Consider the following 55,559-nt stretch of genomic DNA (forward strand, 5'->3'; position numbering starts at 1 on the left):
GGATGGCCTCCAGGACGTTGGCCGTCGCGAGGAACACCACGTCGGACAGGTCGAGTTCGACCTCCAGGTAGTGGTCGCGGAAGGTGTGGTTCTGCGCCGGGTCGAGGACCTCCAGGAGGGCCGCCGCGGGGTCGCCGCGGAAGTCGGAGCCCACCTTGTCGATCTCGTCGAGCAGGACCACCGGGTTCATCGAACCGGCCTCCTTGATCGCCCGTACGATCCGTCCGGGCAGCGCTCCGACGTACGTCCGCCGGTGACCGCGGATCTCCGCCTCGTCCCGTACGCCACCGAGGGCGACGCGGACGAACTTGCGGCCCATGGCGTGGGCGACGCTTTCGCCGAGACTCGTCTTTCCGACGCCGGGAGGCCCTACGAGGGCGAGCACGGCACCGCCGCGCCGGCCCCCGACGACCCCGAGCCCCCGGTCGTTACGACGCTTGCGCACCGCCAGGTACTCGGTGATCCGCTCCTTCACGTCCTCCAGGCCCGCGTGCTCGGCGTCGAGGATCGCCTTGGCGCCCTGGATGTCGTAGGCGTCTTCGGTCCTTTCGTTCCACGGCAGTTCAAGGACCGTGTCCAGCCAGGTGCGGATCCAGGAGCCCTCCGGGGACTGGTCGCTGGACCGCTCCAGCTTGTCGACCTCCTTGAGGGCGGCTTCCCGCACCTTCTCGGGCAGGTCGGCGGCCTCCACGCGCGCGCGATAGTCGTCGGACTCCTCGCCGTCCTGCTCGCCGTTGAGCTCCCGCAGTTCCTTGCGTACGGCCTCCAGCTGGCGGCGCAGCAGGAACTCGCGCTGCTGCTTGTCGACGCCCTCCTGGACGTCCTTGGCGATGGTCTCGGCGACGTCCTGCTCGGCGAGGTGGTCGCGCAGCTGCTGGGTGGCGAGCTTGAGACGGGCCACCGGGTCGGCGGTCTCCAGGAGCTCGACCTTCTGCTCGGTGGTCAGGAAGGGCGAGTAACCCGAGTTGTCGGCAAGGGCGGACACGTCGTCGATGGCCTGCACCCGGTCCACGATCTGCCAGGCACCGCGCTTGCGCAGCCAGGCGGTGGCGAGGGCCTTGTACTCCTTGACCAGTTCGGCGACATGGCCGGGCAGCGGTTCGGGGACGGTCTGGTCGACCCTCGCCCCCTCCACCCACAGGGCGGCACCCGGTCCGGTGGTGCCCGCACCGATCTTCACCCGGCCCCGGCCACGGATGAGGGCGCCCGGGTCGCCGTCGGCCAGCCGACCGACCTGCTCGACGGTGCCGAGCACGCCTGTGCTCGCGTACGTCCCGTCGATGCGTGGCACCAGCAGCACCTTGGGCTTGCCCGGTTCGGACCGCGCGGCGGCTTGGGCGGCCTCCACCGCGGCGCGCACGTCGGCGTCGTTCAGGTCCAGCGGAACCACCATCCCGGGCAGCACGACCTCGTCGTCGAGCGGCAGCACAGGCAGGGTGAGCGGTGTGAACGCCTTGGACTCAGCAGCCATGATCTCCCCTTCGGCAGTCAAGTTGAGTTATGCCGACTCAATGCATGTGAGCCTTCGAATGTTCCCCGCCCGCTTCCGTGTTCGCTGTGGGCGATCACGGCTGCCGGAATCGGTGACGCGGGGCCTATCGTCTTCGTGTAATAGGCGAGTCTCACCATCAGCCATTACTGGGGGATGTCATGGACGGAGTCGTACGGGCGTGGGTGGACGGCTGGGTGGTGTCCCGTGGGGCCGCGCCACCGGAGCGTGAGCCATGGGGGTTCACCGTCGACGTGGGGCTGGTCGCGCAGGTGTCGCGGCACGTGTTCGACGCGCTGGGCGATCGCGTGGACGAGGGCGTCGTGCGCAAGGTGGCGGGCGGGGTGACCGGGGCCGGGGTGTGGCTCAAGGTGTTCCAGGACCCGGCTGTGGTCGGGGGCTGGCTGGGAGAGGGCTGGTGGGTGGATCCCGAGCCCGGGTATCTGATGACGGTCCCGCTGACCGGCGCCCGGGCCGACGTCCTGGACGGCTACCGGAAGCGCGTGTGGTCCGTCGGCGGCGTCACGCGCGTGCTCGTCGCCGCGCCCGACGGCTCCCTCGCGGCACGCGGCCAGGTCGCCCCGACCGGCGCGACCGCCGTCTTCGACCGGATCGAGACCGCGCCCGCGCACCGGCGCAGGGGGCTCGGCGGCACCGTGATGCGCACGCTCCAGACCGCGGCGGCCACCGCGGGGGCCAGGACCGGCGTCCTCGCGGGGACACCGGCCGGACGTGCGCTCTACGAGTCCCTCGGGTGGCATGTGGAAGCTCCGCTCACCAGTGCGAAGTTCGTGGGTCCAGGCGTCGCCTGACCGTCCGTGGGAAACCCTGAGGCGCCCCGGGACGGCCTCTGTCATGCTGCGCCGGTGATGGACCCGATACCTCCGGTGGTCCCCGCCGGCCGCATGGCGGACAACACCCAGCCGACCCTGGCTCTTCCCGACGGCCTGGAACTCCGCCCCTGGCGCCCCGCGGACGCCACCGCCCTGGTGACCGCGAGCCACGACCCGGCCATCAGCCAGTGGAACCTGCTGCCCGCGCTGACGCAGGAGGATGCGCGACTGCGGATCGGCCGGATGCGGGAGCGCTGGGAGACGGAGACGGGGGCGGTGTGGGCCGTCGCCGACCCTGACTCGGGCGAGGTGCTCGGCCTGGCGGCATGGATCAACGTCGACCTCCGGCGGGGCCGCGCCGAAGTCGCCTACTGGGTGCTCCCCGCCGTCCGCGGCACCGGCGTCGCCGTCGAGGCCGTCCACCGTCTGACCGGCTGGGCGCTGCACGACCTCGGCCTCCACCGCCTCACCCTCTGCCACGCGGTCGCCAACAAGGCTTCCTGCCGCGTCGCGGAGAAGACCGGCTTCCGCCTGGAGGGCACCATGCGCCACGCCCTGCTCCACGCGGACGGCTGGCACGACCAGCACCTCCACGCGCGCGTGCGGGTCCCCGACCAGGAGGAAGAACAGTCATGACCACGGCAGGCATACAGCCTCTCCTCTCCGCCTACGACGACCAGATGCGCGGCGCTCCCCCCACCCCGCCCGTGGGGGTGACGTACGAACGGGACGGACCGCTGCTGAGGATCGTCGGCCAGTTCCGCGGGTTCGTGAGCGGGCCGCGGGACCTCGGCGTCCACGGCGACGCGCTCGACGAACTGATAGCCCGCCAGCGCGACTTCTTCTCCGCGCGAGGCGAGGCCGTCGAGTGGAAGACCCGGTCCCACGACCTCCCGGCCGACCTCACCGAACGGCTCGGCGCGGCCGGATTCGTGCCCGAGGAGCGGGAGACCGTGCTGGTCGGCCGGGCCGCCGAGATGGCCGTGGCAGAGCCCGTGCTGCCGGACGGCGTCACCGTGCGCCGCGTCACGGCCGACGCGGACATGCGCCGGATCGCCGCGATGGAGTCGGCGGTCTGGGGCCAGGACTGGAGCTGGCTCGCCGCCGACCTGATCGGCCGGGTCGCCGCCGCGCCGGACGAGATCGCGGTGTACGTCGCCGAGGCGGACGGTGAAGTGGTGTGCGCCGCCTGGCTGGCGTTCCGCGCGGGCACGGAGTTCGCGAGCCTGTGGGGCGGCTCCACGCTCGCCGAGTGGCGGGGCAGGGGCATCTACCGCGCCCTGGTCGCCGTACGCGCCGCACTCGCCGTCTCCCGAGGGGTCACGTATCTGCACGTGGACGCGTCCGACGACAGCGCGCCCATTCTGCGCAGGCTCGGCTTCCACGCGGTGACCACGACGACGCCGTACGTCTGGACGCCACCGGGCCACTGAGACCGCCACGGCATCGCAAGGCCACCGCCACGATTCCGCAACGGCGTTCACAGGAAACGCCCGCACACTGCAAGCTCGTTCACAGCCTGTGCGGGCGTGGAAACGGGGATTTGCGGGGACTTGGGGGAGCTGATGGGCGAGGGACAGCCGAGGCGTGGGCCGGGTCGGCGGACGGTGATCGCGGGCGCGGCGGTGGTGGCCGCGGGGGCGGTGGTCCCGCTCGTCCTGAGGGCCGGGGAGGACTCCCCCGCGTCCCCGACGACGAGGAGCGCACCGCACCCGGCGGCCCCCGCCGCGAGCCGGGCCGTATCACCGGTGCCGGCCCCGACGCCGTACCGCCGCCCGCGCTCCGACCGCCGCCCCAACATCCTGTTCGTCCTCACCGACGACCAGCCCAAGGAGACGGACTGGGCGCTGCGCAGGACCGTCGACTGGCTCGGCGGGAGCGGGGTGGACTTCGCGCGGGCGCACGCCAACACCCCGCTGTGCGCCCCCTCGCGGGCGTCGATCATGTCGGGCCGGTACGCGCACCACCACGGCGTCCTCGACACCCGCCATCCCACCCGCCTGGACCAGCACGCCACGGTGCAGCGCCAGTTGCACGAGGCCGGCTACCGCACGGGCCTGTTCGGCAAGTACCTCAACTACTGGCCCACCGCGACCAACCCGCCGCACTTCGACGAGTGGCTGCTCCAGGAGCCGGTGGCGTACTACAACGGCCACTACAACGACAACGGCACGGTCCGGAACATCCCCGGCTACAACACCACCGTCATCAAGGACCGCGCCCTCGCCTTCATCGACAAGTCCCGCACGGACCAACGCCCTTGGTTCGCCTACGTCGCCACGCGCTCCGCGCACGAGGTGAACGTGCCGGAGAAGAAATACGCCCACGCGCGTGTGCCGGAGTGGGACGGCCGCCCGTCCGTCTTCGAGACGGGAAAGGCCGACAAGCCCCCCTTCCTGCGCGCTGCGAAGCACTCCTTCGCCCAGGGGAAGGCGCTGCGCACCCGGCAGCTCCGCACCCTTCTCTCCGTCGACGACGCGATGCGCGACCTCCACGACAAGCTGCGCACGCTGGGCCAGCTCGACAACACCCTGGTGCTGTTCACCAGCGACCACGGCCTGTGCTGGGGCGACCACGGCTGGCTGCGCAAGTCGGTGCCGTACCGCCCGAGCCTGGAGGTGCCGTTCCGGCTGTCCTGGCCGGCCGGAGGCCTGGGGAGCGCCGGGACCGACGAACGCCTCACCGGTCATGTCGACATCGCCCCCACCTTCCTCGACGCGGCCGGCATCACCCCGGACACCCCGCTCGACGGCCACTCCCTCCTCGACCGGGCCAACGACCGCGACCACCTGCTCGCCGAGTGGTGGTGGAACCGCCAGGACAAGCAACCGATCCACTCCTGGGCGTCGTACATCGGCAAGTCCGAGCAGTACACGGAGTACTACCGGGGCCGCCTCGACACCGAGGGCCGTCCGCAGGGCACCGGCGAGGTGCTCTTCCGCGAGTACTACGACCTTCGCGCCGACCCGTACCAGCTCAGGAACCGCCTGCACGGAGCGAGCACGGAGGAGGAACGGCGGCTGGGGATACCGGAGTTGGCGACGGGGCTGGCTGCGGCGCGGCGGGTCTAGGCGGCGGGGCCGGGTGACGATTCCGCGGGGAAGGACTGCCACGCGACAGGAACGGACCGCGGCCGACGACGAACGGCTACGGCCCGGCCGGGAAAGACGGCCCGCGACAGAGACCGACCGCGATCAACAACCAACGGCTACGGCACGGCCGGGACAAACTGCCGTGCGGTGGGCAAGGGCTGCGACGCCCGCTGCCACCGCCGCACCAGCGGCCAGGTCGTGACGCCGATCGTCAGCGCGATCAGGTGGCCCCAGTTGGTCATCGGGTCGGTGAAGGCGATCAGGTCGGTCACCAGCATCCAGCCGAACAGGACGAGCAACGGCCAGCGCAGCCATGGCCGGAGCAGCCCGGTCAGCGCGCCGAGGCTCGCGGCGACGCCGAAGCTGACGCCGTAGTCGAGGCGGTGGAGTGAGGTGGTGGGGAGGTGCCCGGCCAGGACCGCGAGGCCTATGGGGACCTCCGTCGCGAGGGTCGCGCCGACATGGCCGAGCAGGAAGACCCCGGCCGCGCGCACACCGCCGATCCGTCGCTCCAGCGCGGTGAGAACGAGCAGCAGGGCGATGGCGTACGGCGAGAGGATCCCGCCCGCGATCCACAGCGCACTGGCGAGCAGCACCAGCAGGGGCGTTCGCACCAGGTGGGCGACATCGGTACTGGAGCCCTGGTGCAGGGTGTGCACGAGGGCGGGGTCCAGGCGCGCGGCGACGAGCGAGACGACAGCCAGGACGGTGCCGTAGACGAAGGTGAACGGGGTCCCGGTGAGGGTGGGGAGCAGCCGCCACACGCGGGGGACGCGGAACCGGCGGGCCGGGGCGGCCGTGGCCACTTCCCGCGGCCGGTCGGTGACCACCGCCTCGCTCCGCTGCCGGGGCATGCCGTCGAGCAGCCCGGTGACGTCCGGAAAGCAGGCGTCCGAAGCGGGCGCGTCCGAAGCGGTCGGTGCGGTCGCGTCGGAAGGAGCTGTCGGGGCGGTCCGTTCCAAGGTGAGCTGCTCCTTCCGTTCCGCCCCAGCCTTCGCGCCCGAACCACCCGCTGTCTGTGACCGGCGCCACCCCTGCCCCGATTCACAGGGACTTCTCAAGATGCCCCGCCCCGGACGCCGTACCTGCCAGGATGGGCCGATGCCCACCTCGTACGACCTTCCCGAAGTCCTGGACCGTCGCGAGGGCCCCTACGGGGAGGTAGTCCTGCGGCGCCACGGCGAGTTGCTCCAGATCATCGCCAACGGCTGCTTCCTGATGGACACCTCCGACGGACGATCGGAGCGGATGCTGGTCGACGCGGCGCTCGGCGCGCTCGATGACCGACCCGATCCGCACGTCCTCATCGGCGGCCTCGGCGTCGGCTTCTCGCTCGCACACGCCGCCGCGAATCCGCGCTGGGGCCGGATCACGGTCGTCGAGCGGGAACCGGCGATCGTCGACTGGCACCGCACGGGCCCGCTGTCGGCGCTCTCGGCCGAGGCGCTCGGCGATCCACGGGCGAACATTCTGGAAACGGATCTAGTCGGATTCGTCAATGAGACATGCGCCACTTTTGACGCGCTGTGCCTCGACATCGACAACGGGCCCGACTGGACGGTCACGGAGGGCAACGGCGGACTCTACGCGCGTACCGGACTCACAAGCTGCGCAAGGGTGTTGAAGCCGGGCGGGGTACTGGCCGTGTGGTCCGCCAAACCCTCTGCGGAATTTGAGGGATCCCTAGCAAATGCCGGGTTCCAACAGGTACGTACCGAGGAGATCCCCGTTGCCCGGGGCGTACCCGACGTCGTACACCTCGCCGTCCGACCTGGATAGCAAAGGGGTGATGACTCCCCGTACTCTGCTTCCCTACGCCGATCATTCAAGCGTCAATCGCAGTCATGCGCAGACAAGGAATCACCCCACATGGTTCCGGAAAGCACTCCCCAGGGGCGGGCGATGGAGCAGACACACACCTCCCACAACGGCACGACGGCTACCCCGGGCGCACAGCGCCGGGTCCTGGTCGTCGAGGACGATCCGACGATCGTCGACGCCATCGCGACCCGCCTGCGCGCCGAGGGGTTCCTCGTGCAAACAGCGGTCGACGGTCCGTCGGCGGTCGACACGGCCGAGGCCTGGCAGCCCGATCTGCTGATCCTCGACATCATGCTGCCCGGCTTCGACGGTCTGGAGGTCTGCCGCCGTGTGCAGGCCGCCCGTCCGGTGCCGGTCCTCATGCTGACCGCGCGGGACGACGAGACCGACATGCTGGTCGGGCTCGGCGTCGGCGCCGACGACTACATGACCAAGCCGTTCTCGATGCGTGAGCTGGCCGCGCGCGTGCACGTCCTGCTGCGGCGGGTCGAGCGGGCCGCGCTGGCCGCCGCCACGCCTCGCTCCGGCATCCTGCGCCTCGGCGAGCTGGAGATCGACCACGCGCAGCGCCGGGTGCGGGTGCGCTCGGAGGACGTGCATCTGACACCCACCGAGTTCGACCTCCTGGTGTGCCTGGCGAACACCCCGCGCGCGGTGCTCTCCCGTGAGCAGCTGCTCGCCGAGGTGTGGGACTGGGCGGACGCCTCCGGCACTCGCACGGTCGACAGCCACATCAAGGCCCTGCGCCGGAAGATCGGCGCCGAGCGGATCCGCACGGTGCACGGCGTGGGCTACGCCCTGGAGACGCCGACGCCATGAGCGAGGGTCCGGCCGGCCGGAGAAGCCCCAGGGAGCCCTGGGGCGGCGTAAGCCCGTTCTCGATCAAGACCAAGCTGGGCGCCCTGGTCGTCATCGCGGTCCTCATCACCACCGGGCTGATGATGATCGCGATGCGCACAGCGACCGAGCTGCGCTTCATCACGGTCTTCTCGATGATCGCCACACTGCTCATTACGCAGTTCGTGGCGCATTCGCTCACCGCGCCGCTGGACGACATGAACGCGGTCGCCCGATCCATCTCGCACGGCGACTACACCCGCAGGGTCCGCGAGAACCGCCGGGACGAGCTGGGCGACCTGGCCCAGACGATCAACCGCATGGCGGACGACCTGGAGGCCCAGGAACGCCAGCGCAAGGAACTTGTGGCAAATGTCTCCCACGAGCTGCGCACACCCATCGCGGGTCTGCGCGCGGTGCTGGAGAACATCGTCGACGGAGTCACCCGGGCCGACCCCGAGACCATGCGCACGGCCCTGAAGCAGACCGAGCGGCTCGGCCGGCTGGTGGAGACGCTGCTGGACCTGTCCCGCCTGGACAATGGCGTCGTACCGCTGAAGAAGCGCCGTTTCGAGGTGTGGCCGTATCTCTCGGGCGTGCTCAAGGAGGCCAACATGGTCGCCTCGGCGCGCGCAGGCATTGCTTCCGGGTCCGGCAGTCACACGCGCAACGACGTACATCTGCACCTCGACGTGTCCCCGCCGGAGCTGAGCGCGCACGCCGACCCGGAGCGCATCCACCAGGTCGTCGCCAACCTCATCGACAACGCGGTCAAGCACAGCCCGCCGCACGGCCGGGTCACGGTCAGAGCGCGGCGCGGGCCGCTGCCGGAATCCCTTGACCTGGAGGTTCTCGACGAGGGCCCCGGCATCCCGCGCTCGGAGTGGCACCGCGTCTTCGAGCGGTTCAACCGCGGTCAGATCAGCCGGCCGCACGGTCCGGGCAGCGACGGCGGCACCGGACTCGGGCTCGCGATCGCCGCCTGGGCGGTGGATCTGCACGGCGGCCGGATCGGAGTGGCCGAATCCGAGCGGGGCTGCAGGATTCTTGTCACTCTGCCGGGACTTCCATCTCTGCCAAGTTGACGTAAAGTTCGAACCGGAGCCACAAGATCCATCTCTGTTCCGCGCTGACGGACACGTGTGATCAGGCAGAGGGCCGCGCCGTCGTCGCGCAGGGCCCCGCTCGGCGCTTCCCCCACACGGCTTCACGCAACGGAACCGCGCTTGTTTCCCGCCATTTCCACCCCCGAAACCCGCTCTTTGATGTGACTTACACGACGATGGACCGGCCCGGCCTGACCTTCACGGTCTTGGGGGCGTAGCCTTGATTCCCGCTGTCCATCACCTTGTGAAGCGGAAGAGGGCGGTTGCCGCCGTGTCGCCACAGTCCCCCAGTAACTCGAGCATCTCGACCGACGTAGACCAAGCGGGCAAGAACCCCGCGGCCGCGTTCGGCCCGAACGAGTGGCTCGTCGACGAGATCTATCAGCAGTACCTCCAGGACCCGAATTCGGTAGACCGAGCCTGGTGGGACTTCTTCGCCGACTACAAGCCAGGGGCAGCTGCCCCGGCTGCGGCGGGTACTGCGGCCGCGGGGGCCGCAGAGACCACCACCACGGCAGCGGCTGCGGCCGCTCCGGCTCCCGTCGCTCCGGCCCAGGCTCCCGCGCCGGCCGCCCCGGCCTCACCCGCGGCGGCTCCGGCTGCCGCGAAGCCGGCTGCCGCGGCCCCGGCGCCCGCCGCCGCTCCGGCCAAGGCCGCTCCGGCTCAGGCCGCTCCGGCCGCCGCCGCGAAGCTCCCGGGCCGCCCGAAGGCCGGTGAGGTCACGGCGGCTCCCCAGGGCCCCGAACTGATCACGCTGCGCGGCCCCGCCGCCGCGGTCGCGAAGAACATGAACGCCTCCCTGGAGGTGCCCACGGCCACGTCCGTGCGCGCGGTCCCGGTGAAGCTGCTCTTCGACAACCGCATCGTGATCAACAACCACCTCAAGCGCGCCCGGGGCGGGAAGATCTCCTTCACGCACCTGATCGGGTACGCGATGGTGCAGGCCATCAAGGCCATGCCGTCCATGAACTACTCCTTCGCGGAGAAGGACGGCAAGCCGACCCTGGTCAAGCCGGAGCACATCAACTTCGGCCTCGCCATCGACCTGGTGAAGCCCAACGGCGACCGCCAGCTGGTCGTCGCGGGCATCAAGAAGGCCGAGACACTGAACTTCTTCGAGTTCTGGCAGGCCTACGAGGACATCGTCCGCCGCGCCCGTGACGGCAAGCTGGGCATGGACGACTTCACCGGTGTGACGGTCTCCCTGACCAACCCCGGCGGCCTCGGCACCGTTCACTCGGTCCCGCGTCTGATGCCCGGCCAGTCGGTCATCATGGGCGTCGGCTCCATGGACTACCCGGCGGAGTTCCAGGGCACCTCCCAGGACACCCTGAACAAGCTCGGCATCTCCAAGGTCATGACGCTCACGTCGACCTACGACCACCGGGTCATCCAGGGCGCCGCCTCCGGCGAGTTCCTGCGGATCGTCGCCAACCTCCTCCTCGGCGAGAACAACTTCTTCGACGAGATCTTCGAGGCGCTGCGCATCCCCTACGAGCCGGTCCGCTGGCTCAAGGACATCGACGCCTCGCACGACGACGACGTCACCAAGGCCGCGCGCGTCTTCGAGCTCATCCACTCCTACCGGGTCCGCGGCCACGTCATGGCCGACACCGACCCGCTGGAGTACCGCCAGCGCAAGCACCCCGACCTGGACATCACCGAGCACGGCCTCACCCTGTGGGACCTGGAGCGCGAGTTCGCGGTCGGCGGCTTCTCCGGCAAGTCCCTGATGAAGCTGCGCGACATCCTCGGTGTGCTGCGCGACTCGTACTGCCGCACCACCGGCATCGAGTTCATGCACATCCAGGACCCGAAGCAGCGCAGGTGGATCCAGGACCGCATCGAGCGCGCGCACACCAAGCCGGAACGCGAGGAGCAGCTGCGCATCCTGCGCCGGCTGAACGCCGCGGAGGCCTTCGAGACCTTCCTGCAGACGAAGTACGTCGGCCAGAAGCGCTTCTCCCTGGAGGGCGGCGAGTCGGTCATCCCGCTGCTCGACGCGGTGCTTGACTCGGCCGCCGAGTCCCGACTGGACGAGGTCGTCATCGGCATGGCCCACCGCGGCCGCCTGAACGTCCTGGCGAACATCGTCGGCAAGTCGTACGCGCAGATCTTCCGCGAGTTCGAGGGCAACCTCGACCCGAAGTCGATGCACGGCTCCGGCGACGTGAAGTACCACCTGGGCGCCGAGGGCACCTTCACCGGCCTGGACGGCGAGCAGATCAAGGTCTCGCTGGCCGCGAACCCCTCCCACCTGGAGACGGTCGACCCGGTCATCGAGGGCATCACCCGCGCCAAGCAGGACATCATCAACAAGGGCGGCACGGACTTCACCGTCCTGCCGGTGGCCCTGCACGGTGACGCGGCCTTCGCGGGCCAGGGCGTGGTGGCCGAGACCCTGAACATGTCGCAGCTGCGGGGTTACCGCACCGGCGGCACGGTCCACATCGTCATCAACAACCAGGTCGGCTTCACGGCGGCTCCCGAGTCGTCGCGTTCCTCGATGTACGCCACGGACGTGGCCCGCATGATCGAGGCTCCGATCTTCCACGTGAACGGCGACGACCCGGAGGCCGTGGTCCGCGTGGCCCGTCTGGCCTTCGAGTTCCGCCAGGCGTTCAACAAGGACGTGGTGATCGACCTCATCTGCTACCGCCGCCGCGGTCACAACGAGTCGGACAACCCGGCCTTCACCCAGCCCCTGATGTACGACCTGATCGACAAGAAGCGCTCAGTGCGCAAGCTGTACACCGAGTCCCTGATCGGTCGCGGCGACATCACCCTGGAAGAGGCCGAGCAGGCCCTGCAGGACTACCAGGGCCAGCTGGAGAAGGTCTTCACCGAGGTCCGCGAGGCCGTCACGGCCCAGCCGGCCGCCGGACCGGTCTCCGACCCGCAGGCCGAGTTCCCGGTCGCCGTGAACACCGCGATCTCCTCGGAGACCGTGAAGCGGATCGCCGAGTCCCAGGTGAACATCCCCGACACCTTCCACGTCCACCCGCGTCTGCTGCCGCAGCTGCAGCGCCGGGCGTCGATGGTCGAGGACGGCACGATCGACTGGGGCATGGGCGAGACGCTGGCCGTCGGCTCCCTGCTCCTGGAGGGCACGCCGGTCCGCCTCTCGGGCCAGGACTCCCAGCGCGGCACGTTCGGCCAGCGCCACGCGGTCCTCATCAACCGTGAGACGGGCGAGGAGTACACCCCGCTCCAGTACCTCGCCGAGGACCAGGCCCGCTACAACGTCTACAACTCCCTGCTCTCCGAGTACGCGGTCATGGGCTTCGAGTACGGCTACTCGCTGGCCCGCCCCGACGCGCTCGTGATGTGGGAGGCGCAGTTCGGCGACTTCGTCAACGGCGCGCAGACGGTGGTCGACGAGTACATCTCGGCGGCCGAGCAGAAGTGGGGCCAGACGAGCGGCGTCACGCTCCTCCTCCCCCACGGTTACGAGGGCCAGGGCCCGGACCACTCGTCCGCCCGCGTGGAGCGCTTCCTGCAGCTCTGCGCGCAGAACAACATGACGGTCGCGATGCCGACGCTCCCGTCGAACTACTTCCACCTCCTGCGGTGGCAGGTGCACAACCCGCACCACAAGCCGCTGGTGGTCTTCACCCCGAAGTCGATGCTGCGCCTCAAGGCCGCCGCGTCGAAGACGGAGGAGTTCACGTCGGGTCAGTTCCGCCCGGTGATCGGCGACGCGACGGTGGACGCGGCCGCGGTCAAGAAGGTCGTCTTCTGCACCGGCAAGGTCTACTACGACCTTGAGGCCGAGCGTCAGAAGCGCGGTGTCACGGACACGGCGATCATCCGCCTTGAGCGCCTGTACCCCCTCCCGGGTGCCGAGCTCCAGGCCGAGATCGCCAAGTACCCGAACGCCGAGAAGTACCTCTGGGCCCAGGAGGAGCCGGCGAACCAGGGCGCATGGCCCTTCATCGCCCTCAACCTGATCGACCACCTCGACCTCGCGGTCGGCGCGGACGTCCCGCACGGGGAGCGCCTGCGGCGCATCTCCCGCCCGCACGGCTCCTCGCCCGCGGTGGGGTCGGCCAAGCGGCATCAGGCGGAGCAGGAGCAGCTGGTGCGTGAGGTGTTCGAGGCCTGAGCCTCTGAACTCGCCTGAACGACAGGGGCCGTTTCCCGGAGCTTTCCAGGGGACGGCCCCTTCGTCATGAGGCTCGGGGCCGGGGGCTGCTGTAGTAGACGGCCAGGTGACGAGCCCAGGCGGCCCGTTCGTCGGTGGGGTCGGCCGCGATACGGGCACGCAGCTCCCGTACGCGGTCGAGCAGTTCGTCGGCTCTCCGGGTGGAGCTCAGGAGGCCTTCCACGCCCTTGAAGAACTCGGCGCAGTCCGTGTCGGCGCCGGCCCCCCGGTCCCACAGGATCAGCGGGCATCCGGAGGAACGGGCCTCGTCCAGGGCCTGAGACCCGGCATGTCGGCATCCCACCGGCACCACACCGGTCGTGGAGAAGCTCGCCCACCGGCCGCGCGTCAGCAGACCGCGCCGGTGGACGCCGTTGTCCAACCGCATCGCGCTGAAGGGCTTGGACGAGGCCCGGTGCCTGCTCCACCACTCGTCGGGCCGCGCGTCCGACCCGTGCGGTGCCGTCATGACATAGGCATGGTGCCGCGCTCCCAAGGGCGCCGCCGTCTCGCCCCACAACCGCCAGGTCTCGACGGGGAGTTCCCACAGCAGCTCGGACGGCGGCATGAACACGACATGCCTGGCCAGTCCGTCTTCCGCTCCTGGCAGGACTTCCGCAAGGTAGGCACGCAGCTCAGCCTCCAACGCATCCCGGGACAGGCCGCGGTGCGAACGGTCGACGCGCGTGTTCGACAACCAGCTGTACCGGTTGTCGAAGTGGGAGCTGATCAGGACCGCTACGGAGGAAACATCTTCCTCACGGAACACCTCCGCCAGGACCTCCAGCACACGCCGTCGCGGACCCTCATTCAGGGACTGGGCATTTCGCGTGATCCAGGTGCGCAGCGCTTCCGTGACTCCCGGCACGGTTGAGTCGACGGCCGACCGCCACACCACGTGTTTACACACCCGCGCCGCGTAGAGCAGGGCCGGCTCCCGCCTGCGCCCCACGCCGTCCCGCCAGCTGCACAGAGGGGTGGCCGGGTCGCGCTCGCCGACCAGGGCTTCGATCTCGTGCGCTCCCTGCGGCGGGGGCAACTCGGCGAGCAGGGCGAAGAGTTCGACCCGCTCGACCGGTGAGAGGTCGGCCGCGCCCGACGAACTCTCGGCCAGCCGCGTCTGCACACCGGTCCAGGTCATGTTCGGGCCGCGCTGCCGGTACCGGTCCGCGTGGTGGCGGTCGTGGGCGCCGACGATCTCCTGCCACAGCGCGGATCCGCTGCCCGGCGCGGTGCCGAGCTCCCACATCGAGGTGAGTGGCACCAACCGGCGGCCTTGCCCAACCACCGCGACGACGGCCCTGTCGGGAGACGCGACGGCCGGTCCGCCCTGGGTGATCGAGGACGCAGGGCCATCCAGTACGGGCAGTTCCGTCCCGCTCCCGATGATTGTGCCCCGTCCGAAGGCCATGTACAGGCCGTCCGAGGAGGAGTCGACCGTGTACAACGTCACCGCTTCGAACGAGGCGTAGGGCTGATCCGTGAGCCACAGGCAGTCCGGGTCTTCGGCACCGGGAACGTGCAGGAGCGCCAGCTCGTCCACGACGACGGACCGGTCGACGCTGTAGCTCTGTCCGTCCATCGTCGTGACACTCCGGTCGAGCACCGGTTGTGAGTCGGCGGCGCTGGGCCGCGCAGAGAGGTGTGCCGCGGTGACCACCCAGCCGGGCGCGAGGAAGAACCCGCTCCCGCGCCGGCCGGGGACCGTGGTGTCGATCCGTACGAGCGCGCGCCGGACCAGTTCCGCCTCATCGGAGGAGTCCATCCGGACGACGTCGGTCACCTCGGCCCACGCCGGCGCCCGGGAGGTGATCAGGAAGTGTCCGTCGGTGATGAGCAGGTCGGACACCTGCCGGAAGTCGTCACAGTCGTCCAGGACGATCAGCGGGCGCAGCCCCGCCTCACTCAGTTCGACGAGCAGTGCTGCGGGCTCGGCCCCGCGCCGGAACTCGGCCGCGAACTCCCCCAGGCTTTCGGCGACAGCGCCCCGCACCCACCACACGAGGTCGTACTCGTCGCCGTGCCGGTCCACATATTCGGCCGCGAGCTGCGACTTCCCGGTCGCGGGCGGCCCGATCACGGCACAGGCCCCAGGGGGCACGGGCAGCAGCCGCCTCAACTCGGCCATGTACGCCTGGCTGTAGACATAACCCGGCGTCCGCTCGGGCACCTCACCGCGGACCGTCCGCGCGGGGCCGGGGTAGTCGGGCCGGGGAACGTCATCGGGCGCGTACGCACCCTGTTCGACGCCCAGCCGGTCCAGCAGCTTCCACCTGGCCATGCCCTCACCCAGCTGCGTCAGCTCCAGACCGATCGCCAGGTCCATGTCGTAGGAGGGCGACGACCGTTCGGGATGGACGTCGACCGCGATCACACCCGCGCGATGCGAGAACTGCGCCGCCGTGGTCTCCACGACATCCGCCTCGTACGGGTCGTACCACCCCCCGACCAGCAGCAGAACCCGATGCCGCGCACCACGCCCCACCGACCGCAGCAGCACCGCCCCGAGGCTCTCCCGGTCCAGCGTGTTCCACTCCCGCAGGTTCACCTCGCATCCGCAGACGCCGAGCACGTAGGCCATCCAGGAGGCCCAGGGCGCCTCGGACACGGTGTACACGACATCGAACGTCTCCCGGCGCGGCACCGACTCCGCCGCCTCGCTCCCGAACCGACCGAGCAACCGCGCTGACACCTCGGCGAAGGCTCGCGGCAACTCCCGGGGGGCCGTCCCCGGCACCGCCAGCAGCGCGGGGAAGGTCCGTTCCTTCCGCCCGAAGTGTCGCCCCACGTAATCCCCGGCGAGCTTCAACAGAAGCATCGCGTCCCCTCGGTGGAGCAGGCGCATCAGCTCGTCCCGCGCCCCGGGCACGAAGTCGTACCAGTCGTCACCGTCACCCCGCAGCAGCCCGCTCAGCAGCACCTCGGCCAGCACGGTCGGCCCGCTCTGCGGCTGCATCACCCGCTGGACGAGCTGCATCACGGGGAGCGTGAGCGGTACGGCGGTGAGGTGGACGGCCAGCGACACGGCGGGCCGGGAAGCGGTGCGCCGGAAGGCGGCCACCAGGGCCGGGGCGTCGGGGGCGGCCCGTGCCGGGCGGGGCGCCGCCGACGGGTGGTCCGCCCGCACCGGGGCGGCGGCTCCCGGCAGCGACAGACCGGTGTTCCCGGCCAGCAGCCGGGCCCAGGTACCCAGCGCCGCCCGGGTCGGCGACAGTACGGGCACCGGCAGCGCGTCCACCGGTCCGGGCTCCTGCGCCGCCTCGAAGTCCAGCCGCGCGCCGAGCCCTTCCCGTCGCCGCAGGACCCCGGGCGACGCCGGAAGGTGCGTCCGGCGCCACATCCGCTGTGGCAGCGGCTGTACGACGGCGACCGGCGCCGCCTGCCCCCAGTGGTGGAGCAGCCGCTGCATCCGGCCGGTGCGCCACAACGGCCCCGCGCAGTCGCTGAGCACCAGCGTCAGCTGCCGTCCCGTCGGATCGCGCAGCTGCTCCGCGGCCCGGACCGGCCCGGCGCCGTCCAGGGACCGTGACCTCGCGACGACCAGCCGGTCCTCGACACCGTCGTCGAGATGGTGGACGTACTGCATCGCCACCTCGCGGAACGCCCCGATGCCCGCGCAGATCTGCCGGAGTTCGTCGAAGGTGCTGTCCCAGACAGCCGTCGACGTCGATACGTCCATCAGGAGCCGAAGCCTCGCCTCACGGCCGGCGTCGGGGCGCAGGACGGGCAGCAACAAGCCGGTCTCCGCCGCCTGTTCCGCGGTCGCCTGCTCGTCCATGCGGTGGGCGCGGGTGCGGACAGGCGGGCGGTAGTGCCGCAAGGGCCGTAGCGCCCGCTGGAGTTGGAGGGGGTGGGGCAGTGTGGGGGCCGTGGGCACACGGACCCGGACGGAGTCGTCCGCCGGATCTGCGGGTCGGGCTCCTACCGTGGGCTCAGGGCTCAGCTGTCCGTGGTCGGGGGGCTCCCCCGCCGGGGCGTGGGGTTCGTGAGGTGGCTCCGCCGAATGCCCGGGGGTCGGCTGCGGGGGCCGGTGGGGCGGCGACGCCGTGCGCGGACCGTCCGGGCCCGCTTCGGTCCGGCCCAGCTGTCCGGCGAGCCACACCGCCTCGGCGAGTTCCCGTGGCGTCGCCTCGACACCCAGCGAGGCCCGCAGCCGTGCGGCCAGCGCGCTCACCGGGCCGCCACCAGGCTCCCCCCGCGAGCCCCCCATGTGCTCCCCGGGGCCGTCAGGCCCCCCTCGCCCCTCCGACATCAGCGGGCCCCGTGCCCGCCCTGGTCGAGTGGCCGCATCAGCAGTTCGGCGAGCCGCAGCCGGTCGGGCTCGCTGTCGCGCACCGCCTCCTGGGTGAGGTAGATAGCGTTGAGGAGTTGGTCGGCGGCCCGCAGCGAACCGGGGCTGGACTGGAGGAAGGCGCGGACCAGGGAGTCGGTCGCGGGCAGGCCGGCCTCGCCGAAGTGGGCGCGGACCATGGTCTCCAGACGGGCCGTGCCCCACTCGTCGTCGCGGGGCGAGGGCAGGTCGAGGTGGATGCAGCGGCGCAGCAGCGGGGCGGGGAAGTCACGTTCGCCGTTGCTGGTCATCACCACGATCGGGAAGGCCCGGCAGCGGACCCGCCCCTCCCGGACCGGAGCGCGCCGGCCGTCGTCGGTGAGGACCTCGGCCTCGGCCGTGCGCCGGGCGATCCGCTGGAGCTCGGTGATGCCGAACTCGCCTTCCTCCAAGGCGTTGAGGAGGTCGTTGGGCAGGTCGATGTCGCTCTTGTCGAGTTCGTCCACGAGCAGGACACGGGGCCGGGCGTGGGGCAGCAGCGCGGTTCCGAGCGGTCCGAGACGGAGGTAGTCGCCGATGTCCTCCGTGTACCGCTCGCCCGCGGCACGGGCCATCTGCATGTCCTGGAGGCGTGCGATGGCGTCGTACGTGTAGAGGCCGTCGCGCAGTGTCGTGCGGCTGACGATGGGCCAGTGCAGCACGCGGCCGAGGCCGAGTTCGTAAGCCAGGGCGTGCGCAAGGGTGGACTTGCCGGAACCGGGGTCGCCGGTCACCAGCAGGGGGCGCCGCAGATAGAGCGCGGCGTTGATCAGTTCCAGCTCCACGGGACGCCAGGCGATGCCGCGCAGGCCGCGGGTACCCAGGCGACGGGTCGACTCGGTGCCTAGCGGGGGTGGCCGCTCGATCACGGGCTCGCCGTCGAAGTTCCGCCACGGCGGTGGCGCGGGCAGCCGGTCGATGCCATCGTGCGGTTCGCCGACGCCCTGGTAGACGAACCAGTCGGGAGTGGTCACGGCGGTCTCCTTCGAACGGGGCACAGCATTCGGCAAGTAGTGCTCAGGGGGATTCCAGCCTGTCGTCGCACAGCGGAATCGGTCGGTGCGGATCGTCGTAGAGCAGGGCCAGGTGTTCGGCCCAGCTCGCGTCCTCGTCCGCCTCGCTGATCCGTTCGCGCAGGACCCGCACCTGTTCCGGCAGCGCGGTGACCTGTCGGGCGGCGGCGATCATCCGCGCCACGTGGTCGTGGAGCCGGTCGCAGTGCTCGCCGCAGCCGTGCGTGTGTTCGGCCTTGAGGTTCCACAGGACGACGCCGTACCCGGCGCCGATCGCCTCGGCCAGCGGGCCGCCGCTCTCGGCGGGCGGGCGGCACAACACGGGGACCGCGCCCGGCGGTGCCGTGTCCAGCATGTCCCTGGCGTACGCCGGCGACTGCACGGGCAGTGCCTTGAGGCCGCCCTCGACGACTCCGCGCCAGCGCTCCCGCCATGTCTCCTCGGGTTCGCCGCGCCGTTTCAGGCACCGCAGCACGACCTGCCGGTGCACGCCGAAGGGCCGCTCGGCGGGGTGCGGTCGCAGGCTGCGGACCACGAGGCCGGGGCGCCAGAGGTGAATATCGACGTCGAAGTGCTCCATGGGCAGGGCGAGTTCGAGCCGGGCCTGCCGAGGGACGGCGTCGAGCTGGGCGAAGGCGCGGGCGAGCGGTCCGCCGAGGAGATACGGAAGGTCCGCGAGGGCGGTTCCCTCGTCGGCCGGGCCCTCGTCCAGGGCCCGTACGGTGGCGGCGTCCCCGCGCCAGGACCAGATCCGCCAGTGGAAGCGGTCGTGCGGCCGGAAGAGGTCGGGTTCCAGCTCGACGGCCACGACGGGACCGTCACCGTCGTCCACGTATGCGTGGCGCCTCTCGGGCGGCGGGGCGACGCCCTTCTCGACGACCAGCGCCCGAAGGTGATCGGGAAGCCTGCTCGCCCGGCGCTCCACCCAGCGTTCCAGTTCCCGCGCGGCGCCGGCCGCCCGTGCCGCGGTGGCATGGGCCACTGCGCGCAGATAGTGCAGCGCGCGCAGGTCGGCGTCGTCGGGCGTGTCGTACAGCCAGCCCTGGCCATCGCGCCAGTCGATCGGAGCGGTCTCGTCCTCCCACAGCGGCTCGTGGCCGAGTACCCGGGCGATCATGTCCTGGAGTTCGGCGGGAGACTGCGGGCGGGGCAGCGCGGCGAGCAGCGCGCCCGCCTCCGCGCTGTCCCGTGGCGCCCAGGAACGGGCACCGGCGGGCCGCAGTTCGTCCTGCAGCCGTACCCAGGACACCGGGCCCTTGGCGGCCTCGTGCCAGCGGTCGTGCGCGCGGATCAGTTCCGCGTACGGATCCGCCCCCAGGGCGTTCTCCCCGCCCACCGCTCGTGCCTCGCGAAAGCCCCGCAGCGCTGCCGCCGCCACGGCCAAACCTCCGTCCCGGCCGACCCGGCGCGCCTTGACGACCCCTGCGACCACCCCGTGCTCACGGTCGAGGAGCGGCCCCCCGGAAGCCCCGCTGGGGATCTCCGTCCGGGGCCCGAGGGTGAGGCCGTACGCGCCGTCCCGGCCGTTGCACTCGCTCTCGCCGTCCCAGCGCTGCGGCAGACCGCCCTGCGGGGTGCGCCACCCGTACGCGGCGACGCTCACCGGCCGGTCGCACCGGTCCGTCAGCCGTACACAGGGGTGGTCGACGTCCGCCAGGAGCCGTACGAGGGCCAGGTCGTCCCCGGGATCGGGACCGCCCCCGAGCCAGTAGCCGAGCCGAGCGGGGACATCCAGCCGATGGCCCTGCACACGGAGCGGGCCCACGCCTTCCGCGCCCCGGGCGAGCGGCAGGACGTGCGCGCACGTCAGCACCCATCCGGGCGCGACGAAGAAACCACTGCCCCACAACGTGCCGGGGTTTTCTCTCGGGCCGATGCGCACGGTGGCCCGTATCGCGAGCTGTCCGAGCCGGTCGGTCATGCCGAGGTGGCGTCCCGGTCGCCATCGATGGGCGTGACGGTGGCGCCCGCGTCGGCTCCGGCCGCCTCGCCGTGCCAGGTGAGGGTGATCGACAGCGCCGCCTTGGCCTCCCCGTCGGCGAGCAGGGCGACGGCCCTGCCGGGCTTGAGGGCCAGCTCAACCCCGAAGGTGGCGCTGACCTCGTCGGGCCGCACGGCGCGAGCCGCGTCGAGAACGGCGCCGCCGATTCCGCGGACCAGTTCGCCCAGCTGGTCGATCCTGGCGGCCATGTGGTCGAGCGCACCGACGTCCTGGTAGGCGAACTCGTCACCGCCGACCGGCATCTCTTCGGGTGCCAGCACGCTGACCCGAGCGAGCACCTTCGCACCGCCGGGCAGCTCGATCTCCTGAATCCTGCGTTCCACTGCCGTCCCCCGTGCGCTGCCGACCAACTCGTTCCGCCGTGACGGCTGTTGCCGGCCTCGGCTCGTGTCATCCATTGTGCCTGGGCACGCGCCCATGGAGCCAATTCTTCGGCGCACTTATCCTTGCCCCATGTACTTCACGGACCGAGGCATCGAAGAACTGGAGAAGCGGCGCGGCGAGGAGGAGGTCACTTTTGAGTGGCTCGCCGAGCAGCTGCGGACGTTCGTCGACCTCAATCCCGACTTCGAGGTGCCGGTGGAGCGGTTGGCCACGTGGCTGGCCAGGTTGGACGACGAGGACGACGAGTAGGGCCGGTGTGGTGCGGGGCGCTCCTTCTGGGGCGCCTTTCTTGTTTCAGTCGTTGGTCAGGGTCACTTTTCAGTCCCGCGGGTGGGTCAGGTCGTATGCCAGTCCCAGCGCCCCGTGTGCCAGCAGCAGCGCTCCCGCCGTGAGCCAGCCGCCGCTGCGGTGTCGTAGCCCCCAGGCGGCCAGCGGGAGGCCTGTCGCCACCTGGGCCAGGGCGAGGGCGCGGGCCTTCGGGTCGCCGGACCAGAGGGGCCAGGGGGTGAGGCGACGGTCCGCGACCGCTTCGAGCTCGCCACGGACCGTTTCCTGCCGGCCCTCCCACTCGATCGTGTGAGCGTCCGGCTGGTCCCAAGCCACCTCGCGGAGGCGGTCCGCCGGTTCCCCCGGGATGAGACCCGTGGGGAGTGTCAGGCCCGCGCGCGTGAGGACCGCCAGCAGGCCCCGCAGGCGGGCGCGGGCGTCGGACGCGGGGTCCGGTTTCGTGAGGTGGTCGAGGGACTGGACGTCCAGGACCGGGTCGAGGGCCAGGCGCGCCGCGAACGTGCGCATGGCCTCGTCCTCGCCGGCCGGGGTGCCGTTGGCGAGCCAGACGTAGCCGACAGGGCGGCGGAAGCCGGACGCGAGGGTGTAGCCGCCACGGTCGGCGTCCCACCACAGGGCGAGGACGGGCCAGGGTGCGCCGACGGCCAGGGCGGTGGCCCAGCCGGTCAGGACGCGGTCGACCGGCTCCTCACCTCGCAGCCAGGGCTTGCCCTCCGGGACGAGGACGCTCCAGCCCTCGCCCGCGCGCGTGAGCAGCATGCGTTCGCGCAGCAGCCGGGCGGCGGGGGCGACGGAGTCCGGATCGGCCCGGCAGAGCAGCAGCGCTCCCGGAGCGGGGCCGGTGCGACCGGTACGGGAGGTGGCGTCCGTCGACATGATCACACGGTAGGGCGATTCATGGCGATTGGTCACATTCGAGACCCCTGACGTCCCCAGAACGAGTGTCTTGACTTTCAACGTCCACGATATATCGTGAATTGCAGGAGACGCGATATGGCGCGTTGCTACGGGGAGGTCTGCACCATGTCCGAGTGGTCCGTCACTGAGCCCAGGAAGCTCACCTTCGACGAGCCCGTGCGCGAACTCCACGTGCGCACCGTCAACGGAACAGTGAACGTGGTGGGCACGGACGAAGGTTCCGCCCGCCTTGAGGTCTCCCAGATCGAGGGACCACCCCTCGTCGTCACCCAGGAGGGCGGCACCCTCACCGTGGCCTACGAGGACCTCCCCTGGAAGGGCTTCCTCAAGTGGCTCGACCGCAAGGGCTGGCGGCGCAGCGCGGTGGTGTCGCTGGCCGTGCCGGCCGAGACCCGCGTCGAGGTGGGGGTGGTCAGCGCCGGGGCCGTCGTGTCGGGGCTGCGCGGTCCGTCCGTGGTGAAGGGGGTCAACGGCGACACGACCCTGGTCGGCCTCTCCGGCCCCGTCCGCGCCGACACCGTCTCCGGGAACCTGGAGGCCCAGGCCGTCACCGGTGACCTGCGGTTCAACTCGGTCTCCGGGGACCTCACCGTGGTGGACGGCTCCGGCTCCTCCGTGCGGGCCGACTCGGTCAGCGGCTCGATGATCGTCGACCTCGACCCCGAGGGCCCCACCGACGTACGGCTGACCAGCGTCTCGGGCGAGATCGCCATCCGGCTGCCCCAGCCGGCTGACGCGGAGGTCGAGGCCAACACCGCGAGCGGGACGATCTCCAACGCCTTCGAGGGCCTGCGCGTGCACGGCCAGTGGGGTGCGCACAAGGTCACCGGCCGCCTCGGCGCCGGCACCGGCAAGCTCCGCGCGACCACCGTCTCCGGCTCCATCGCACTCCTGCGCCGCCCGCCCCGGGAGGACGAGGAGGAGCCGTGGGATGCGGACCCCTTCCTGAAGGACAGGGGTACGAGTACCGAGCCGAGCGACACCGGAGACCCCGTTGACGCAGGGGACCCGACCGACGCCGCCGATCTCACCGACCCCCGTGACCCCGCGGACCCGGCGGACTTGGCGGACGCGGCCGACCCGGCCGACAACGGGCACAGCGCCTCGGGAGACAATTCCGTCTCCGGCCCGGCCGACGCCCCCGACCCCGATCCCGACCCCACGGACGATCCGACCCGCGCCCCGGCCGACGGCACGACCGACAAGAAGGTGCTCTGACATGCCCCCCGTCTTCGCCCACGGCCGCCTCCGCCTCTACCTGCTGAAGCTGCTGGACGAGGCCCCCCGCCACGGCTACGAGGTGATCCGGCTCCTGGAGGAGCGCTTCCAGGGGCTGTACGCCCCCTCGGCGGGCACCGTCTACCCTCGGCTGGCCAAGCTGGAGGCGGAGGGCCTGGTCACCCACACCACCGAGGGCGGCCGCAAGGTGTACGCCATCACGGACGCGGGCCGCGCCGAACTGGCCGACCGCAGCGGTGAACTGGCCGACCTGGAGCTGGAGATCCGCGAGTCGGTCGCCGAGCTCGCCGCCGAGATCCGGGCCGATGTGCGCGGCGCGGCGGGCGACCTGCGGCGCGAGATGCGGGCAGCCGCGACCGAGGCCCGCCGAGGCGGTGGCACCAAGGCGGGCACCGGCGAACACGAGGGACCCTTCGGGGACTTCACGGAGTTCAGCGACAAGGAGGCGTGGCGCGCCGCCAAGGAGGAGATGCGCCGCGTCAAGACGGAGTGGAAGGAACAGGCCAGGCGCGCCAAGGACGAGAGCCGCCGCGCCCGCGAGGAGGCCCAGCGGGCCCGCCGCCAGGCCAAGGAGGCTCAGGACCGGGCGAGGGAGCAGGCCCAGGAGGAGGTCCAGCGCATCGCCCGACGTGTCCAGGAGCAGGTACAGGACCACTTCGCGCGCGGCGACTGGCCCACGGGGGTGCGCGAGGGGCTGACCGAACTGGCCAAGGAGTTCGGCGAGTTCGGGAAGGACTACGGCAAGGAGTTCGGGAAGGACTTCGGCTTCGGCCGGGGCGGCGCAAGGACCGATAAGACCGAGAGGACGACGTCCGGCGCCGAGTACTCGCACACCCCCGAGGACTTCCCCGCCGACTACCACCCGTCCTGGGCCCACGAGGACTCCACCGGAGACCCGGCCCGCGATCTGGACCGTCTGCTCGACCGTTTCCGTGACGACATCCGTGACGCGGCCCGCGACCACGGCATCACGGCCGACCAGTTCCGCGACGCCCGCCGCCACCTTTCCACGGCGGCGGCCCACATAGGAGCACTGCTGCGGGCGCCGAAGGCGTGAGTCGACGGGCTTCAGAGCGCGCCCGACGGTGACGCCGGGCGCGGTGAGGTCTTCGTCGCAGTGCCTCCGTCAGTTGGACTGACATCCTCGCCGGACAGGCCGAAGGCGCGCAGATCCACGCGTACGGGTGCTACGGAAAGGCAGGGCCCTGAACCCGGCGAGGGCAAGCGCCCCGAAGGGATGCGGGGCACCTGCGCAGACGGCTCACGGCCATGACCGACGCTGCGCAGTTCCCCCGAGCCTGTCGTCAGCGACGCAGCGCTTCCACGGGCGGGATGCGGGACGCCCGCCATGCCGGATACAGGCCGGCGAGGAGGCCCGTGGCCAGGCCGAGTACGGGCGCCGAAGCGAGCGTGACGGGATCGAGCACAGGGGTCCACTGCCTTGCCACGGCCACGGACACCACGACCACGCTGCCGATGGAGGTGCCGACCAGACCACCCATCAGGCCGAGTGCCGTGGACTCGGCCAGGAACTGGATCGTGATGTGCCTGCCACGGGCACCCAGGGCACGCCGCAGTCCGATCTCCCCGACCCGTTCCATGACCGCGACGAGGGTGGTGTTGGCGATTCCCACGGCGCCTATGACAAGGCACACCCCGGCAAGGAGGAGAAACAGCTGGCTCAGATCGTCACCCACGGCGTTGCGCAGTGACCGCGGGTCGGGAGGCGGGGTGACCCGGAAGAACTCCGGGTGCTCGGGGCGCAGGGCGACGGCCGCCTCGTCGGCGATCTGCTGGGCGGCGCCGAGTTGGGTGGACACGAGCATCTGCGCGCCCTGGTCGCCGGGCGGGCCCCAGGTCCGTTCGGCGACGCTGCGCGGAACAGTGATCGACATCAGCAGTTCGGGCTTGCGCTCGACGTCGTCGAGTATGCCGATCACGGTGAACGAGGTACTGCCGATGAAGACGGCCGGGTGCGTGCGCAGCGTGGTGATGCCCAGCCGTGCCGCGATGGCGTCCCCGATGACCGCCACCGGCTGCCGGTGGGTGTCGTGGAAGGCGTCGAAGGCTCGTCCTTGGGCGAATGTCGCGTCGGTCGCCTGCCAGATGCCCGGGGAAGCCGCCATGACCTGGGTCTGTGCTTCGACTCCGTCGACATTGCCCATGGGTGAGGTGGCCACGGTCCGGTCCGGCCCGAGCCGGACATCCCAGTAGACCCCCGCCGCCCGTACTCCGTTTAGGCGGGAGATACGGCCGTCCGCGTCCTCGGGAAAGGCGAGGGCGGGCGCGTCAGGGTCTTTGGGCGCAGTGTCGGCGACCGTCACTTCGGTGGCGGTGAGGGTGTTGAAGCGGGTGTCGATCTGAGATGAGGCGGTGGCGGTCACCCCCAACACAGCGATGAAGGCCCCCACGCCGAGCACGGTGCCGAGTGCGGTGAGGGCCGAGCGCGCCGGCTGCTGGAGCACACCGGCCACGGCCTCGGACAGCAGATCGCGTACCGCCAGCCGCGACCAGTGTGGGGTCTCTCCGGCCAGCACCTTCACACGATCACCCGGCCCCGGGCGGGATCCGTGAGGACGCCGTCCCGAATGGTCACTGTGCGCTGCCCGTGCGCGGCGACCTGGGGGTCGTGGGTGATGACGACGACGGTCATGCCCTCACGGTGCAGTCCGTCCAGCAGGTCCAGCACAGCGGCGGCGGTCGCAGAGTCGAGGTTGCCGGTCGGCTCGTCGCACAGCAGCAGCGACGGCTCGCATACCAGGGCGCGCGCCACGGCGACGCGTTGGCGTTCTCCTCCGGAGAGCTGGGTCGGCAGGGCCGCAACGCGATGTGCGAGACCGACACGCTCCAGCACCGCCGCGGCGCGCACGCGGCGCTGCCGACGGGCGACGGACTGGTAGACCATGGCGAGTTCCACGTTCTCCTGTGCGCTGCGGTGCGGGAGGAGATGGAACGCCTGGAACACGAACCCGATGCATCGGCCGCGCAGCGCGGCGAGCCCCGATGCTTTGATGGTTTTCGTGTCGATGCCGTCGAGCAGATAGGTGCCCTGCGTCGGTGTGTCCAACAGCCCGGCGATGTTCAGCAGTGTGGACTTCCCGGACCCGGACGGGCCGACCACCGTGACGAACTCCCCCCGGCCGATGCGCAGATCGCAGGGGTGCAGGGCCGGGACCGCCGGAGGGCCGGGGTAGGTCAGCCCGACGCCGCGGAACTCGATGACGGGCGTTCGCTCGTCGCTCTTCACCGCTGTGTTCCCACTACGACGTCGGCACCCGGGTCCAGCCGGTAACCGTTCTGCGGGGTCACCTGGACGAATCCGTCCCCCGAGACTCCGACCGCGACGGGGATACGGCGTTCCTCGGCTCCCAGGCGTTCCGTGACGCTGGTCAGTCCGTCGGCGCCCGTGGACAGGGCCGAGGAGGGGACGACGAGGACCTTGTCGCCGGAGGAGGCCGCCACGATGGTCAGTTGCACGTTCTCCCCGTCGAGCTTGGCCTGCAGCGGCTGGGAGGGCGCGACCTTGACCGTGTACTTCTCACCGCCCGACAGCTGATCGCCGTCCTCACCCTGCGCTGCCGCCTCACCGACCGACGTGACCTTCCCCTCGAACTGTCGGCCCATCAACTCGGAGTAGATATGGACGAGTTGCCCTGATCTGATCATGTCGCGTTCCTGTGGAGTGACCGTTCCCTCGACCGTCAGCGCGCCCGACGACAGGGACAGGAGGCTCGCACCGGGTTCGTCTCCGACCTTCACCCGCAGGTCGTCCACGCGAGCCGGGAAGGATTCGACGAAGACAACCTCGGAGAGCGGGACCACGGGTGTGCGGGAGACCGGGGTCTCGTTACCCGGCTCCTCCTCCCCGGCCGGGTCCGGGCTCGCTCGGGGCGCCGCCGGGACTTCCACGGTCGGTGCTTCGTATCCGATGGACCGGTAGAAGGAGGCGACCGCCTGCTCGGTGCCGGGCCCGAAGACGCCGGAACGATCGGTGCCGGTGGGATGCCCGACAGCCTGAAGGGCCCGCTGCAACTGCCCGACGTCGTCGCCGCTCTTTCCCCATGACAGGTCTCGGTAGGCGGGCACCGCGCCGGGCAGCACGAACAGTGGCCGACCGGAGATCTCCAGGAGAACCTGGCCGGTGGTCGCCTTCTGCCCCGCTGCCGTTCTGACCTTGGTCACCACGGAGCGCCCGATGTCCTTGTCCGACTGCGGTCCAGGCGTGACCTCGATGTGCCGAGAAGCGGTGACCACTCCACGTGCGATCACCGCCTGCGAGATCACCCGCTTCTCGGCCTTGGCCGTGAGAATGTCCGGGGGCGGCGGTGCCGACTCCGCCGCGGCCTGGGCCGGGGACTTGACGAGAACGGCGGCTGCGGCACCCGCGCCCGTGCAAAGTACACAGGCGACGACGAGAACGGCGAGGCCCCGACGGCGAGCGCCGAGGCCCCGGTCAGCACCCTTCACCGCGTCCCTTCCACGACGGAGGCGGCCTTCTTCACCGCCGAGTCGAGGTCCCGCCGCTCCTTGTCCAGCAGTTCGCCCTGGGAGTCGATCTTCTTCTCCTGGATCGCGACTTCGGCGTCGAACCAGATCCTGGCGACATCGGTCCGGTCACGGCAGGAGATATCCGCCGTCGCGGTCTTGATCTCCAGAGACGTCACCTCTCGGGACGCGAACCGCTGGTCGTCGCTCGCGTCGAGCGGACGGTCGTACCGGAACCCGCTTGCCCGCATGCAGTCGGACCAGGCCTTGAATGCCTTGACCACGGCGGGTTCCTGCTGGGACTCGACGAAGGCGCCCGTGCTGAGCGCCTGGGCGACCGAGGTGTCGGCGGCGCTCGCCGAGATCTTCCGATCGGCTTCTCCGATACATCCGCCCTTCGGCACCGGTCTGCCCCCGACCTCGTTGGCCCCTCCCTCCAGAGCCTGCGTCTCGGGGCCCGCCCCCGATGTGTCGTCCACAGCACCGACTTCGGCCACCTTGTCGTACGCCTCCTGTTCGGCGGCTGCCGGCTTGTAGCCACGTTCGCTGGCCAGCGCCATATCGTGGATTCCGTATCGCCAGTCGACCAGGGTCTTGGGACCGAGCCTGGGCAGATCAGGAGCGGGCTGCCAGGTGAAGCCGTACTCCTTCATGCAGTCGGAAGCGAGTATCTTCCTTGCTTGCGATATCTGCTTCCGCTCGTTGTCCGAGGGAAGATACCCCTCGATGGGAAGGACCCATGTGGCGGGATCGGCAGCATCGAAGAGAACCGTCGAACTGGGCGTCACCCGGGACGACTTCGCACCGTCCGAACTTGCCGAACATCCCGCCACCGACATCACCGCCACGAGGGTCACAAGCGCACCCGAATTGCGCAACCCGCACCTCACTACAGCGTCTGCCAGGCGAAAGACGCGTTCTCGTTGTACGTCACAGAGAGATTTCTCCCCGAGCTCGGGCTCGACCAGTCCGACGACCCCTTGTACCCGCTGTTGAAGTAGGTCACCGCGTAGTAGGTCGTGTGCTTGTTCTTCACTGAGGCAGCGTTGTTCTTGATCCCCTGCCCGTTGCCGTTGCCCCCGTGGCAGAAGTTGAGTGGCTGGAGACCACCCTGCGGGGCGCCGCCGATCCGTTCGTCGGCGAAGTCGTAGACGCTGTAGCCGATGTTGCGGTACGCGCCGCCGTGGTTCGAGTTGTAGTAGATCGCGTACTTGAACGTGGACTCGGCCTGCGTCTTCGAGCAGGCCTCCGGGCTCATCTGGTTCTCGTCACTCGTGCTCGCTTGAGCCGGCGTCACCGTCAACCCCAACATGACGGCGGTGATCGCGAGCACCGAGGTTCTCAGCTTCATGGTGTTCTTCCCTTCGAGTCGGTCAGGCGGCGCGCGTGGCACGGCGGCGGCGGGCGGGCTGCGACATGTCGACGAGCACCCCGGCACCCTGGCCGGGGGCCCCATCCCAGGCGCGGAGCTTGACGGCGACCTTCTCCAGCCGCGCGTCGCCGGGCTTCACATTCAGGTAGAAGAGGCCTTCGTACGGCCGACGGTCGGCGCCGCCCCAACGGACCACGCCCTCGCAGTCGGCGAGTATGTCCCTGATCAATAGTTCCTCGGCTGCGGTGAAGCCGCCGCGCGCGCCCAGCGGATACGAGCCGGGACGGACGACAACCGCGGTGCCCGACGCCAGGTTCGACTCGGGGCTACGGCTGTCACGGATTTCCGACGGGGGCACCCACCCCTCGACCGGGCGGGGCTCGCCGCGCACGCCGAGGGCGTCGATGTCGTAGTGGAAACGGCGGATCACATGGACGAGGACGGTCTCGACATCGCCCATGCGGACACGGACGTCGAGCGGGGTGCCGGGGACGGGCCGGGTGTAGATGTTCCCGCGGTCGTCGGCGACCTTCTCCATGTCCCAGCCGTTGTGCGAGACAGTTCTGGCCAACACATGGTCCTCGCGCTGCTGGGCGCGTTCCTGGGCTCTTCGTACCGCCTCGCGCAGCTTGGCGGGGTCGGGGGTCGGGCTCGCCGCGTGTCCGGGTGTGGCGAGCAACTGTGATCCGGCGAGGGTGCCGGCGGCTATGAAGGCGGCGCGACGCAGGGCGGTGCGTCGCGACAGAGGGGCTGTCACTTCTGTTCCTCCTTGGCTTGCACGCGCGTGAATCCGGTGAGTGTGACGGCGCAGACCGCGAGGACCGCTGCCACGGGATTGACGTACGAGGGGATGACCTCCGCTTCGACGACGTCGCCGTCGCCGGTTCTGCATCCGAATCTCAGTGGAATGAACGACGGCTCATACCCGATGAGTTGTCTCGCGCCGACCGCCTTGTTGCACACACGGGACTGGTCGGTGTCGTCGAAGAAGAACAGGTGCAGAACGCCCCAGGTGTACATGGCGAGCAGGGCGGCCCACGCCAGGGTCGCCGCCGCCCCAAGCCACGCTCTCCTCGTCCTGACCGTCCGGGCACGGACCAGCAGGCTGATGCCGCGGACGGTCAGCCAGGGCGTGGCGATGACTCCGAGGACGATCAGCAGGAGCACGAGAACGGAGTTGTGTCCTTCGAAGGGAGCGTCTCCTGACACCTGAACTCCTGTCACATGTTGCGGGAGATGGAGTTGTACTTCTCCATCACGTAGTACAGGCCGAGGCGCTTCTTCGCCTCGGACAACGCCGGTTCCACGCGCGGCCCCTGGTAGCGGCGCAGGACCTCGTAGATCTCGGTGTCGGTGTAGTCAAGGCTCGGGCGCCGCAGGGCCGGGGAGTCGTCGTCGCCGCCGGGCTTGCCGTCGATGTCCCAGTTGTGGATCATGGCGACGCTGGTCAGGGCGAACTCCTCGCTGTCGTAGGCGTTCTTCCAGATCGAGTACTTGTCGTCGTCGCTGTTCACGTCGAGGATCGGGCGCCCATCGACATAATCCGCCATGAGGCAGTGGTTCCAGGCGCCGACGAGTGTCACGGCGCGCTGTTTTGCGATACCGGTGGACGTGTCCCTGATGTACTCGCCCGTGGTCGCGTACGCGGCGATCACCGCCAGCCACGCGGCCTCGTCGGATGGCTCGATGTGCCGCATCTCCCAGTAGGCGGAAGTCTGGAGCAGAGCCTTGCGCATGTTGTACCGGTTGGACAGGTTCGTGATCACGTCGTCGTGGTCGACCACGGTCGACTGGAAGCACTTCCAGTGCTGGTAGCTGCGGGTGCCGCCGTCCAGCGGGTAGCCGAGCGACTCCATGAACTTGCCAACGTCGATCTGCATGGACTCGATGATGCTGTCGGCGAGCCGCACGTCGGGCTTGCTGGGCCGGGGCGCGTCGAAGGAGCCCTGCCCGGTGTCACGGCCAGAGGCGATGTTGTTGTCGATCTCGATCGCTCCGGCGCCGGACCCGACGGTCCGCGTGACGATCTGGTCGTACGCCCAGTTTTCGGGCAGTGGATAGCCAAAGTTGCCGGAGAAGCCGGAGGACATGTCGGAGACGAAGGACGCGGTGGCGTGGCCGGCCACGGAGACACGGGTGCACACGTTGCGCGGGCCGTAGACGCCGATCGCGAACCGGTTGCCGTCGTCGGCTATGGCATCCTGAACGCCCTTGAAGTGCGGCAGGACGCTGCTGGTGACGTCCTGGTCGAGGGCGTCGAAGTCGACGGCGAAGAAGATCCGGGTGCCGGACTTGAAGCCGTGGTCGAGGGCGGCGTTGATCGCGGCCTGTGCCGCCGCGCGGCCGAGGGGGTAGCTGAAGTCCTCGGCGCCGCGCCCGAAGGTCTGGTAGATCGGGAAGCAGCGCAGACCGTTGTCGGCGATCGTCTGGAGCTCGCCGGACTGGATCGCCTTCTCGGGCAGCGATGTGGTGGACGGGTTGGTGAGGTACCGCCCGATGTACTGGATGCCCTCGGCCTTCAGCGCGGTCGCGCGCGCCGGGGTGATCCGGGTGACACCGTCGCAGGCCTCGCCCTTGCGGGCCTGGTCACCGTAGGAGACGAGGAGCGAGGCCCAGGTCGAGAAGTCGCCCCGGCCCGTGACCGGGAGCTTCGCGAACGACTGGAACTGGCTGACGGCGCTGGAGAGTCCGCTGGTGAAGGTCGAGACGAAGGACACCGGGCGCTGGTTGAGGACCATGCCGCCGGAGAACAGCTGCACCCAGGTGCCGGAGGAGCCGATGTCCAGGGTGTGGTCCCGCAAGCCGGCCTGGGTACCGGGGCCAAACACGCCGTTGGCGACACCGTCGGCCATGCCGATCGTGTACTGGACCGCGTAGAGCATGGACTTGGCGACGTCCCGGGAGTGGTGCCCGTCGCAGGGGATGATGTTGAAGTCCCTGCGGTTCACGAACTCGCCGTTGAGCCAGCGCTGTACCGCGCGGATGGCGTCCGAGCCGCTGTTGACGGTGATGTAGGCGTCCATGTTGAGCAGGCCCTTGAACACCTTCGGTGTCAGGTTGCTGCCGGGGAACGCGAAGTCGACGCCCATGTCCTGCTTGAGCTTGATCATGGACGCCTGGACACGCTCGTTGTACTTGCCGTCGATCTCACCGCCGTCGTAGCCCTTGCAGTACAGGCCCGACTGGATGATCCGGCAGAAGTTCTCGCTCGGGACCGTACCGCTGTTCAGACTCGGGTACTTCGACTGGAGCGTGCTCAGGGTCGTGGGTCCGAAAGTGTCCGACAGGGCGGTGATGCCAAGTTCGTACTGGAGAGCTCGGGTGAGGGCGAACATGGTCGTCCACCCGGTCACACCGGTCTCGGGTATGCGGTCGATGCCGAGCTTGCCCTCATAGGCGGCGTTCACGAACGTCTGGGCTCTACGGACCATCTCGTCGGCCATAGGCGACGGCTTCTCCTTCGCTGGGGCGCATGGGCGCACGGCGGCTCGCCCGCGCGGCGAAGCGACGCAGGCGCCGGTGATGAGGCGAGTGGGGCGCAACAGCGCCGGGTGGTCGAGGAGTTGAGCAGATACGCTGCGTCAGCGCGATGAACGTGACAGTTGCCAGGCGCGCGCGGGCGGCCTCCATGACCGGCATCGCAACATGTCGAGATCCCCCCTGGCGACGCTATCCCCTCGGCCGCCCGTTGACTGATGCTCTCAGCGGAACGGTCAGGACCCGCCAGATGCGAACACCACTGAAGCACAGGTAATAACTTGGTGAGTAGTATTAACATCAACCTCATGCGTGTTTGACGTAAAACCGCCACGGTCGACGCAACCGGCCTTCGCCTCTCCCCCGCCCCAAAGAACACGGACGACCGAGTCGTAGGTGACCCCGTGGTCGGCGAGGACCTCCCCGGGAACGCCGGGCCTGACCGTCAGGGCCAGCAGGATGTGTTCGTCTCCGATGTGACGGTCACGGCGGCCACCCTCGGCGTGTTCGACCGCGCCCATGACCACCGCGCGGGCGTCCTTCGTGAACCGCTCGAACATCAATGCCTCCCGTACTTCTTGTGCACGGCCTGTCTGCTCACTCCGAGTTCCGCGGCGATCTCCTGCCACGACCAGCCCTGGTTGCGCGCGCTGCGCACCTGCACCGACTCCAGCTGCTCCAGCAGCCTGCGCAGTGCGGCGACGGCACGCAGCCCTACCCGGGGATCGCGATCGCCCGCACGCTCGGCGAGATCCGTTGCTTCGGTCATGATGTCAACCTACATTGACAAGACCGGCACGTCAACCACGGTTGACAAACGCCGACGGCCGACCCGCACCCGGGTCGGCCGCCAATCGAGGAAAGGAGCAGAAGGTCAGCCGTTCGTGAGCACGACCTTCCCGAACTGCTCACCGGAGGCCACCCGTTGGAAGCCCTCGCGGGCACGGTCCATCGGGAGGATCTCGTCGATGACGGGACGCACCCCCGTGGCCGCGCAGAACGCGAGCAGGTCCTCCAGTTCGTCCTTGGTCCCCATGGTCGACCCCACGATCTTGAGCTCCAGGAAGAAGATCCGGGTCAGTTCGGCGTGCGAGGGGCGGTCGCCGCTCGTGGCGCCGGAGATGACCAGCGTGCCGCCCGGCTTGAGCGACTTCACGGAGTGCGACCAGGTGGCGGCGCCCACGGTCTCGATGACGGCGTCCACCCGCTGCGGCAGCCGCGCGCCCGACGCCACGGCCTCCACGGCACCCAGCTCCAGCGCACGCTTCCGCTTGGCCTCGTCCCGGCTGGTGGCGAAGACACGCAGCCCCGCGGCCTTCCCCAGCACGATGGCTGCCGTGGCGACACCACCGCCGGCGCCCTGCACCAGCACGGAGTCACCGGGCCGTACGCCCGCGTTCGTGAAGAGCATCCGGTACGCCGTCAGCCAGGCCGTGGGCAGACAGGCGGCCTCCGCGAAGGACAGCTCCTTCGGCTTGGGCAGCACGTTCCAGGTCGGCACGGTCACCTGCTCGGCGAACGTGCCCTGATAGCGCTCGGTGAGGATGGAACGGGGTTCCTTCGGACCGACCCCATGCCCGCTCTGCCCGATGACGGAGTGCAGGACGACCTCGTTGCCGTCCTCGTCGACACCGGCTGCGTCACAGCCGAGGATCATCGGCAGCTTGTCCTCCGCGAGGCCCACGCCACGCAGGGACCAGAGGTCATGGTGATTGAGGGAAGCGGCCTTGACGTCGACGACGCTCCAACCCGGGCGGGCTTCGGGGGCCGGGCGCTCCCCCGACTCCAGTCCGGAGAGCGGGTCGTCGCGGTCGATTCGGGCAGCGTAGACAGCGAACATGGCCTTGACGATAGGGTCCGCCGGCGGCGCGGGGAACCGGGGGACGTTGTGACACACGCCCTGTTGCGGAACGGTGCGCCTATGGGGGTGCCGGGTTCGGTTGTGGGCGGCTGCGGCCCGGTGGGGGCTGGTCGCGCAGTTCCCCGCGCCCCTAAAAGCACGACGGGCCGACAGCCGCGTACGGCGCGAAGGGGACGGGGTGGGGGGTGTCCGCCCGCAGCGGCCGGCGTCCGTCACAGAGCACATCTGAAGCAACCGAGCCGCCGGACCGAGGACGGACACCCCCCCCCCCCCCCCCCCCCCCCCCCCCCCAACCCCCCCCCCCCCCCCCCCCCCCCCCCCCCCCAACCCCCCCCCCCCCCCCCCCACCGGGCCCCGACCCCCCCCCCACCCCGCAGGGGCTCCCCCCCCCCCCACCAAGCCGAAGCAGGCCGCCGCTGGCACTCAGGGGCGCGGGTAACTGCGCAAAACGCCCGCCCCCACCCCACCCCGCACAGGCCGCCGCAGGCACCCCCCCTCACCCCACCAGCCGCACCCCACGGCAAAGAAATGGCCCCGCCCGCAACCACACCCCGGACGGAGCCACCCCAGCGAAACGATCATGCTCAGCGGCGAGCAACACCCTCAGCCCGAGCCGCCGCAGCAACCGCCGCAGTAACCGCCGGCGCCACCCGCTCATCGAACGGCGACGGAATCACATAATCGGCCGCCAGATCGTCCCCGACGACAGACGCCAGCGCCTCCGCCGCCGCGATCTTCATGCCCTCCGTGATCCGGGAGGCCCGCACCTGCAGCGCCCCCGCGAAGATGCCCGGAAACGCCAGCACGTTGTTGATCTGGTTCGGGAAGTCGGACCGCCCTGTGGCCACCACGGCCGCGTACTTGTGCGCGACATCCGGGTGCACCTCGGGAGTCGGGTTCGCCATCGCGAACACGAAGGCACCCTCCGCCATGGAGGCGACCGCGGACTCCGCGACCGTACCGCCGGAGACGCCGATGAAGACGTCGGCGCCCGCCAGCGCGTCCTCCAGCGACCCGGAGAGGCCGGCCTTGTTGGTGAACCCGGCCAGCTCGCGCTTCACGGACGTGAGGTCGTCCCGGTCGGCCGACACGACACCCTTGCGGTCGGCGACGGCGACATCCCCGATGCCCGCCTCGACGAGCATCTTGGCGATGGCGACACCGGCCGCGCCGGCACCGGAGATCACCGCACGCAGATCCCCGATCGACCGCCCGCTCAGCCGCGCAGCGTTCCGCAGCGCCGCCAGCGTCACGACCGCGGTCCCGTGCTGGTCGTCGTGGAAGACGGGAATGTCCAGCCGCTCCTGGAGCCGCTTCTCGATCTCGAAGCACCGAGGAGCCGAGATGTCCTCCAGGTTGACACCACCGAAGGACGGCGCGAGACGGACCACGGTCTCGATGATCTCGTCGACGTCCGTGCAGGCCAGCGCGAGCGGAACCGCGTCCACACCGCCGAACTGCTTGAACAGGATCGCCTTGCCCTCCATCACCGGGAGGGAGGCCTCGGGCCCGATGTCACCGAGCCCCAGCACGGCCGTACCGTCGGTCACGACGGCGACGACGGACGACTTCCATGTGTAGTCGTGGACGAGTTCCGGCTGCTCGGCGATGGCGCTGCACACCTTCGCCACGCCGGGCGTGTACGCGAGGGACAGGTCGTCCTTGTCACGGACCGGCACGGTGGCCTGCACGGCCATCTTGCCGCCACGGTGCAGCGCGAACGCGGGGTCGAAGGAATCGAGGGGCTCCGCCCCGCCTTCCTGGCCCGTATGACTGTCGCTGCGAGGATTGACGATCTCCGCTGCCACTTTGTTGTACCCCTTAGGTCTTCATGGTTTGAGGGTGGCCGCTCCTGGTTGAGGAGCGGGCGGGCACCGCGCACGGCCCTGGTCGTGGACACATACGGATACGTACGGGCCGGTACGCGACGGGCGCGCCGCACACGCGCCCTGAGCCCCGGATGAGGGGTGTAGAGAACCTTCTTACCGGACGACCGGCGCCGAGGACGAGTCCAATACGTGCAAGGTCACATGTCGCAACGCAAATCGATCATCGATCACCGGAGAGCGGTGACATGAATCATGGGACATGATCCGGACAAGTCCTCCACAGCCCCTTGACGATCACCGAGCGGGCGCTCAGCCCACCTCACCCGGCCCCGGCCCGATCTCCCGCGACGCGACCCGCACCGAAGATCTTCCCGCCGGAATGCCAGATTCCCGCAGATGGTCCGGTCACGATGTACGGACATGGTGCGGTTCGGAGGCCACCCGTTATCCGATTTTGACATGGCTGGCCCCCTGAATGGTCCAGTCCGAATGGCAAGATGCCGTAATCACACGAGGTCGCGACACTCGAAGGCGTGTGCTCTCGTCGACCTGAGGAACGAAGGCAGTGCTGCCGAACCCATCGGCAGCAGCCCGCCCATCGGCAACTCCACCCATCCGCCGGAGGAACCCACCATGACCGCAAGCTCCACCCGTCGTACGACCGTCGCGCGCACCAGGACAGCCGCGGTAGGTGCGATCGCGGTCGCAGGCGCACTGATTCTCACCGGTTGCGGTGACCAGACCGGCAGCGGCAGCTCCGACGAGTCGTCCAACAGCGCGCCGCTGTTCGACAAGCTCCCTGCGAACATCCAGAAGGCCGGCGTCATCAAGGTCGGCACCAACGCCGAGTACGCCCCCATGGAGTACCAGGAGGGCGGCAAGATCGTCGGCGTCGACCCCGACATCGCGGCGGCGCTGGGCAAGCAGCTGGGCGTGGAGTTCCAGTTCACCTCGGGCTCCTTCGACGGCCTGATCAGCTCCCTGAACTCCGGCCGCTACGACGTCGCCATGTCCTCCATCACGGACACCAAGGCGCGCCAGGAGGGCCTGGACGACAAGGGCAAGAAGCTCGGCCCGGGTGTCGACTTCGTCGACTACTTCACGGCCGGCACCGCCATCTACGTCCAGAAGGGCAACCCGAAGAAGATCGGCTCGATCGATGACCTCTGCGGGCAGACGGCCGCCGTGCAGCGCGGCACGACGTACGAGCAGGCGCTGCAGGCCCAGTCCAAGAAGTGCACCGAGGCCGGCAAGAAGAAGATCGACATCGAGCCCTTCGAGAACGACACCGAGGCGCAGACCCGGGTGAAGTCGGGCGGCGCCGTCGCGGGCGTCAACGACTACCCGGTCGCCGTCGACATCGCCCGCAAGGCCGACGGCGGCAACGCCTTCGAGGTGGTCGGCGAGCAGGTCGACGCCGGTCCGTTCGGCCTCGCCGTGAACAAGGACAACAAGGAGCTCACGAGCGCCCTTGAGGCGGCCGTGAACGCCATCATCAAGGACGGCACGTACAAGAAGGTCCTGGAGAAGTGGGGCGCCGAGACCGGCGCCATCGACAAGGCCGCGATCAACGGCGGCAAGTGACGGACCCGTACCACTGAAGGGCAGTCACTGTGACTGACAAGCTCGACAAGGAACCGGCGGACACGCCGGGGCCCGCCGTCGCCCCCGAGGCGATCAAGGCCATCCCCGTACGCCACTACGGCCGTTACGTCAGCGCCGTCGTCGTACTGGCGCTGGTGGCCCTGCTGGTCAACGCGTTCGCCACCGCCGAGAAGATCCAGTGGAACGCGGTCGGCGACAAGCTGTTCGACTCCACGGTCCTCGCCGGCGCCGGCCGCACCCTGCTGATCACCGTTCTGTCGATGATCCTGGGCGTGGTCCTGGGCGTCGTGCTGGCCGTGATGCGGCTGTCCAAGAACCCGGTGACGAGCTGGGTGGCGTGGGTCTACATCTGGTTCTTCCGCGGGACGCCGGTCTACGTCCAGCTGCTGCTCTGGTTCAACCTGGCGCTGATCTTCCCGGTCCTGAATCTCGGTCCGATCTACAAGGACGAGATGACGGACGTGATGACCCCGTTCATGTGCGCCCTGCTGGGTCTCGGCCTGAACGAGGCGGCGTACATGGCGGAGATCTGCCGCGCCGGTCTGCTGGCCGTCGACGAGGGCCAGACGGAGGCCTCGCACGCGCTCGGCATGAGCCATGCCAAGACGCTGCGCCGAATCGTGATCCCGCAGGCGATGCGGGTGATCGTGCCGCCGACGGGCAACGAGTTCATCAACATGCTGAAGACCTCGTCGCTGGTGTACGCGGTGACGTACAACGAACTGCTGCGCGCCACCTCGACGATCGGCTCGACCAGTTACGCCGTGATGGAGATGCTGTTCGTGGCCTCCATCTGGTACCTGGTCATGACCAGCGTGTTCAGTGTCTTCCAGTACTACCTGGAGCGTCGCTTCGCCCGCGGTTCGTCCCGAAGCCTGCCGCCGACGCCGTGGCAGCGGATCAAGGTCAACCTGATGGCGTTCAGCCGTGAAAGGGGCGGGGCATGACCGCCATGGTGAGGGCCGAGGGTGTCCACAAGTCCTTCGGTCTGGTCGAGGTCCTCAAGGGCATCGACCTGGAAGTGAAGCAGGGCGAGGTCTTCTGCCTCATCGGCCCCTCGGGCTCCGGCAAGTCGACCTTCCTGCGCTGCATCAACCATCTGGAGAAGATCAACGCCGGGCGGCTGTACGTCGACGGCGAGCTGGTCGGCTACCGCCAGAAAGGCGACAAGCTCTACGAGCTCAAGGACAGCGAGGTCGCGCTGCAGCGCCGGGACATCGGCATGGTGTTCCAGCGGTTCAACCTGTTCCCGCACATGACGGCCCTCGAGAACGTCATGGAGGCGCCGGTCCAGGTCAAGGGCACGGGCAGGAACCAGGCCCGGGAACGCGCGACGGAGCTCCTGGAGAAGGTGGGCCTGGCCGACAAGGCCAACTCCTACCCGGCGCAGCTCTCCGGCGGCCAGCAGCAGCGGGTCGCCATCGCCCGGGCCCTCGCGATGGACCCGAAGCTGATGCTCTTCGACGAGCCCACCTCGGCCCTCGACCCCGAGCTGGTCGGCGACGTCCTCGACGTCATGCGCGACCTCGCCGAGTCCGGCATGACGATGGTCGTCGTCACCCACGAGATGGGCTTCGCCCGCGAGGTCGGCGACAGCCTGGTCTTCATGGACGGCGGCGTGGTCGTGGAGTCCGGCGACCCCCGCGAGGTCCTGACCAACCCTCAGCACGAGCGCACCCAGGCGTTCCTGTCGAAGGTGCTCTAGCGGTACGACGACGAAGGGGCGGTACGACGAGGTCGTACCGCCCCTTTCGCATGCCCCTACTTCAGCGCGAGCAGCAGCGTGTCCGACGGTGACGACCACACCGGACGGATCTCGCCGAAACCGGCCTCGCGCAGCACACGCGCATGCCAGTCCGCCGACGGTGTGTCGCCCTCCGCGTGCTCGCCGTAGATCTCGAAGCGGCGGGCGGTCGGCTCCCCGAGCGTCGGGTGCTCGGCGGCCAGCCGCCACCACTCGGCCCAGTCGACGGCGCCGTCGCGTCGCGCCCGCTCCATGGCGGCGTGCCGATGGGCCCGTTCGGCCGCGTTGATCCGGGGAGTGCTGTCGTCGATCATGTGGTCGGCGTTCAGGAACACGCCGCCGTGCCGGACCAGTTCGGAGATCCGGCCGTAGAGCGCGGCGAGGGGGTCGCGGCGCAGCCAGTGGAGGGCGGTGGCGGTGAGGACCGCGTCGTACGACTCGTGCGGCAGCCGTGCGGGCCAGTGCGGGTCCGTCAGGTCGGCCTCGACGAGGGTGACCCGGTCGTCGCCCTCGAAGGTGCCGCGCGCGATGGTGAGCAGGGCGGGGTCGAGGTCGATCCCGGTGCTGGTGGCCTGCGGGAAGCGGGCGAGCAGCCGGGCGGTGATGGTGCCGGTGCCGCAGGCGAGGTCGAGGACGCGCGGTTCGGGCCCGACGAGGGCCTCGACCATGTCGAGCATGATCCGGAACCGCTCCTCGCGGTCCGGCATGTACCACTCCTGCTGCCGGTCCCAGCTCTCCTGCCAGCCCTGCCAGTCGGTGTCGACACCGGTGGTCATTCGAGCCCCCTGTCCCCTCGCTGTCGTAATACCCTGGATACACGATCAGCTGTTACCCGACCGCATCACGACGATAGAACGCCTCCGTAAGGACTACAAGTGGAACTGGCCTATTACTCGGACTACGCCGTACGTCTGGTCAACAGCGAGGACCCGGCCCGGGGCAAGGACGCGCTGACCTCGGTCGAGGCCGTCCGTGATCTGTTCGGGGTGAGCCAGGAGGCGGGCCGCCGGGCCACCGAGACCGACGTCACCCGCTTCCGCTCGGTCCGCGGCCGGCTGCGGGCGGTCTTCGAGGCGGCGGACCAGGGCGACGAGTCACTGGCGGTGAACCTGCTGAACTCACTCCTCCTCGAGTTCCCGGTGAGCCCGCAGATCTCCGGACACGACTTCCGCGACGACGACGGCCGCCCGCTGTGGCACATGCACCTGGCGGACCATCCGTCCAACGCGACGGCGGGCTACGCGGCCATCGCCGCGATGGGCCTGGCCTTCCATCTCACCGAGTACGGCGTGGACCGGCTGGGCCTGTGCGAGGCGGCCCCGTGCCGCAACGCCTACCTCGACACCTCCACCAACCGCTCCCGGCGTTACTGCTCCGACCGCTGCGCCACCCGCGCCAACGTGGCCGCCTACCGGGCCCGCAAGCGCCTGGAGGCCGACCGGTCGGGGAAGACGGGCCGTACGGCGGACAGCGCCCAGCGCACGGCGGCCAGCGGCGAGCGCTGACCGGACGGGAGCGGCCGGTACCTGAGCCGGGCCCTCCCCAGGACGAGGTCCTCCGGTACGGCGCCGTAGTCAGAGCTGTCGCCGCCCGCGAACGCGTTGTCCCCGAGCACCCACCAGCCGCCCTCGCGCCGTTCCACGGCCCGCTTGACGACGAGCAGGTCCTGCTGGAAGGGATGGCGCAGGATCACCACGTCACCGGGCCGGACCCGGGCACCCCAGTGGACGACCAGCTGGTCCCCGTGATGGAGGGTCGGCACCATCGACGGCCCGGTCACCTCGGCCACCCCCACGAAGGGCAGCAAGGACCTCTCCCGCTCGGTCTCCTGCGACAGCTCCGGCATCCCCGGCACCTCCCCGGTACGTTCGTCCACCAGTCTCAGTCTGACCCCGGACTTTTGTCCTAAGCCCATGGGGGCACTCGCGAATTCGCCTCTCCCAGGGAGTAATGTCGCACCTGAGAAGACGATCACGAGGAAGGAATGCTCCATGCTTTCCCGCCTGTTTGCCCCCAAGGTCAAGGTCAGCGCACACTGCGACCTGCCCTGCGGTGTGTACGACCCGGCCCAGGCCCGCATCGAGGCGGAGTCGGTGAAGGCCGTGCAGGAGAAGATGGCCTCCAACGACGACCCGCACTTCCAGGCGCGTGCCACGGTCATCAAGGAGCAGCGCGCCGAGCTCGCGAAGCACCACGTTTCCGTGCTCTGGAGCGACTACTTCAAGCCCCCGCACTTCGAGAAGTACCCGGAGCTGCACCAGCTGGTCAACGACGCCCTCAAGGCCCTCTCGGCCGCCAAGGGCTCGACCGACCCGGCCACCGGCCAGAAGGCTCTGGACTACATCGCCCAGATCGACAAGATCTTCTGGGAGACCAAGAAGGCCTGACACACGGCCTGCTCTGCCTGATCGGCGATCGGTGCACCATCGCGGATCGGGAAGCGTGCCGAAGGGGCCCGGACGGTTCACCGTCCGGGCCCCTTCGTGCTGTTCAGGCCGTCGGACGCGGCTCGCGGGGCCGCAGCCGGTGGGCGAGCCGGCCCAGTACCGCGGCGTTGACCAGGCCGGACACGGCCACGCCTGCGGAGAAGAGCAGGGGGCTCAGCCAGTCGAGACCGGAGTACTGCACGGGGGCCGACGGGAGCAGGGCGAAGAAGCTGAGCGGGGCCGCGGCCATGAGGGGCCAGATGCCGGCGAACCCCGGGTCCGGGGAGAGGTAGACGGCCCACAGGAAGACGCCCAGCGAGGCCGCGACCACGGCGAGATACGCGCGCGCGAGCCAGTTGTCGACGGCTGGCGCCAACAGGGCGCGGAGCCGGTGCGGAACGGGCTCCCGCGGGCCGGGCCGTGCCGACCGCGGGGTGCGCCGTGCGAACCCCGCCCCGAACCGTGCGGACCCGGTGGCGGGCCGAGCCGCCCCCGTGGCGAGGGCGCCCAGCGCGGCGGCGTTCACCAGGGCGCACACCAGGAGCCATACGGCCCAGAGGCCGACGGCGAGCACCTCGACCGCTGCGCCGCCCTGGGTGCCGGGGCCGAACGGGAGGGGCACGGCCAGGAAGGAGAGGGGCGCGGTGAGCAGCATGGGGGCCATGGCCAGGAGGCTGTCCGGGAACAGGAACGTGGACAGGACTGACGCGGCGAGGACCCCGAGATAGCCACGGGCGAGCCAGTTGCCGGTGGCGAGGGCGAGCAGTCGGCGTGGGCGGGAGGCTTTCGACATCGCGGCTTCCTTCGGGTCGGTCCTGTGGGCTGTCTCCACGGTGTCCCGGGCGCCGCGCTCCGGCATGAGTACCGGTACTCATGCCGGCCCAGGAATAGCCCCTGTCCTGGCGGGACTTGACACTGGAGTCGATCCGAGAAGCCGGAGTGGGGGCAGGGATGAGTGGGGAACGCGCACTGGTCGTCGGCGGTGGCGGAGTCGCCGGGATCGCGTGGGCCACGGGAGTCCTCGCGGGGCTCGCCGACTCGGGCGTGGACGTCGGCGACGCGGACCTGCTGCTCGGCACCTCGGCCGGCTCGGTCGTGGCCGCGCAGCTCGCCGGTGCGACACCGCTGCCTGAGCTGCTGCGGTCCCAGGTGGACCCCGCGTTCCAGCGCGAGGAGCTGCTGCCGCGCGAGGGCGCGCTCGCCGCCGTCTTCGAGTTCGCCGCGAAGCTGGACGCCGAGGTCGGTGACCCGGTCGAACGGCTGCGCAGGACGGGCGAGATGGCGCTGGCCGCCGACACCGTGACCGAGGCCGAGCGGCGGTCCGTCATCGAGGGCCGGCTGCCGTCCCACGACTGGCCGGGGCGCCCGCTGTCCGTGATCGCGGTGAACGCCCGCACCGGCGAGACCCGGGTCCTCGACCGCGCCTCGGGCATCGGCCTGGTGGACGCCGTGGCCGCGAGCTGCGCCGTCCCCGGCGTCTGGCCCGCCGCGACCATCGACGGTGTCCCTCACATCGACGGCGGTGCTCGCTCCTTCACCAACCTCGATCTCGCGGCCGGACACGCCCGTACGCTCGTCGTCGCCCCGATGCCCGACCCGGTGCTGGAGGCCGACGCGGCCGCCATAGTGGAGCGCGGCGGCCTCGTCGAGGTCATCACCCCCGACGAGGCCGCCCTCACCGCGTTCGGCGACGATCCGCTGTCCCCGGCGAGCAGGACACCCGCGGGCCACGCGGGTTTCGCCCAGGGCACGGAGGCAGCGCCGGCGGTCGCCGCCCTGTGGAGCAGCTCCTAGGCCTCGCCCGCCTCCAGCAGGCCCGCCGCCGCGCCCACGACCCGCGGGTCCGGCGTACCGACGACCTCCTCGTCCTTGTCCGAGTAGTCGAAGCGGGCCAGCACACTGCGCATCGCCTCGACGCGGGCCCGCTTCTTGTCGTTGCTCTTGACCACCGTCCAGGGCGCGAACTCGGTGTCCGTCTCACGGAACATGGCGACCTTGGCGGCGGTGTAGTCGTCCCAGCGGTCCAGGGAGGCGAGGTCCATGGGGCTGAGCTTCCACTGCCGTACGGGATCGATCTGGCGGATGGTGAAGCGGGTGCGCTGCTCGCCCTGCGACACCGAGAACCAGAACTTCAGCAGGTCGACGCCGTCGTCCACGAGCATCCGCTCGAACAGCGGGGCCTGCCGCATGAAGCGCCGGTACTCGTCGTCCGTGCAGAAGTCCATGACCCGCTCGACTCCGGCCCGGTTGTACCAGGACCGGTCGAACAGCACGATCTCGCCCGCGGTCGGCAGATGTTCGACGTACCGCTGGAAGTACCACTGCCCGCGCTCGCGCTCGGTCGGCTTCTCCAGCGCCACGACCCGCGCGCCACGGGGGTTCAGGTGCTCCGTGAAGCGCTTGATCGTGCCGCCCTTGCCGGCCGCGTCCCGCCCTTCGAAGACTATGACGAGCCGACGTCCGCTCTCCTTGATCCAGCTCTGCAGCTTCAGCAGTTCGATCTGCTGGAGCCGCTTGTGCCAGTCGTACTCCTTGCGCTCCATGCGGTGCGCGTAGGGGTAGTTCTCCCGCCAGGTGTCGATCGGACTCCCGTCCGGGCGGATCAGCACCGGGTCGTCGGGGTCGGTGTAGTCGACCTTCAGGTCGCTCAGCAGGGGCGTCATCGTAAGTCCCCTCTCAGTGGAACTGCGGCACGATCAGATAGATGCCGTACGCCACCACGGCCGCGCAGGCGAGGAAGCACAGTCCGGCCTGGGCGACGCCGAGAGTCGACGTGCTGCTGCCATCCTCACTCGCTCCCTCGAAGCGGGCGAGGCCGAGGACGCCGAGGGCGAAGACGACGACCACCGCGATGGTGACGCCGATGCTCACCGCGGTGACCTGGCCGAGTGCGGTCCAGTCGATGCTCATGACAGGAACTCCTAGGAAGGGCTCAGGCGGCCGTGCCGACGCTGGCCGGCGCCGCGGTGCGGATTGCGACCTCGTGGCCGTCGTTGACGTTGTGGTGGCTCACCGGGTTCCTGCGGGAGATGAGCACGATGCCCGCGGCGACGGCGGCGCCGACCAGCGCGACGACGACGGTGCCGAAGTTGCCGCCGTGCTTGACCGCGCTCGCGGAGAGGCCACCCACCAGCGCGGCGGCGGGCAGGGTGATCAGCCAGGCGAGGACCATCCTGCCCGCGATGCCCCAGCGGACCTCCGCCAGCCTGCGCCCGAGACCCGCGCCGAGGATGCTGCCCGAGGCGACCTGGGTGGTGGACAGGGCGAAGCCGAGGTGGGCGGAGGTCAGGATGACCGTCGTGGACGCGGTCTCGGCGGCGAAGCCCTGCGGGGACTGGATCTCGGTGAGGCCCTTGCCCATGGTGCGGATGATCCGCCAGCCGCCCAGGTAGGTGCCGAGGCCGATCGCGAGACCCGCCGAGGCGATCACCCAGACCGGCGGACCGGCGTCATGGCCGAGCGCGCCCGCCGAGATCAGGGTCAGCGTGATGACACCCATGGTCTTCTGGGCGTCGTTGGTGCCGTGCGCGAGGGAGACGAGGGAGGCAGAGGCGATCTGGCCGAGCCGGAAGCCCTTGGTCACCGAGTCCTTGCGGCCTCGGGCGGTGAGCTTGTAGGCGAGGTAGGTGGCGATCAGCGCCGCCACACCGGCCACGACCGGGGAGGCCACGGCCGGGATCAGGATCTTCTCGACAACCTTGTCAAAGTTGACGCCATGGGACCCGGCACCGACCCACACCGCGCCGATCAGGCCGCCGAAGAGGGCGTGCGACGAACTCGACGGCAGGCCGACCAGCCAGGTCAGCAGGTTCCACAGAATCGCTCCGACCAGCCCCGCGAAGATCATCCCCGGGGAGACCAGGGTGTCGTCCACGATGCCGCCGGAGATCGTCTTGGCGACCTCGGTCGACAGGAAGGCGCCGACGACGTTCAGGACGCCGCTCACCAGAACCGCGGTCCGGGGTTTCAGCGCGCCGGTGGCGATGGACGTCGCCATGGCGTTGGCCGTGTCGTGGAATCCGTTGGTGAAGTCGAAGGCCAGGGCTGTGACGATGACGACCGCCACGAGGAACGTGATGTGGTCCATGCCTCCCATGGGAACAAGCGCTTCCATACGGCAGGCGAACGTGAGGCAAAGCCCGTTCCAGGTCCACGCACCCGGCTCGTGAGCGTCGTGCGATGCTGGCGTGATGGTGAGCATCGAGGATCTGGTGCGGCTGCGGCAGGCACGGGACAGGATGGACCGCGAGTACACCGAGCCGCTCGACGTCACCGCGCTCGCCCGCACCGCGCTGATGTCACCGGGCCACTTCCAGCGCAGCTTCCGCACGGCCTTCGGCGAGACGCCGTACGGCTATCTCATGACCCGGCGCATCGAGCGCGCGAAGGCCCTGCTGCGGCGCGGGGACCTGTCCGTCACCGACGTGTGCATGGCCGTGGGGTGTACATCCCTCGGGTCCTTCAGCTCCCGCTTCACGGAACTGGTGGGCGAGACCCCGAGCGCCTACCGCGCCCGCGACCACGAGGAGATCGCGGGCATCCCCCCGTGCGTGGTTCGCAGGCACACCCGGCCCCGGCGGGCCTAACGTGAAGCCATGGACATCAAACTCAGGAACTGCTTCATCGCCGTGGACGACCACGACAAGGCGATCGCGTTCTACCGGGACGTTCTGGGCATGGAGGTGCGCAACGACGTCGGGTACGAGGGGATGCGGTGGGTGACGGTCGGCTCGCCGCTCCAGCCGGACGTGGACATCGTCCTGGAGCCACCGGCCGCGGATCCGGACGCGTCTCCCGCGGACAAGGAGGCGATGGCGCGGCTGCTGGCGAAGGGGTTGCTGCGGGGGGTCAACTTCACCACGAGCGACTGTGACGCGTTGTTCGCGCGCGTGCGGGAGTCCGGGGCCGAGGTGATCCAGGAGCCGATGGACATGCCGTACGGGGTGCGGGACTGTGCGTTTCGGGATCCGGCGGGGAATCTGCTGCGGTTCATGGAGGCCCGCTGACCTACGATCGCCTCCATGAGCCAACCGATCTTGTGGACCCACGCCTTCGTCGACCGCCCGCTGCGGGTGTTCGGCCGGGCCTGTGAGTTCTGGACGGCGGTCACGGACACCCGGCTGTCCGAACTCAGGGGTGAGCGGCGGGAGTTCGTGACCCTGCTGGCGGAGGGTGCCGACGCCTGCGTCAAGGTGCAGGGTGTGGTGTCGGGCGAGGGTGGCGCGCACCTGGACTTCGCCGTCGAGGACGTACCGGGGTTCGTGGAATCGGCGCGTGGCCTGGGGGCGGAGCTCGTCACCGAGCATGCCCGGTGGGCGGTACTGCGCTCGCCCGCCAGGCAGTTGTTCTGCGTCGGCCCCTGGCACGAGGGCGAATCCGTCCGCCCGCCCGTCGTCCGCGGCAGCCGCCTCGACCAGGTCTGCCTAGACGTCCCGCCGTCCCTCTACGACGCCGAAGTCGCCTTCTGGACCGCCCTGTTGCCCGAGTGGGAGTCATTGCCCGGCTCGCTTGCCGAGTTCCATGTGCTCAAGCCCCCGCCCGGACTTCCGGTCCGTATCCTCCTCCAGCGCCTCGACGAGGAACGGCCCGCAGCCGCCCATCTGGACCTGGCCTGCGCGGACATCAAGGTGACGCGGGCTGAACACGAGCGGCTGGGCGCCGAGTTCGTCGCCGAGGGCAGGAGCTGGACGGTGATGAGGGACCCGGCGGGCGGCCTGTACTGCCTGACGGGGCGGGACCCGGAGACGGGCGGGCTGCCTAGCCGGAGATGAAGGCGCAGGCCACTATCGTGCGGTCGCCGTCAGGGTCGGTGGTGGGGCTTGGGCACATGGTCCGCCGCTCCTCCGGAAGCGTGGGGGACGGACTGCTCTCCTCCCAGCCGTACGGCCCCGACGGCTGGGCCGAGTCCTGGAGCCAGAGCCTGAGCCCGCCCGCGACGACCACGAGAGCCGCCCACACCAGCAGCGCCCAGCGCAGTAACCGGCGGCGACCGCTCACCCCCACGGCTCCACGTCGACGACCGCGTCCACCGGGATGGGCCCGTAGATGTGCGGGAACTCCTCGGCGCCGGGCTCGGGGGCCTCGTACTTCAGCGGTACGTCGAGGCGGGCGGGGTCGATGACGAGGAGCACCAGGTCCGGTACCCCGGCGAAGAAGCGCGCGGCCGTGCCGGGCAGCTGCTCGCGCGTCGAGCAGTGGATGAAGCCCTCCTCCTGGAGGGTGCGCCCTCGTGTCGAGATCTCGTACGTGCCCCGGGCGCGGGCCTCCTCCCAGAGTGAACGTTCTGTCAGGTGCACGATGTGATGGGTTGTGGCCATGACGTCACGTTAAGGCCTCAGCCGTGCCGCCCGCCCCCGCAAATAGCGCTGCTCGGGCAGGCTCAGGGTCTTGGCGGCGGCCGACTCGTACGCGGCCCGCGCCTGCTCGTACGCACCGGCCCGTTCCAGCAGATGCCCGCGTACGGCGTCCAGCCGGTGCCCCAACTCGTCGGTGAGCGCGTCCAGTTCCGCGAGCCCCGCATCCGGTCCGTGCACCATCGCGACCGCGACCGCCCGGTTCAGCCGCTCCACGGGCCCGGGAACGAGCCGTACGAGAACGTCGTAGAGGCCGAGGATCTCCCGCCAGTCGGTCTCGTCCGCGGAGGGCGCCTCGTCGTGTACGGCGGCGATGGCCGCGCGGATCTGGTAGGGCCCCGCGTGGCGGCGGGCCAGGGCCCGGGTGACCAGGGCGACGCCCTCCTCGATCGCCGCCTTGTCCCAGCGGGCGCGGTCCTGTTCGTCGAGGGGGACGAGGTCGCCGCTCGGGCCGGTGCGGGCGTCCCGGCGGGCGTCCGTGAGCAGCATCAGGGCGAGCAGGCCCGCGATCTCGCAGTCGTCGGGCAGGAGACGGTGGACCGTGCGGGTCAGGCGGATCGCCTCGCCGGCGAGGTCGCGCCGCTGGAGGGCGGGTCCCGAGGTCGCCGTATGGCCCTCGTTGAAGATCAGGTAGAGGGTGTGCAGGACCGCGGGCAGCCGCTCCTCCCAGTTCTCCGGCCGCCCGAAGCTCACGCCGCGCACCTTCTGCTTGGCCCGGCTGATGCGCTGCGCCATGGTCGCCTCGGGCATGAGGTACGCCCGCGCGATCTCCGCCGTGGTCAGACCGCCGACCGCGCGCAGGGTGAGCGCGATCTGCGCGGCCGGAGCGAGCTGCGGATGGCAGCACAGGAACAGCAGGGACAGGGTGTCGTCCGCGCGTGGCGCACGGTCGGCGACGGCCGTCTCGCGCACGCTCAGCGCCGCGGCCCGCTCCTCCCGGGCCCGCCGCGCCTCCTCCGCGCGCAGCGCGTCGGTCAGCCGCCGCGAGGCCACCCTGATGAGCCACCCTCGCGGATTGTCGGGCAGTCCCGCCGACGGCCACTGCCCGGCCGCGGCGAGCAGTGCGTCCTGTACGGCGTCCTCGGCGATGTCGAAATGGCCGTACCGCCTGACCAGCGCGCCGAGGACCTGCGGCGCGTGCAGGCGCAGCAGGTCCTCGGTCTCGCTGGTCGGCCGCACGGTCCTCAGATGTCCCCGGCGCCGTCCAGGATGGGCCGGATCACCACGGGGTACTCGGGGGCGCCGGCGGGCTGGGGGCACTGGGCGATGCGCTCGGCGATCTCCGTGACGCGCTCCAGGCTCTCGCACTCCAGCACCCAGTAGCCGCACAGCAGCTCCTTGGTCTCGCTGTACGGCCCGTCGGTGATCACGGCCTTGCCGTCCGCGTCCCGGCTGACGTGGCGGACCTTCGCCGGCTCGGCGAGGCCCTGGCCGTCGAGCATCTCGCCGGTCTCGGACAGGTCGTCGTTGATCGCGCCCATGAAGGCGTACATCGTCTGGATCTCCTGCTCGCTCCAGGCGGGGGAGTGCTCGGAGCCCTTGCCACGCATGGCCTCGTAGTCGGCCTGCGTTCCCTGCACCATGACCAGGTACTTCATGATTCCGCTCCTTCGACGTCGGTCGGCTCGGCCGCCCGGGGGCGGCTCTCACAGGGGACGTCGGAGCCGGGGACGGATTCTCGACAGAGTTCAGGAACTTTTTCCGGCGGGTGTGCCGCCGTGGTCCTCGTCGGACTCGGTGTCCGCGTCGGCGTACGCCTCGCACTCGGGGTTGTGGCACGGGCCACCCACCCACACGGGGACCCACGCACCCAGCGTCTTGTGACGCCGTACGACTGTCTGGACCGGCTGTCCGCAAGCGGGACAGACGCGTTCGTCGCTGCCCATGTTCTCAGGGTAGGGCGAAGGGGCCGCGGGCGCTTGCGTCAGCTCTTTTTGCCGTACGTCCGCACCACTACGCCGTTGTCGAACGTGCGCGTCGTGTCGAGCGTGAACTCGGTGACGGCGAAGCGGGAGCCGAACATCGGCATGCCGGTGCCGAGCACGATCGGGTACGTCTTGATGACGAGTTCGTCGATCTCGTCGCGCAGTTCGCCCGCGACCTTGGAGCCGCCGCACAGGTGGATGCCGAACTCGCTGTCCTCCGCCTTCAGTTCGCGCACCTTGATCGTGTCGAACTCCTTGAGCCCGACGCCGTCGGTGCCGATGAGCCGTCGGACATGGCTCGGGTTGGTGTCGGGATGCTCCGTCTTGAGGTACTCGGCGAACTCCCCCACGACGAAGGGGTACATGAACGACGCGTCGCCGCTCTCGTCGGCGATGAAGCCGTCGATCGAACAGGCGATGAAGTACGTGAGCTTTCGCAAGCGGCCACATGGCCGGCAATCCGGAGCGCCGGACCGCGCTCGTGGACACGGGAGTCGAGCTGCTCGCCCGCGAGGGGGCACGAGGGCTGACGTTCCGCGCGGTGGAGACGGAGGCCAGGGTGCCGGTCGGCACGGCCTCCAACTACTTCGCGCACCGCGACGACCTGCTGAAGCAGATCGACGCCCGTCTCCACATCCGGCTCGCCCCCGACCCGGACAAGCTCGCCGAGCCGCTGACTCTGCCGAAGGACCGTTCCCTGGTCGCGGCGTTCATGAACGACCTGATGGCTCGCGCGCCCCACGACCGCACGGGCCACCTGGCCCTCCTGGAAATGCGCCTGGAAGCCACCCGCCTCCCGGGCGGCGACAAGACGGTCACGGTGCTCTATCTGGCGATGCTGGGGCTGCTGTATGACTTGGTGGACCGGATCGTGGAAACACTGTTTCCGGAGATCTGGCCAGGGGCGCGGGGAACTGCGCGACCAGCCCCCACCGGCCCGCGGACGCCGGTCAGCCCGTCACGGCACTATCGCGAAGCGCTCGGTTCGCGCCACATCGGCCACATCTGAGGCCCACCGGGCAGATCAAGCGGCCGATCCACCAGCTCGAACCCGAGCCGCTCATACAGCTTCCGACTCCGCACACTGCTCGCCTCCAGATACGCCGGCACCCCCTCCCGGTCACACCGCTCGAGCACCGACCCGATGAGCGCGGCCCCCAGCCCCTCCCCCTGCCGCCCGGGCACCACGCCGATCATCCACAGATACTCGTGCGCCCGCCCGACGGGATGCACCGCGGCCGTGAGCGTCCCGATCTGCTCGATCCGCTCGTTGCCCGGGTCGAGCGCCTCCCGCAGTCGAGCGAACCCCTCCTCGTCGTCCTCGTCGCCCCCGTCCGCCGCCACAGACAGCCACAGCGCACACGCCGCCCCGTCCTCCGTCACATCCACCCGCCCCTCCGCGAGCACGATGTCGACGAACGCGGCCATCAGCCGGGGATGGGTCGTGCGCCGGTCCTCCTCCCCCGGGAAGATCCACCCGCTGACCGGATCGTCCTGGAAGGCCGAGTCCAGCAGCCCCGCGACCAGCTCGCGGTCGCCTCCGTCCGCCGTCCTTATCACCACGCCCATGCCCCACCCCTTCGTCTCAACCACCGTTGACTGCAAGGGTGGTTGAGACTATCGGTGAACATGTGTGAACGGGGCCCGCACACCGTGGGGATGTGCGGGACCCGTCCGTACCGGAGCACCCGGGTGCCGCGCGGGTCAGGAACTGCACGGTGCCGGCAGCCCCGGAGCCCTCAGGCGCTGCGCCGCGTCACGAACTCGGCGAGGGAGAGCAGCCCGCCCGCCGCCTCCGGATCGGGCACCGCACGGGCCAGCAGCCCCATCGCCCGGGACATCCGGTCGGCCGCTTGGACCTGCGCCCAGTCCCGCCCGCCTGCCTCCTCGACGGCCAGGGCCGTACGCGCCAGGTCCTTCCCGTCGTAGGGCGCCATGTACAGCGCGGCCAGTTCCGCGGCCGCCGCCGTGCCGGAGGCGAGCGCGGCGACCACCGGGAGCGACTTCTTGCGGGCGGCGAGGTCCGCGCCGGCCGGCTTGCCGGTGCGGGCCGGGTCGCCCCATATGCCGATCACGTCGTCGATGAGCTGGAAGGCGAGCCCTGCCTCCCGGCCGAACGCGTCCATGGCCTCGACGTCCTCGGCGGGCGCTCCCGCGTACAGGGCCCCGAGCGCGCAGGCGCACCCCAGCAGCGCCCCCGTCTTGGCCTCGGCCATGACGAGCACCTGGTCGAGGGTGACCTCGCCGGGATCGAGTCGCTCCATGGCGGTGTCCTCGTGCTGGCCCTCGCACAGTTCGACGACACAGGCCGCGAGCCGGGCCGCCGCGGGCGCGGCCGCGGGGTGCGGGTCCTCGGCCAGCAGTCTGAGCGCCAGCGCTTGGAGGGCGTTTCCGGCGAGGATCGCGTCGGCGTCGCCGAACACGGTCCACGCGGTGGGCCGGTGCCTGCGTGCGGTGTCCCGGTCCATCACGTCGTCGTGCAACAGCGTGAAGTTGTGGACGAGTTCCACCGCCGCGGCCGCCCGTACGGCTGCCGCCCGCGCCGGGTCTCCGCCGAGGGCGACGGCCGCGGTGAGGACGAGCGCGGGACGTATCGCCTTGCCCGTGTCGTCCGCCGCGGGAGTGCCGTCGGCGTGTTCCCAGCCGAAGTGATAGAGCGCGATCCTGCGCAGGGAGCCGGGCAGCGACTCCAGGGCGGAGCGCAGCTCGGGATCGACCGACGCCCGGGCCCCCTCCAGGATCACCCCGGCTTCGTGCCCGTCGAGGCGTCGGGTCTCCTTCCCGTCCAGGGGGTACATCTCGTGCTGGTCGAAGGGGAGCGCCTCGGGCTCGTGGTGCGGAGGTTTCCCATGTCCGTCCGACGGGCCCGCCTCGCCGCTCGGCGGCTGCCCTCCCAACTCCCGGCCCCCGGTCCGCTGCTCCCTGAGCCCCCGCCCCCCGGGCCGCCCGGCGTCCTGCGCTCCGGCCCGCGTGCCGTGCCGCTCCCCGATCCGCCCGGCGGCCGGTGCCTCCGTCCCCCCGGCGGTCGGCGCCCGCACCTCCGCCCCGTCCGCCGCCCGCGCCTGCGTCTCCGCTTCCGTCTCCGTCGTGAACTCGGCCATGGGACCCCCCTCGGACAGTCCGCGGACGGTGGCGCCTCCGCTGTGGGCGGGCGCGCTCCTTCGGGGTGTCTCCACCTCGGAGGTCGTCCAGGGTGTCTCCACCCCGGCGTTCGACCGGGATGCACCCTCCCCGGTCGGCGGGGACACGGCTCCCAGGTCCAGAAACGTCACCTCCAGCGGCCGATCTCGACGTTCTCCAGGACACCGAGCGCGTCCGGCACCAGCACGGCCGCCGAGTAGTAGGCCGTCACCAGGTACTTGATGATCGACTGCTCGTTGATGCCCATGAACCGCACCGACAGACTCGGCTCGATCTCGTCCGGGATACCGGCCTGCTGGAGACCGATGACGCCCTGGTCCGCCTCGCCGGTACGCATGGCGATGATCGAGGTCGTCCGCTCCGGGGTGACCGGGATCTTGTTGCACGGGTAGATCGGCACACCGCGCCAGGTGGGGATGCGGTTGCCGCCCATGTCAATGGTCTCGGGGACCAGACCGCGCTTGTTGAGCTCACGGCCGATCGCGGAGATCGCGCGCGGGTGGGCGAGCAGCAGCTTGGTGCCCCGGCGGCGGCTGAGCAACTCGTCGAGGTCGTCGGGGCTGGGCACGCCGTCGTGCGGCTGGAGCCGCTGGTCGTACTCGCAGTTGTTCAGCAGCCCGAACTCGCGGTTGTTGACGAGTTCGTGCTCCTGTCGCTCCTTGAGGGCCTCGACGGTCAGCCGGATCTGCTGTTCCGTCTGGTTCATCGGCTGGTTGTAGAGGTCGGCCACCCGCGTGTGGATGCGCAGGACGGTCTGGGCGATGCTCAGCTCGTACTCGCGGGGCCTGGCGTCGTAGTCGACGAACGTGTGCGGGATGTCGGGCTCGCCGTCGTGGCCCGCCGCCAGGTCGATCTCCTTCTCGCCGTACTTGTTGGTGCGCTGCGAGGGAATCGCGCGCTGCTCCCGGAGGTGCTCACGCAGGGCCTCGGCGCGCTCCGCCACCTGCTCGACGTCCTGCCGGGGCAGCACGAGGACCGTGCAGGCGGTGGCCGCGCGGGCGGTGTACTCCCAGATGGCGTCCGGGTCGAGAAGCGACTGGTCGCCGAAGTAGGCGCCGTCGGCGAGGACGCCGAGGACCGCGTCGTCGCCGTAGGGACCGGTGCCGACCTTCTCCACCCTGCCGTGCGCCAGCAGGTAGACCTCGTCGGCCCGGCCGCCGAACGAGGCGATCACCGCCCCGGGAGCGAACTCCCGCTGCTGACAGCGCTGGGCGAGCTCGGAGAGCACGTCGTCGTCCTCGCACGACCTGAGCGCCGGCAGTTCGCGCAGCTCGGCGGGGATCACCTCGACCCGGTCTCCGGTCTTCACGAACGTCACCCGGCCGTCGCCGACGGCGTAGCTCAGGCGTCGGTTCACCCGGTACGTGCCGCCCTGGACGTTCACCCAGGGCAGTGTGCGCAGCAGCCAGCGGGAGCTGATCTCCTGCATCTGGGGTGCGGACTTGGTGGTGGTGGCCAGGTTCCGCGCGGCCGCCGTGCCGAGGCTCTGCTGCGGCCGGTCCTGCTCGGTGCGGACCTCTTCGCCTACCGACATAAGGAATTGCCCTCCCAATACATGCCCGGACGCGATCTGCGGCCGGGCATCGTGTGCACGGGCAAGCCTTCCTCACCGAGCGTGGCGGTGCTATTACCCGAAAGAGCGGGAATGGATCACTACAGGACTGGGCATATGAGCGATTCCTGTCGAATTCAGGCCCGGTCAAGTCCGCTTCCCCGAGCGGAATGCGACTGTCCGAATCAGCTCTCACGCTGAACGAACCAGGAGTCGGAGCCCGCTGCCTTCGGTACAAGCTCCGGTACGAGCCGACCGCGCCCGGCGGCCGGCGCGCAGCGCGAAGGAGGCGGCCATGGCCTCACCCATGTCCG

At 70.3% G+C, this 55,559-nt stretch carries 55 protein-coding genes and 1 pseudogene (1 of these 56 running past the window's edge); 22 read left to right on the top strand and 34 right to left on the bottom strand.

The window, feature by feature from the left end; genetic code table 11:
* On the bottom strand, window positions 1–1,471 hold a 1,471-nt coding region (locus tag ACI2L1_RS00335; RefSeq protein WP_404737069.1), incomplete at its 3' end, for an AAA family ATPase.
* Between the two features lie 179 nt (window positions 1,472–1,650).
* Between ACI2L1_RS00335 and ACI2L1_RS00340 the strand changes: the two genes are divergently transcribed.
* The 4 genes from ACI2L1_RS00340 (at window position 1,651) to ACI2L1_RS00355 (ending at window position 5,393) form a co-directional block, all read left to right on the top strand.
* Entirely contained in the window at window positions 1,651–2,301 is a 651-nt protein-coding gene (locus ACI2L1_RS00340) for a GNAT family N-acetyltransferase (RefSeq protein WP_404737070.1), read from the top strand.
* Window positions 2,302–2,358: 57 nt separating this feature from the next.
* On the top strand, window positions 2,359–2,958 hold the full coding sequence (locus tag ACI2L1_RS00345) for a GNAT family N-acetyltransferase (protein WP_404737071.1): 600 nt from the start codon (window positions 2,359–2,361) through the stop codon (window positions 2,956–2,958).
* Entirely contained in the window at window positions 2,955–3,755 is an 801-nt protein-coding gene (locus ACI2L1_RS00350; protein ID WP_404737072.1) for a GNAT family N-acetyltransferase, read from the top strand. The genes ACI2L1_RS00345 and ACI2L1_RS00350 overlap by 4 nt, the downstream gene beginning before the upstream one ends.
* Before the next feature lie 96 nt (window positions 3,756–3,851).
* The gene (locus ACI2L1_RS00355; RefSeq protein ID WP_404737073.1) at window positions 3,852–5,393 is read left to right on the top strand and encodes a sulfatase; all 1,542 of its coding nucleotides are present in this window, start codon (window positions 3,852–3,854) and stop codon (window positions 5,391–5,393) included.
* 137 nt (window positions 5,394–5,530) lie between these two features.
* Here ACI2L1_RS00355 and ACI2L1_RS00360 read toward each other — a convergent pair whose 3' ends face one another.
* Window positions 5,531–6,376, bottom strand: a complete 846-nt coding sequence (locus tag ACI2L1_RS00360; protein WP_404737074.1) for a rhomboid-like protein — start codon at window positions 6,374–6,376, stop codon at window positions 5,531–5,533.
* Between the two features lie 139 nt (window positions 6,377–6,515).
* On the opposite strand from ACI2L1_RS00360, the gene ACI2L1_RS00365 reads away from it, so the two are divergent.
* From ACI2L1_RS00365 to ACI2L1_RS00380, 4 genes are all read left to right on the top strand, one after another.
* Window positions 6,516–7,193: a spermidine synthase gene (locus ACI2L1_RS00365; RefSeq protein WP_404737075.1), complete on the top strand. Its 678-nt coding sequence runs from the start codon at window positions 6,516–6,518 to the stop codon at window positions 7,191–7,193.
* A gap of 123 nt (window positions 7,194–7,316) precedes the next feature.
* On the top strand, window positions 7,317–8,054 hold the full coding sequence (locus tag ACI2L1_RS00370) for a response regulator transcription factor (protein WP_067439493.1): 738 nt from the start codon (window positions 7,317–7,319) through the stop codon (window positions 8,052–8,054).
* Window positions 8,051–9,157, top strand: coding sequence for a sensor histidine kinase (locus ACI2L1_RS00375; RefSeq protein ID WP_404737076.1), 1,107 nt, complete (start codon window positions 8,051–8,053; stop codon window positions 9,155–9,157). Before ACI2L1_RS00370 ends, ACI2L1_RS00375 begins: the two co-directional genes overlap by 4 nt.
* Window positions 9,158–9,449: 292 nt before the next feature.
* Window positions 9,450–13,283 carry a multifunctional oxoglutarate decarboxylase/oxoglutarate dehydrogenase thiamine pyrophosphate-binding subunit/dihydrolipoyllysine-residue succinyltransferase subunit gene (locus ACI2L1_RS00380; protein WP_404737077.1) on the top strand — a complete coding sequence of 1,278 codons (3,834 nt, stop codon included), beginning with the start codon at window positions 9,450–9,452 and terminating at the stop codon, window positions 13,281–13,283.
* Window positions 13,284–13,347: 64 nt separating this feature from the next.
* On the opposite strand, the gene ACI2L1_RS00385 is transcribed toward ACI2L1_RS00380, so the two are convergent.
* The 4 genes from ACI2L1_RS00385 to ACI2L1_RS00400 form a co-directional block, all read right to left on the bottom strand.
* Window positions 13,348–17,496, bottom strand: a complete 4,149-nt coding sequence (locus ACI2L1_RS00385) for an SAV_2336 N-terminal domain-related protein (RefSeq protein ID WP_404737078.1) — start codon at window positions 17,494–17,496, stop codon at window positions 13,348–13,350.
* A 77-nt stretch (window positions 17,497–17,573) separates the two neighbouring features.
* Window positions 17,574–18,605, bottom strand: a complete 1,032-nt coding sequence (locus ACI2L1_RS00390; protein ID WP_404737079.1) for an AAA family ATPase — start codon at window positions 18,603–18,605, stop codon at window positions 17,574–17,576.
* Window positions 18,606–18,648: 43 nt separating this feature from the next.
* Window positions 18,649–20,565 carry a trypsin-like peptidase domain-containing protein gene (locus ACI2L1_RS00395; RefSeq protein ID WP_404737080.1) on the bottom strand — a complete coding sequence of 639 codons (1,917 nt, stop codon included), beginning with the start codon at window positions 20,563–20,565 and terminating at the stop codon, window positions 18,649–18,651.
* A complete protein-coding gene (locus ACI2L1_RS00400) occupies window positions 20,562–20,969 on the bottom strand; it encodes a CU044_2847 family protein (RefSeq protein WP_404737081.1) in 408 nt (135 codons plus the stop codon). The genes ACI2L1_RS00395 and ACI2L1_RS00400 overlap by 4 nt, the downstream gene beginning before the upstream one ends.
* Window positions 20,970–21,099: 130 nt before the next feature.
* Between ACI2L1_RS00400 and ACI2L1_RS00405 the strand changes: the two genes are divergently transcribed.
* A complete protein-coding gene (locus ACI2L1_RS00405; protein WP_003992906.1) occupies window positions 21,100–21,279 on the top strand; it encodes a DUF6104 family protein in 180 nt (59 codons plus the stop codon).
* A 69-nt stretch (window positions 21,280–21,348) separates the two neighbouring features.
* Here the strand turns inward: ACI2L1_RS00405 and ACI2L1_RS00410 are convergent, their stop codons facing one another.
* Complete coding sequence (locus ACI2L1_RS00410; protein WP_404737082.1) at window positions 21,349–22,194, bottom strand: hypothetical protein; 846 nt, start codon at window positions 22,192–22,194, stop codon at window positions 21,349–21,351.
* A 147-nt stretch (window positions 22,195–22,341) separates the two neighbouring features.
* On the opposite strand from ACI2L1_RS00410, the gene ACI2L1_RS00415 reads away from it, so the two are divergent.
* Both ACI2L1_RS00415 and ACI2L1_RS00420 read left to right on the top strand, forming a co-directional pair.
* Window positions 22,342–23,454, top strand: coding sequence for a DUF4097 family beta strand repeat-containing protein (locus ACI2L1_RS00415; protein WP_404737083.1), 1,113 nt, complete (start codon window positions 22,342–22,344; stop codon window positions 23,452–23,454).
* Window position 23,455: 1 nt separating this feature from the next.
* Window positions 23,456–24,532, top strand: a complete 1,077-nt coding sequence (locus ACI2L1_RS00420) for a helix-turn-helix transcriptional regulator (RefSeq protein ID WP_404737084.1) — start codon at window positions 23,456–23,458, stop codon at window positions 24,530–24,532.
* Window positions 24,533–24,779: 247 nt separating this feature from the next.
* Here ACI2L1_RS00420 and ACI2L1_RS00425 read toward each other — a convergent pair whose 3' ends face one another.
* The 12 genes and pseudogenes from ACI2L1_RS00425 to ACI2L1_RS00480 all read right to left on the bottom strand — a co-directional run bounded on the left by ACI2L1_RS00425 (window position 24,780) and on the right by ACI2L1_RS00480 (window position 36,478).
* Complete coding sequence (locus ACI2L1_RS00425; RefSeq protein ID WP_404737085.1) at window positions 24,780–26,012, bottom strand: ABC transporter permease; 1,233 nt, start codon at window positions 26,010–26,012, stop codon at window positions 24,780–24,782.
* Window positions 26,013–26,014: 2 nt separating this feature from the next.
* Window positions 26,015–26,722 (bottom strand): ABC transporter ATP-binding protein, encoded by a 708-nt coding sequence (locus ACI2L1_RS00430; RefSeq protein WP_404737086.1) that lies wholly within the window; start codon window positions 26,720–26,722, stop codon window positions 26,015–26,017.
* Window positions 26,719–27,942: a peptidoglycan-binding protein gene (locus tag ACI2L1_RS00435; protein ID WP_404737087.1), complete on the bottom strand. Its 1,224-nt coding sequence runs from the start codon at window positions 27,940–27,942 to the stop codon at window positions 26,719–26,721. The genes ACI2L1_RS00430 and ACI2L1_RS00435 overlap by 4 nt, the downstream gene beginning before the upstream one ends.
* Window positions 27,939–28,613: a hypothetical protein gene (locus tag ACI2L1_RS00440; RefSeq protein WP_404737088.1), complete on the bottom strand. Its 675-nt coding sequence runs from the start codon at window positions 28,611–28,613 to the stop codon at window positions 27,939–27,941. Before ACI2L1_RS00440 ends, ACI2L1_RS00435 begins: the two co-directional genes overlap by 4 nt.
* A 236-nt stretch (window positions 28,614–28,849) precedes the next feature.
* Window positions 28,850–29,311 (bottom strand): hypothetical protein, encoded by a 462-nt coding sequence (locus ACI2L1_RS00445; protein ID WP_404737089.1) that lies wholly within the window; start codon window positions 29,309–29,311, stop codon window positions 28,850–28,852.
* A 22-nt stretch (window positions 29,312–29,333) separates the two neighbouring features.
* The gene (locus tag ACI2L1_RS00450; protein WP_404737090.1) at window positions 29,334–30,089 is read right to left on the bottom strand and encodes a hypothetical protein; all 756 of its coding nucleotides are present in this window, start codon (window positions 30,087–30,089) and stop codon (window positions 29,334–29,336) included.
* Window positions 30,086–30,541 carry a hypothetical protein gene (locus ACI2L1_RS00455; protein ID WP_404737091.1) on the bottom strand — a complete coding sequence of 152 codons (456 nt, stop codon included), beginning with the start codon at window positions 30,539–30,541 and terminating at the stop codon, window positions 30,086–30,088. Before ACI2L1_RS00455 ends, ACI2L1_RS00450 begins: the two co-directional genes overlap by 4 nt.
* Window positions 30,542–30,552: 11 nt before the next feature.
* Complete coding sequence (locus ACI2L1_RS00460) at window positions 30,553–32,775, bottom strand: glycoside hydrolase domain-containing protein (RefSeq protein ID WP_404737092.1); 2,223 nt, start codon at window positions 32,773–32,775, stop codon at window positions 30,553–30,555.
* Window positions 32,776–33,153: 378 nt separating this feature from the next.
* Window positions 33,154–33,303: pseudogene (locus ACI2L1_RS00465) on the bottom strand (Clp protease N-terminal domain-containing protein); the annotation flags it as partial.
* Between the two features lie 65 nt (window positions 33,304–33,368).
* Entirely contained in the window at window positions 33,369–33,578 is a 210-nt protein-coding gene (locus ACI2L1_RS00470) for a helix-turn-helix domain-containing protein (RefSeq protein WP_007384656.1), read from the bottom strand.
* Between the two features lie 105 nt (window positions 33,579–33,683).
* On the bottom strand, window positions 33,684–34,649 hold the full coding sequence (locus ACI2L1_RS00475) for a zinc-binding dehydrogenase (protein WP_404737093.1): 966 nt from the start codon (window positions 34,647–34,649) through the stop codon (window positions 33,684–33,686).
* A 605-nt stretch (window positions 34,650–35,254) separates the two neighbouring features.
* A complete protein-coding gene (locus ACI2L1_RS00480; protein ID WP_404737094.1) occupies window positions 35,255–36,478 on the bottom strand; it encodes an NADP-dependent malic enzyme in 1,224 nt (407 codons plus the stop codon).
* Between the two features lie 654 nt (window positions 36,479–37,132).
* On the opposite strand from ACI2L1_RS00480, the gene ACI2L1_RS00485 reads away from it, so the two are divergent.
* The 3 genes from ACI2L1_RS00485 to ACI2L1_RS00495 are packed head-to-tail and all read left to right on the top strand — an operon-like array spanning window position 37,133 to window position 39,809.
* Window positions 37,133–38,083 carry an ABC transporter substrate-binding protein gene (locus ACI2L1_RS00485; RefSeq protein WP_404737095.1) on the top strand — a complete coding sequence of 317 codons (951 nt, stop codon included), beginning with the start codon at window positions 37,133–37,135 and terminating at the stop codon, window positions 38,081–38,083.
* 29 nt (window positions 38,084–38,112) lie between these two features.
* A complete protein-coding gene (locus ACI2L1_RS00490) occupies window positions 38,113–39,051 on the top strand; it encodes an amino acid ABC transporter permease (protein WP_404737096.1) in 939 nt (312 codons plus the stop codon).
* Complete coding sequence (locus tag ACI2L1_RS00495) at window positions 39,048–39,809, top strand: amino acid ABC transporter ATP-binding protein (protein ID WP_404737097.1); 762 nt, start codon at window positions 39,048–39,050, stop codon at window positions 39,807–39,809. Before ACI2L1_RS00490 ends, ACI2L1_RS00495 begins: the two co-directional genes overlap by 4 nt.
* 56 nt (window positions 39,810–39,865) lie before the next feature.
* On the opposite strand, the gene ACI2L1_RS00500 is transcribed toward ACI2L1_RS00495, so the two are convergent.
* On the bottom strand, window positions 39,866–40,624 hold the full coding sequence (locus ACI2L1_RS00500) for a class I SAM-dependent methyltransferase (RefSeq protein ID WP_404737098.1): 759 nt from the start codon (window positions 40,622–40,624) through the stop codon (window positions 39,866–39,868).
* A gap of 99 nt (window positions 40,625–40,723) precedes the next feature.
* Here ACI2L1_RS00500 and ACI2L1_RS00505 point away from each other — a divergent pair, with 99 nt between their 5' ends.
* A complete protein-coding gene (locus tag ACI2L1_RS00505) occupies window positions 40,724–41,353 on the top strand; it encodes a CGNR zinc finger domain-containing protein (protein ID WP_404737099.1) in 630 nt (209 codons plus the stop codon).
* Here ACI2L1_RS00505 and sodX read toward each other — a convergent pair.
* Window positions 41,257–41,694 (bottom strand): nickel-type superoxide dismutase maturation protease, encoded by a 438-nt coding sequence (gene sodX, locus ACI2L1_RS00510; protein ID WP_404737401.1) that lies wholly within the window; start codon window positions 41,692–41,694, stop codon window positions 41,257–41,259. The two genes, ACI2L1_RS00505 and sodX, sit on opposite strands and share 97 nt — an antisense overlap.
* Before the next feature lie 145 nt (window positions 41,695–41,839).
* Here sodX and sodN point away from each other — a divergent pair, with 145 nt between their 5' ends.
* Window positions 41,840–42,235: a superoxide dismutase, Ni gene (gene sodN, locus ACI2L1_RS00515; protein WP_386503514.1), complete on the top strand. Its 396-nt coding sequence runs from the start codon at window positions 41,840–41,842 to the stop codon at window positions 42,233–42,235.
* A 103-nt stretch (window positions 42,236–42,338) separates the two neighbouring features.
* Here sodN and ACI2L1_RS00520 read toward each other — a convergent pair whose 3' ends face one another.
* A complete protein-coding gene (locus tag ACI2L1_RS00520; RefSeq protein ID WP_404737100.1) occupies window positions 42,339–43,067 on the bottom strand; it encodes an SCO4225 family membrane protein in 729 nt (242 codons plus the stop codon).
* 158 nt (window positions 43,068–43,225) lie between these two features.
* Here ACI2L1_RS00520 and ACI2L1_RS00525 point away from each other — a divergent pair, with 158 nt between their 5' ends.
* Entirely contained in the window at window positions 43,226–44,068 is an 843-nt protein-coding gene (locus ACI2L1_RS00525; RefSeq protein ID WP_404737101.1) for a patatin-like phospholipase family protein, read from the top strand.
* On the opposite strand, the gene ppk2 is transcribed toward ACI2L1_RS00525, so the two are convergent.
* The 3 genes from ppk2 to ACI2L1_RS00540 are packed head-to-tail and all read right to left on the bottom strand — an operon-like array spanning window position 44,065 to window position 46,361.
* Complete coding sequence (ppk2, locus tag ACI2L1_RS00530; RefSeq protein WP_404737102.1) at window positions 44,065–44,937, bottom strand: polyphosphate kinase 2; 873 nt, start codon at window positions 44,935–44,937, stop codon at window positions 44,065–44,067. The two genes, ACI2L1_RS00525 and ppk2, sit on opposite strands and share 4 nt — an antisense overlap.
* A 13-nt stretch (window positions 44,938–44,950) precedes the next feature.
* A complete protein-coding gene (locus tag ACI2L1_RS00535; protein ID WP_404737103.1) occupies window positions 44,951–45,184 on the bottom strand; it encodes a hypothetical protein in 234 nt (77 codons plus the stop codon).
* A 22-nt stretch (window positions 45,185–45,206) separates the two neighbouring features.
* Complete coding sequence (locus ACI2L1_RS00540) at window positions 45,207–46,361, bottom strand: anion permease (protein ID WP_404737104.1); 1,155 nt, start codon at window positions 46,359–46,361, stop codon at window positions 45,207–45,209.
* Between the two features lie 103 nt (window positions 46,362–46,464).
* On the opposite strand from ACI2L1_RS00540, the gene ACI2L1_RS00545 reads away from it, so the two are divergent.
* From ACI2L1_RS00545 to ACI2L1_RS00555, 3 genes are read left to right on the top strand one after another with little or no spacing between them, the layout of a single operon-like run.
* Entirely contained in the window at window positions 46,465–46,860 is a 396-nt protein-coding gene (locus ACI2L1_RS00545) for a helix-turn-helix transcriptional regulator (protein WP_404737105.1), read from the top strand.
* 9 nt (window positions 46,861–46,869) lie between these two features.
* Window positions 46,870–47,280 (top strand): VOC family protein, encoded by a 411-nt coding sequence (locus ACI2L1_RS00550; protein ID WP_404737106.1) that lies wholly within the window; start codon window positions 46,870–46,872, stop codon window positions 47,278–47,280.
* Window positions 47,281–47,295: 15 nt separating this feature from the next.
* Complete coding sequence (locus ACI2L1_RS00555) at window positions 47,296–48,045, top strand: VOC family protein (protein WP_404737107.1); 750 nt, start codon at window positions 47,296–47,298, stop codon at window positions 48,043–48,045.
* Here the strand turns inward: ACI2L1_RS00555 and ACI2L1_RS00560 are convergent.
* The 6 genes from ACI2L1_RS00560 to ACI2L1_RS00585 all read right to left on the bottom strand — a co-directional run bounded on the left by ACI2L1_RS00560 (window position 48,032) and on the right by ACI2L1_RS00585 (window position 50,992).
* Window positions 48,032–48,271, bottom strand: coding sequence for a hypothetical protein (locus tag ACI2L1_RS00560; protein WP_404737108.1), 240 nt, complete (start codon window positions 48,269–48,271; stop codon window positions 48,032–48,034). The two genes, ACI2L1_RS00555 and ACI2L1_RS00560, sit on opposite strands and share 14 nt — an antisense overlap.
* A complete protein-coding gene (locus ACI2L1_RS00565) occupies window positions 48,268–48,591 on the bottom strand; it encodes a DUF952 domain-containing protein (protein WP_404737109.1) in 324 nt (107 codons plus the stop codon). Before ACI2L1_RS00565 ends, ACI2L1_RS00560 begins: the two co-directional genes overlap by 4 nt.
* 9 nt (window positions 48,592–48,600) lie before the next feature.
* Window positions 48,601–49,806 (bottom strand): RNA polymerase sigma factor, encoded by a 1,206-nt coding sequence (locus ACI2L1_RS00570; protein ID WP_404737110.1) that lies wholly within the window; start codon window positions 49,804–49,806, stop codon window positions 48,601–48,603.
* Between the two features lie 5 nt (window positions 49,807–49,811).
* Window positions 49,812–50,225 (bottom strand): YciI family protein, encoded by a 414-nt coding sequence (locus ACI2L1_RS00575; RefSeq protein WP_404737111.1) that lies wholly within the window; start codon window positions 50,223–50,225, stop codon window positions 49,812–49,814.
* Window positions 50,226–50,315: 90 nt separating this feature from the next.
* Entirely contained in the window at window positions 50,316–50,513 is a 198-nt protein-coding gene (locus ACI2L1_RS00580; protein ID WP_404737112.1) for a hypothetical protein, read from the bottom strand.
* 38 nt (window positions 50,514–50,551) lie between these two features.
* Entirely contained in the window at window positions 50,552–50,992 is a 441-nt protein-coding gene (locus ACI2L1_RS00585) for a dihydrofolate reductase family protein (protein WP_404737113.1), read from the bottom strand.
* 8 nt (window positions 50,993–51,000) lie between these two features.
* On the opposite strand from ACI2L1_RS00585, the gene ACI2L1_RS00590 reads away from it, so the two are divergent.
* Window positions 51,001–51,561, top strand: a complete 561-nt coding sequence (locus ACI2L1_RS00590) for a TetR/AcrR family transcriptional regulator (protein ID WP_404737114.1) — start codon at window positions 51,001–51,003, stop codon at window positions 51,559–51,561.
* Here ACI2L1_RS00590 and ACI2L1_RS00595 read toward each other — a convergent pair.
* The 3 genes from ACI2L1_RS00595 to ACI2L1_RS00605 all read right to left on the bottom strand — a co-directional run bounded on the left by ACI2L1_RS00595 (window position 51,519) and on the right by ACI2L1_RS00605 (window position 55,227).
* Complete coding sequence (locus ACI2L1_RS00595) at window positions 51,519–52,121, bottom strand: GNAT family N-acetyltransferase (protein WP_404737115.1); 603 nt, start codon at window positions 52,119–52,121, stop codon at window positions 51,519–51,521. The genes ACI2L1_RS00590 and ACI2L1_RS00595 overlap by 43 nt on opposite strands.
* 170 nt (window positions 52,122–52,291) lie before the next feature.
* A complete protein-coding gene (locus ACI2L1_RS00600; RefSeq protein ID WP_404737402.1) occupies window positions 52,292–53,350 on the bottom strand; it encodes a family 2 encapsulin nanocompartment cargo protein polyprenyl transferase in 1,059 nt (352 codons plus the stop codon).
* A gap of 470 nt (window positions 53,351–53,820) precedes the next feature.
* On the bottom strand, window positions 53,821–55,227 hold the full coding sequence (locus ACI2L1_RS00605; protein ID WP_404737116.1) for a family 2B encapsulin nanocompartment shell protein: 1,407 nt from the start codon (window positions 55,225–55,227) through the stop codon (window positions 53,821–53,823).
* A gap of 313 nt (window positions 55,228–55,540) precedes the next feature.
* Between ACI2L1_RS00605 and ACI2L1_RS00610 the strand changes: the two genes are divergently transcribed.
* Window positions 55,541–55,559 carry the start of an N-acetylmuramoyl-L-alanine amidase gene (locus ACI2L1_RS00610; RefSeq protein WP_404737117.1) on the top strand. Its footprint extends 572 nt past the window's final position, so only the first 19 of its 591 coding nucleotides appear in the window; the start codon lies at window positions 55,541–55,543; its stop codon lies beyond the right edge, outside the window.

It is taken from the genome of Streptomyces sp. NPDC019531, from assembly GCF_044903305.1.
Taxonomy (GTDB): Bacteria; Actinomycetota; Actinomycetes; order Streptomycetales; family Streptomycetaceae; genus Streptomyces.

Coding starts and splice junctions, on each gene's coding strand:
- ACI2L1_RS00340 (WP_404737070.1), top strand. CDS start 1,651: ATGGACGGAGTCGTACGGGCGTGGGTGGACGGCTGGGTGGTGTCCCGT.
- ACI2L1_RS00345 (WP_404737071.1), top strand. CDS start 2,359: ATGGACCCGATACCTCCGGTGGTCCCCGCCGGCCGCATGGCGGACAAC.
- ACI2L1_RS00350 (WP_404737072.1), top strand. CDS start 2,955: ATGACCACGGCAGGCATACAGCCTCTCCTCTCCGCCTACGACGACCAG.
- ACI2L1_RS00365 (WP_404737075.1), top strand. CDS start 6,516: ATGCCCACCTCGTACGACCTTCCCGAAGTCCTGGACCGTCGCGAGGGC.
- ACI2L1_RS00370 (WP_067439493.1), top strand. CDS start 7,317: ATGGAGCAGACACACACCTCCCACAACGGCACGACGGCTACCCCGGGC.
- ACI2L1_RS00375 (WP_404737076.1), top strand. CDS start 8,051: ATGAGCGAGGGTCCGGCCGGCCGGAGAAGCCCCAGGGAGCCCTGGGGC.
- ACI2L1_RS00395 (WP_404737080.1), bottom strand. CDS start 20,565: ATGACCGACCGGCTCGGACAGCTCGCGATACGGGCCACCGTGCGCATC.
- ACI2L1_RS00405 (WP_003992906.1), top strand. CDS start 21,100: ATGTACTTCACGGACCGAGGCATCGAAGAACTGGAGAAGCGGCGCGGC.
- ACI2L1_RS00410 (WP_404737082.1), bottom strand. CDS start 22,194: ATGTCGACGGACGCCACCTCCCGTACCGGTCGCACCGGCCCCGCTCCG.
- ACI2L1_RS00415 (WP_404737083.1), top strand. CDS start 22,342: ATGTCCGAGTGGTCCGTCACTGAGCCCAGGAAGCTCACCTTCGACGAG.
- ACI2L1_RS00420 (WP_404737084.1), top strand. CDS start 23,456: ATGCCCCCCGTCTTCGCCCACGGCCGCCTCCGCCTCTACCTGCTGAAG.
- ACI2L1_RS00440 (WP_404737088.1), bottom strand. CDS start 28,613: ATGAAGGAGTACGGCTTCACCTGGCAGCCCGCTCCTGATCTGCCCAGG.
- ACI2L1_RS00445 (WP_404737089.1), bottom strand. CDS start 29,311: ATGAAGCTGAGAACCTCGGTGCTCGCGATCACCGCCGTCATGTTGGGG.
- ACI2L1_RS00460 (WP_404737092.1), bottom strand. CDS start 32,775: ATGGCCGACGAGATGGTCCGTAGAGCCCAGACGTTCGTGAACGCCGCC.
- ACI2L1_RS00470 (WP_007384656.1), bottom strand. CDS start 33,578: ATGACCGAAGCAACGGATCTCGCCGAGCGTGCGGGCGATCGCGATCCC.
- ACI2L1_RS00475 (WP_404737093.1), bottom strand. CDS start 34,649: ATGTTCGCTGTCTACGCTGCCCGAATCGACCGCGACGACCCGCTCTCC.
- ACI2L1_RS00485 (WP_404737095.1), top strand. CDS start 37,133: ATGACCGCAAGCTCCACCCGTCGTACGACCGTCGCGCGCACCAGGACA.
- ACI2L1_RS00495 (WP_404737097.1), top strand. CDS start 39,048: ATGACCGCCATGGTGAGGGCCGAGGGTGTCCACAAGTCCTTCGGTCTG.
- ACI2L1_RS00500 (WP_404737098.1), bottom strand. CDS start 40,624: ATGACCACCGGTGTCGACACCGACTGGCAGGGCTGGCAGGAGAGCTGG.
- sodX (WP_404737401.1), bottom strand. CDS start 41,694: ATGCCGGAGCTGTCGCAGGAGACCGAGCGGGAGAGGTCCTTGCTGCCC.
- sodN (WP_386503514.1), top strand. CDS start 41,840: ATGCTTTCCCGCCTGTTTGCCCCCAAGGTCAAGGTCAGCGCACACTGC.
- ACI2L1_RS00520 (WP_404737100.1), bottom strand. CDS start 43,067: ATGTCGAAAGCCTCCCGCCCACGCCGACTGCTCGCCCTCGCCACCGGC.
- ACI2L1_RS00525 (WP_404737101.1), top strand. CDS start 43,226: ATGAGTGGGGAACGCGCACTGGTCGTCGGCGGTGGCGGAGTCGCCGGG.
- ppk2 (WP_404737102.1), bottom strand. CDS start 44,937: ATGACGCCCCTGCTGAGCGACCTGAAGGTCGACTACACCGACCCCGAC.
- ACI2L1_RS00535 (WP_404737103.1), bottom strand. CDS start 45,184: ATGAGCATCGACTGGACCGCACTCGGCCAGGTCACCGCGGTGAGCATC.
- ACI2L1_RS00540 (WP_404737104.1), bottom strand. CDS start 46,361: ATGGACCACATCACGTTCCTCGTGGCGGTCGTCATCGTCACAGCCCTG.
- ACI2L1_RS00545 (WP_404737105.1), top strand. CDS start 46,465: ATGGTGAGCATCGAGGATCTGGTGCGGCTGCGGCAGGCACGGGACAGG.
- ACI2L1_RS00550 (WP_404737106.1), top strand. CDS start 46,870: ATGGACATCAAACTCAGGAACTGCTTCATCGCCGTGGACGACCACGAC.
- ACI2L1_RS00555 (WP_404737107.1), top strand. CDS start 47,296: ATGAGCCAACCGATCTTGTGGACCCACGCCTTCGTCGACCGCCCGCTG.
- ACI2L1_RS00565 (WP_404737109.1), bottom strand. CDS start 48,591: ATGGCCACAACCCATCACATCGTGCACCTGACAGAACGTTCACTCTGG.
- ACI2L1_RS00575 (WP_404737111.1), bottom strand. CDS start 50,225: ATGAAGTACCTGGTCATGGTGCAGGGAACGCAGGCCGACTACGAGGCC.
- ACI2L1_RS00580 (WP_404737112.1), bottom strand. CDS start 50,513: ATGGGCAGCGACGAACGCGTCTGTCCCGCTTGCGGACAGCCGGTCCAG.
- ACI2L1_RS00590 (WP_404737114.1), top strand. CDS start 51,001: ATGGCCGGCAATCCGGAGCGCCGGACCGCGCTCGTGGACACGGGAGTC.
- ACI2L1_RS00595 (WP_404737115.1), bottom strand. CDS start 52,121: ATGGGCGTGGTGATAAGGACGGCGGACGGAGGCGACCGCGAGCTGGTC.
- ACI2L1_RS00600 (WP_404737402.1), bottom strand. CDS start 53,350: ATGTACCCCCTGGACGGGAAGGAGACCCGACGCCTCGACGGGCACGAA.
- ACI2L1_RS00605 (WP_404737116.1), bottom strand. CDS start 55,227: ATGTCGGTAGGCGAAGAGGTCCGCACCGAGCAGGACCGGCCGCAGCAG.